Genomic DNA, 56,839 nt, shown 5'->3' with positions numbered 1-56,839 from the left:
TCGGCACGAACGTCGCCGTGGGCGAGGTCGACCAGGCCCGAGCCGTCTTCACCGGGACGACGGCGCTCGCCGAGGTGTTCGAACAGCTCGTGCCCGAGATGGCCACGGCCGAGGTCCGCACCCTGCTCGCGAAGTTCGGGTTGAAGGCCGACCACGTCGCCCGTGCCGCCGGGGAGCTCTCGCCCGGTGAGCGGACGCGTGCGGGCCTGGCGCTCCTGCAGGCCCGCGGCGTCAACGTCCTGGTCCTCGACGAGCCGACGAACCACCTCGACCTCGCTGCGATCGAGCAGCTCGAGCAGGCCCTCGACTCCTACGACGGCACCCTGCTCCTGGTCACCCACGACCGCCGCATGCTCGACACCGTGCAGCTCGACCGCCAGTGGCGGGTCGAGGCGGGTCGTGTCACGGAGCGCTGACCCACCGGACAGGAGGCTCGGTGCCGGTGGTGCGCGGAGCCTCCCGTCCGGTGGCGCGCAGCGCACCCTCACCATCCTCTGGTGGACTGGACCCGACTGAGGGGGTCGACATGCGTCGGAGGACCTGGCTCGTGGTGGGCATCGCCGCCGCCGCGGTGATCGGCATCGGCATCACGGTGAGCGTCGTGAACGCGCCCGACGCCCCGCGCGCGGCCGCGACCTCGAGCCCGACGCCCGCCCGGACCACCCCGACGCCGAAGCCCACGCCGACGCTCGCGGCGGTCCCGGCAGCGCCCTCCGCCGCCGAGCTCGCGGCCCTGCCCCTGGCCTTCCACGACGCCGTGGTCCCCGAGCTCCTCGACGGCTCGAGCGCCCACCCCGAGGACTCCTGGCAGATCGCCACACCGACCGCGCAGCTCGTGGCGCTCTACGCCGCGCCCTCGGCCGACGCCCGTCCGGTCGCGACCCTCTCGGCCACCGTGTCGACCATCGAGACCCCGGCGGCGACCGCGGTCTGGGGTCGCTCGGCGGGCCAGGACGGCGGGATGCTGCTCGTCTCGACCCCGGCGCGGAACCGCACGCCGGGCGACGGCGGGCAGCAGGAGGCGCCGAGTTCCACGTTCGCCTGGGCCCGGGCATCGGACTTCTCCGTGGTCGACACCGACCGGATGATCCGCGTCGACGTCGCTGCCGGCACCGTCTCGGTCGTGACCAAGGACGGCTCCGTCGCGGCGACCGAGGCTGCACGACTGGGGACCCCGGACGACCCGACCCCCACAGCGACGGCGACGTACGTCGAAGCCGCCTACGTCGACCCGCGGGTGACGTACACGCAGGGGAACCCGATCATCCTGACGGGCGCGCACTCGTCGCGGATCGCCGAGTACGGCGGCAACGCGGCCCTCACCGCGCTGCACTACTACCCGGACCCGACCGGCAGCTCCCACGGGTGCGTGCGGATCTCGGCCGCGATGACGCGGACCCTGTCGGCGCTGCCCGTCGGCACCCCGATCCGCTTCATCTGACGCTGACGCTGACGCGGTCGCGGACGCCAGCGCCGACCGGCATCAGTGGATGAACACCCCGGCGAGCAGCACCCCGAGCAGCCCGGACACCGAGATCAGGCACTCCAGCACGGTCCAGGTCTTGAACGTCTGCCCGACCGACATGCCGAAGTAGCTCTTCACCAGCCAGAAGCCGGCGTCGTTGACGTGCGACAGGAACACCGACCCCGCACCGATCGCCAGCACCAGGAGCGACACCACCGGCGAGGACAGGTCCTGCGCGATCGGCGCCATGATCCCGGCGGCCGTGACCGTGGCGACCGTGGCGGAGCCCGTCGCGACCCGGACCAGCGCCGACACGACCCAGGCGACCAGCAGCACCGAGATGCCCGAGTCCTTGACGGCGTCGGCGATCACCCCGCCGATGCCCGTGTCGATGAGCACCTGCTTGAACCCACCACCGGCGCCGACGATGAGCAGCACACCCGCGACCGGCGGCAGCGCGCTCTCGAGCGACTTCGAGACGGCCGAGCGGTCCATGCCGCCGCCGATCGCGAAGAACACCATGGCGTACACGGCGGCGATGCCGATCGCGATCATCGGCGTCCCGAGGAAGTCCAGCACGCCGACCCAGGTGCCGGCGGCGTCGGGCGAGGTCGCCTCGCGGATCGCCTGCGCGAGCATCAGCACGACCGGCAGCAGGATGCCGACGAGCGCCACGGCGAAGGACGGGCTGCGCGGCTCGCTGATGACCCGCGTGAAGTCGCTCTTGCCGTTCGGCAGCGACGCGGTGTCCTGGGTCACCGTGCCGCGGCGGGCCTGACGCCCCTCGTGCGCCGGGTCCGACGGAGCCGAAGCGACGCCGCCACCGGCACCGGCACCGGCACCAGCACCAGCACCAGCACCAGCCCCACCACGCGCGCCGAACAGGTCCGGCGCCGGCACGTCGACCCAGCGCGCCGCGAACCCGGCGAACAGCGGCCCGGCCAGGATCACGACGGGGATCGCCAGCACGATGCCGAACGCCAGCGTCGTCCCGAGGTTCGCGCCGACCGTCGAGATCGCGACGAGCGGTCCGGGGTGCGGCGGCACGAACGCGTGCATCGTCGACAGGCCGGCGAGGGCCGGCACGGCGATGCGCATCACCGGCACGTCGCTCCGCTTGGCGACGAGCACGATGATCGGGATGAGGAGCACCAGCCCGACCTCGAAGAACATCGGCAGGCCGATCAGCGCCCCGATGAGCGCCATCGTCCACGGCAGCGCCGCCTTCGACGACCGCCGGACCAGGGTGTCGACGACCCGATCGGCAGCGCCCGAGTCGACGAGCAGCTTGCCGAACATCGACCCGAGCCCGACCAGGATGCCGACGCTCGTCATGGTGTCGCCGAACCCGGTGCCGAAGCTCGTGACCGCCTTGTCAGGAGCGAGCCCCGCGCCGATGCCGACCCCGAGCGCGCCGATCGTCAGCGCGATGAACGGGTGCACCTTCAGCCAGGTGATCAGCGCGATGATGACGACCACGCCGACCAGGGCCGCGATGACCAGCTGCGGGACGGGCCCGGCTGGCTCGATCGTCGGCGTGCCCGCGGCGAGCACGATGCCCCCACCGTGCCCGCTCGTGTCCAGCAGATGCGACATCGGTTCCCCTTCCTCGGGCCGCTGCTCTGCGACCGCAGTTCCGTCGTCGGACCGCCCGACCCTACCCCCGCGTCGCCCCTCGGCGCGTCCGCGGCCCACGCAACCGCAGGCTCATCGTCACCGTGCCGAGCCACCGGTCGTACTTGTAGCCCACCTTGCCCATCCGGCCGACCTCCTGGAACCCGAGCCGCTGGTGCAGCCGGATCGAGGCGTCGGCGGACCGGTCCGCGATCACGGCCACCACCTCTCGCACGCCCGCGGCACGGCACTCGTCGAGCAGGGCCTCCATGAGCGCCCGTCCGAGCCCCTTGCCGCCGGACGCCGGCCCGAGGTAGATCGAGTTCTCCACCACGTGGTTCGACCGGTCACGCGGGTTCCACGGGTCGACCAGCGCGTAGCCGAGCAGCTGCCCGGACGGGTTCACGGCCACCAGGAACGGCAGCCCGCGCCGACGGATCTGGTCGTAGCGCTGCTTCCACGCCGCGAACGAGAGCACGGCGCCGTCGAAGGTCACCGAGGAGTTCCGCACGTAGTGTGCGTGGACCTCGCGGATGTCCGGCAGGTCCGTCGGCTCCGCAGCCCGGATCGACCACGCGAACGCGGTCTCCGTCGGCGCGGGCGCACGGAGATGCCGCGGCAACACCCGCCGCTGGCGGTATTCCTCCTCGAGCACGTCCCAGAGCCTACGGGTCACCCCCGGCGCGCGACCACGGGGACGGCCTGGAGGCTCGTCAGGACTGGGCGGGCAGTGTCCAGTCGACGGGGTCGGCGCCCTGGGCGGCGAGCAGCTCGTTCACCTGCGAGAAGGGACGGCTGCCGAAGAACCCGCGCGACGCGCTCAGGGGGCTGGGGTGCGCCGACGCGACGATCGGGGTGTCCCCGAGGAACGGCTTCACGGACCCGGCCTGTGCACCCCACAGCACGGCGACGAGCGGGCGGTCCCGCTCGACGAGCGCTCGGACGGCCTGCTCGGTGACCCGCTCCCAGCCCTTGCCACGGTGGCTGCCGGCGTCGCCGGCGGTGACCGTGAGGACACGGTTGAGCAGCAGCACGCCCTGCTGGGCCCACGGACGCAGGTCACCGTGCTGCGGGGGCACCACGCCGAGGTCGTCGTGCAGCTCGCGGTAGATGTTCGTCAGGCTGCGCGGCACCGGACGCACGCCGGGGTCGACCGCGAACGACAGCCCGATCGGGTGACCCGGTGTCGGGTAGGGGTCCTGTCCGACGACGAGCACCCTGACGGCGTCGAAGGGGTCCTCGAAGGCCCGGAGCACGGCTGCGCCCGCGGGCAGGTACGGGCGCCCGGCGGCGGTCTCCTCGCGGAGCCACTCCCCGAGCCGGTGGACGTCGTCCTCCACCGGAGCGAGGGCCTCGGCCCATCCGGGGTCGACGAGGTCGGCGAGCGGCCGTGGCTGCACGGGGTGCTACGCGCCCATGGTGGCGACGGAGACGGAGTCCTCGCCGCTGACCACACGCCAGACGCTGCCGGAACCGCGGACCTCGAGGGCCCCCTCGCCGACGACGAGCACGGTGTCCTCGTCGATGGCGAGCCCCGCCGTGACGAACTCGGCCTCGGCGCTGGCGATGAGCCGGCTGATCGTGCCGGCCTGCACCGCGTGCACGTCGATGGTCAGGTCGACGAGTCCGAGCCCCTCGCGGAGCTCCACCTCGTCCAGCCCCTCGGAGGCGTCCTGGCGGCAGACCTCGACGCCGCCGACGCGCCAGCCGCCGACCAGTGCACGGTCGGCCGCGATCATCGCGCCCGCCGAGTAGCCGAGGTACGGCAGGCCGTCGGAGACGAGCAGGCGGATCTGGTCGACGAGCGGGACCACGGCGTCGAGGTAGTCCGGTGTGCGGCCACCGCCGACGACGAGCGCGTCGACGTCGCTGAGCACGGTGGTGTCGAACGACTGCCCGGGCTGGACCTCGGTCACCAGGACCTCGGCGCCGTCGCCGAGGACGGACGCGATGTCGGCGGTCGAGGACGGGGAGGTCCCCGTCTCGTCGGCGACGGAGAGCAGCGCGATGCGCGGGGTGTTGCGACCGACGGCGGCGGAGCGGGCCTCGGCCTCGGCGAGGAAGGAGACTGCGGCGTCCGACGCGGCGAGGAGCCCGCCACCGACCAGGTGGATGCTCATGACTCGGCCGTCACCGGGGCGAGGGCGCTCCACGGGAACGTGATCCAGCCGTCGACCCGACGCCACACGTGGTCGGGTTCGAGCACGGTGCCGGGCTTGGAGTAGAGGCAGGCGCTCCGCACGTCGGCGCCGGCCTCGGTGATGATGTCCACGACGAGGGCCAGCGTGCGGCCGGAGTCGGACACGTCGTCGACGACCAGGACGCGCTTGCCGGCGAGGCTCGGGGCGTCGAGCGCGGGGGCGAGGACGACGGGTTCCTCCAGCCGCTGCTCGACGTCGGTGTAGAACTCGACGTTGATCGAGCCGCACTCCTTCGTGCCGAGTGCGTAGGCGACGGCACCGGCGACGATGAGGCCACCGCGGGCGACGGCCACGACGACCTCCGGCTCGAAGCCACCGGACAGGACGTCCTTGGCGAGCAGCCGTGCCGCGTCACCGAACTCCAGCCACCCGAGGACCTCTGGCCCGCTCGTCACGGTCACGACACCCGACGAGGTGGGTTCGGCGGGCTCGCTGCTGATCGGCATCCGACCACGCTACCGGCAGGGACCCCGCCGCCGCGACCCGCAGTCGCAGCCCGGGCGCGTGCTACGCCCGAGGTGACAGGGGCCCGCGTGCCAGCTTGTGCTGCGCCGACTGCGCCACCGGCCGGATCGTCACCAGGTCGAGGTTGACGTGGGCCGGCAGCTCGACCGCGTGCACGATCGCCTCGGCGACGTCGTCCGCCGACAGCGGGTCCTCGACGCCGTCGTAGACCGCGGCGGCCTTCGACGTGTCCCCGCCGAACCGGACCAGGGCGAACTCGTCGGTCTTCACCATGCCCGGCGCGATCTCGACCACGCGGATCGGTTCGCCGTTGAGCTCGAGGCGGAGCGCACCGAGCAGCGCGTGCTGGCCGGCCTTCGCGGCGTTGTACCCGCCGCCGTTCTCGTACGACACGAACCCGGCCGTGCTCGTCACGGTGACGACGTCCGCGCCACCGGTCGCCGCCGCACGACGCCGGAGCGACGGCAGGAGCGCAGCCGTCACCCGCTTCGTGCCGATCACGTTCACCTCGAACATCGCACGCCAGTCCTCGACGTCCGAGTCCTCGACCGTGGCCGAGCCGAACGCACCGCCGGCGTTGTTCACCAGCACGTCGGCACCACCGAGCTCCTCGACCCGGGCGGCGAGCGCGGCCACGTCCTCGGCGGAGGTGACGTCGGCCACGACCGTGTCGGCGCCGGTCTCCTCGGCGAGCGCCGCCAGCCGGTCGGCTCGACGGGCGACGGCGACGACGTCCCATCCACGCTGTCGGAACAGCCGCACGGTGGCTGCCCCGATCCCCGAGCTCGCTCCGGTGACGACGACGCGACGTGCCATGTGGGTTCCTCCAGCTGGTGCCGACCGTGCCGGTGGTGGCGCGGTCCGTTGGTCCGCCACCACCGTACCGAGCCGACGGGGACGCGTTCCGGTACCGTGACCACCGATGACCACGGACGCAGCGCCGCCGGCCCCCGAAGCCCCGGCCACGAACCTCGAGCCGGGGCGCGCACCGCGGCGCATCCCGATGTGGGACACCGCGCGGTTCCTCGCCGTCACCCTCGTGGTGATCGGCCACGCGATCCAGCGGCAGACGCCCGCGAGCGAGCACGCCCTGGCGCTGTACACCTTCATCTACGCGTTCCACATGCCGGCGTTCGGCGTGATCAGCGGGTACTTCTCGTCCGCGGACACCCCGACGGGCAAGCGCATGCGTCGGACGATCACCGACATCGTCGTGCCGTACATCATCATGCAGACGATCTGGACCGTGGTGCAGGCCCTGGTGGAGGGCGGCAAGAAGTTCAACCCGACGCAGCCGACCTGGACGCTGTGGTTCCTGCTGGCGCTCGGGATCTTCCGGCTGATCCTGCCGTACCTCGCGCAGCTGCGGTGGCCGCTGTTCTGGGCCGTGGTGTTCAGCATCGGTGTCGGGTACTTCGACAACGTCGACTCGACGCTCTCGCTGTCGCGGGCGATCAGCCTGCTGCCGTTCTTCCTGCTCGGCTGGCAGGTGAAGCAGTGGGGCGTGTTCGACCGCTGGTACGAGGCCTCGCGGCGCACGGTCGTCCGGGTCCGCGTCGCCGCCGGGGTCGTGTTCCTGGCGTGGGCGGTGTCCTGTGCGCTCTGGATCCCGCAGTTCAAGGAGTTCGACCTGCACCACTGGTTCTTCTACGACGACTCGTACTCGGGGCTCGGCGAGGACGCCTGGTGGGCCGGCGCCGTCCGCTTCGGGCTGATGCTGCTCGCGACGCTGCTGACGGCGTCGTTCCTGGTGCTCGTGCCACGGCGGACCGTCTGGCTGACGCAGTTCGGCGCGGCGACGATGTACGTGTACCTGCTGCACACGTTCCTGCTCTACCCGATCCGGGAGTCCGGCATCCTCGCCGGCGAGCACTCGGCCTGGCCGTACGTGCTCCTCATGGTCGGCATCGCCTGCGTCGTGAGCCTGTTCCTGGCCCAGCCGTTCGTCCGACGGGGCATGCGCTGGCTGCTGGAACCGAACGTCGGCTGGCTGTTCCGCAAGGAACCCGCCTGACGGGAGGCCCGGCCCACCGCCGTCAGGCGCGTTACGTCACGAGACGGGTGCGCTGGTGCGGACCTGGCCACGTCCGTAGCGTGACCCGCGTCGCGACGGCGCACCGAGCCTCCCGACCGCACCGCCGACCCGACGACCAGCTGCACGGACAGGAGCACGAGATGACCGAGAACGACACCGCGCAGTGGCGGTTCGAGACCACGCAGATCCACGCAGGCGCCCAGCCGGACCCGACCACGGGTGCCCGTGCGACGCCGATCTACAAGACGACCTCGTACGTCTTCGCGAACTCGGACGAGGCGCGTGACCTGTTCGCCCTGGCCAAGCCGGGCAACATCTACTCGCGCATCATGAACCCGACGAACGACGTCCTCGAACAGCGCATCGCCGCGCTCGAGGGCGGGACCGGCGCCCTCCTGGTCGCCAGCGGCCAGGCGGCGGAGACGTACGCGGTGCTGAACATCGCGCAGGCCGGGGACCACATCGTCTCCTCGTCCTCCATCTACGGCGGCACCTACAACCTGTTCAAGTACACGCTCGCGCGGCTCGGCATCGAGACCACGTTCGTCGAGGACCAGGACGACCCCGAGGAGTGGCGTCGCGCGGTCCGTCCGAACACCAAGCTGTTCTTCGCGGAGACCATCGGCAACCCGCGCATCAACGTCCTCGACATCCGGGGCGTGGCGGACGTCGCCCACACCGCCGGCGTGCCGCTCATCGTCGACAACACGATCGCGACGCCGTACCTCATCCGTCCGCTGGAGCACGGGGCGGACATCGTCGTGCACTCGGCGACGAAGTTCCTCGGCGGCCACGGCACCGTCATCGGCGGGCTGCTCGTCGACGGTGGCACGTTCCCGTGGTCCGAGCACCCGGAGAAGTTCCCCGAGTTCAACGCCCCCGACCCCTCGTACAACGGCGTCGTGTTCGCACAGGCCGTCGGCAACGAACTCGCCTACATCGTGAAGGCCCGCGTGCAGCTGCTCCGCGACCTCGGGGCGTCGAACTCCCCCGACACCGCCTTCGCGCTGCTGCAGGGCATCGAGACGCTCTCGCTCCGGATGGAACGGCACGTGTCGAACGCGCAGGAGATCGCGGAGTTCCTCGACGCGCACCCCGACGTCGCCACCGTCGCCTACGCCGGGCTGCCGACCTCGCCCTGGTACGGCGCGGCCAACCGGTACGCGCCGAAGGGCGTCGGCGCGGTGCTGTCGTTCGAGCTCAAGGGCGGTGTGGACGCGGGCCGGGCGCTCGTGGACACCCTGCAGCTGTTCTCGCACCTGGCGAACATCGGCGACGTCCGCTCGCTCGTGATCCACCCGGCGTCGACCACGCACTCGCAGCTCACGCCCGAGCAGCAGCTGACCACCGGGGTGACGCCGGGGCTCGTGCGCCTGTCGGTCGGGATCGAGAACGTCGAGGACCTGAAGGCCGACCTCGAGGCCGGGCTCGCCGCAGCACGGTCGGTGGCGCAGGCGGGGTTGCGGGTGTAGCTCCCCCGCCCCCCCTCTCCGACTCGGAACGACAACGTCGGTGTCGCACGACCTCGGTCGTGTCGTCCCGTCCCGCGCACCGCGCCCGCTTCCCCGTCGGAGCGACAACGTCGCTGTCGTAGGACATCGACGTTGTCGCTCGGGCCGGGGAGGGGGGCCGGGCCGGGGCGCCACCGAGCCGAGCGGCGCACGACCCGCGGCCGCCCACCGGAGCCGGTGCGAGCCTCCCGGCCGGGTGCAGGTGACCATGCACCCGCGTAACACGGCGACGGCGCGCACCGGGGTCCGCGAGAATGGACGGACCATGGACTGGCAGACGACTCCCGAGGACTCCGTGCCGTCCACCCTGGTGCCCGGCACCGCACTCGGCACCCTCGGCAAGCCGCCCGTGACCGGTGCCTGGCGTCCGGGCGACCCGGTCGGGGCGCGGCACTTCGTGTCCCTCGGCGAGCAGTGGGTGCGCGGCGGTCGTCTGCCGAGCGTGCGGATCGCCTACGAGACCTGGGGCACCCTCAACGCCGCGCGGGACAACGCGGTCCTGGTGTTCCACGCCCTCACCGGGGACTCGCACGTCACCGGCGACGCCGGGCCCGGCCACCGGACGGCGGGCTGGTGGGGCGACGTCGTCGGACCGGGGCGGGCGATCGACACCGACCGTTGGTTCGTCGTCGCGCCGAACATGCTCGGTGGCTGCCAGGGCTCCACCGGGCCGTCGTCGGTCTCGCCGGACGGCGTGGAGTGGGGCTCCCGGTTCCCGTTCGTGACCGTGCGCGACCAGGTGGCCGCGCAGGTGCGGCTCGCCGACACGCTCGGCATCGAGTGCTTCGCCGCCGTGGTCGGTGGGTCGATGGGCGGGATGCACGCGCTCGAGTTCGCGGCCTCGCAGCCGGCCCGGGTGGAGCGGCTCGCCGTGCTGAGCACCACCGCGCAGACGACCGCCGACCAGATCGCGGCGAACTCGCTGCAGCGCGCGGCGATCCAGATGGACCCGGGCTTCGCCGGCGGCGACTACCACGACGCCGAGCCCGGCGAGGGGCCCTCGCGGGGGCTGTCGCTCGCGCGTCGGATGGCGATGATGACCTACCGCGCGTCCGACGAGCTGAACGGGCGGTTCGACCGGTCGTGGCAGTCCGACGTGTCACCGCTCGGCGAGGACGGCCGATTCTCGGTGGAGAGCTACCTCGACTTCCACGGCAACAAGTTCACGCGGCGCTTCGACGCCTCGACCTACGTCACGCTGACCCACGCGATGGACTCCCACGACCTCGGCGCAGGGCGGGGTGGCGTGCCGGCGGCGCTCGGACGGATCACGGCGCGCACGCTCGTCGTCGGGATCTCCAGCGACCGGCTGTTCCCGGTCGAGGACCAGCACCGCATCGCTGCCGGGGTGCCGGACACCCTCGACGGTGACCGGGCCGCGGTGATCGAGAGCGAGTTCGGGCACGACGGCTTCCTCATCGAGCACGGAGCGGTCGGCGCGCACCTGGCGCGGCTGCTGGGCTGAGGCGCGCGGGTCCGACGCGCGCGGGACGCGGGCGGGTCCGGCGCGCGCGCGACGGGGGCGGGTCCGGTGCGGCACGGCGCGGCGCGCGGGTGACGCGTCCGCGATGTCCGCGGACCGCGCTCCCCGCCGGTCCGCCGTGCGTCCTGACTGTCCGCTACCCGCCCCCGACACCCGTTGCGCACGGTCTGTCCACGCGAGTCGTGACGACATCGTTGCCAAACCGAACAACCAGGCGTGCCGAACACCCCCCAACGAGTGCCGCTCGTGGAATGATGACTGAGCGTCCACTTCGGATGCCTTCCCGCACGACCCTCGCTCCACCGACGAGGACAGACGCTTCAGGACCCCGATGGAACCCTTGGCTCAGGAACGCGACCGGTTGCTCCGGTCGACGACCCGTGTCGTCGGCATCGTGTGCACCCTCGTCAGCCTGGTCGGGGTGCTCTGCTCCTTCGCCGTGCCGGCCGGTCCGCTCGCCCTCGGCGTCGCGTGCATCGTCGTGATGCTCGGTGCGCTGGTCGCCTTCGGCTGGAACGGCGCCGTGTGGTGGACCGCGCTGACGCAGGTCTCCGGGCTCGCCGCGCTCGTCGTCCTGCTCGCGAACGCCCAGCCCGACCTGCGCCAGGTCGTCGCCAGCGCCCTGGTCCCGCTCGCCGCCGGCGGGCTGTCCTCGATGTTGATGGCCCAGCGCGGCCACGTGGTCGGTCTCGCGCTGACGGTCCTCGGCGGCGGGGCGTCGCTGGTGATCATGACCATCGCGACCGGCTCGGTGCTCTCCTCCCCCGTCGGCGGCACCGCCCTCGGGTGGGTCCTCACCGCGGTCGTCGCCTACTGGATCTCGCGCAGCATCCCCCGGGTCGCCCGTCGCATCTACAGCATCGGCACCGCGCACCGGGCCGAACGCCAGGCCAGCGAGACCGAGGCCCAGCGTCGACAGGGCGCCCGGCTGCTGCACGACACCGTCCTCGCCACGCTGACGCTCCTGGCCCACTCCGGCGTCGGAGTCTCCGAACAGGCCATGCGCGAGCAGGCCGCCGAGGACGCCAGACTCCTCCGCCACCTCCGCCTCGGCGCCACCCCGCAGCCGCAGCAGTCCGGCGACTACTCGCTCACCCGGGCCGAGGAGTCACCACTCGGGCAGACCCTCGAGTCGGTCAAGCAGCGCTTCGGCCGGATGGGTCTCGAGGTCAGCTGGCACGGCACCGGGCAGGTTCTCCTGCCCACGCAGGTGCTCGACGCCTTCCTGCTCGCCCTCGCCGAGTGCCTGGAGAACGTCCGTCGGCACGCCGGCGTCGCCGAGGCCCACGTCACGATCGTCCACGACAAGGACATGGTCCGCGCGATGGTCACCGACTCCGGTGTCGGGTTCGAGATCGGCCTCATCGACGAGGAACGCCTCGGCTTCAAGGAGAGCGTCGTGAACCGTCTCCGCGAGGTCGGCGGCGACGCCCGCCTGTTCTCCGCGCCGGGCTCCGGCACCACCGTCGTCCTGGAGGCGCCCAGATGACCCGCACCCCCGAGGACACCATCGGTCGCAGTCTGCCCGGTGACACGAGACAGCCCGCTCCGCGGACCCGCCGGGAGGCGCGTGAGCGGTACCGGGGCACGGAACGTCGGCAGGCGCGCGGCCTGCCCTCCACCTCCACGGGAGCGCGGTCGCTGCGGCAGGCCGCCAAGCCGGGTGCGTCCCTCGGTGCTGGGCACCTCGGCCTCGGCGCCGCGGTGCTGACGGCACTCGAAGCGGTCTCCGGCATCGTGTTCTTCCTGACGGGCTGGTCCGGGTACCAGGACCCGTGGCTCCCCGCCGCCGCGTGGATCCTGTTCGTCATCGCCGCGGTCGGTGTCGGGCTCAGCGTCATGACCTACGGCGAGCGGCTCACCGGTGTCGCGTTCGCCCTCATCTGCGTGGTGCTCAGCTGCGTCGTCACGCTCGACTTCATCGGCATCTGGCCCGAGCACGACCTCGCCCACACGGCCAGCGCCTCGGTCGCCGCCGGGTTCGCGCTGCTGCCGGTCGCGACGCTGCGACCCGCGCGCGAGGTCGCCGCTGCGATCGCCGTCCTCGGGCTGGCCTTCGTCGGGATGTCGCTCGCGTCGACCCCGATCACGACCGACACGATCCCGGGGCTGTTCTCCCTGCTGGCGCTCGTCATCGTGCCGCCGTCGGTCGCCATCTTCGTGACGCACCGGTTCCGGCAGCTCGTGCAGCGCGAGCTCGACCGGGTGCTCGTGCAGTCGAACGTCGGTGCGCCGCAGTTCGCCGTCGGGATGCTGGCCTCGGACGAACTCGCCCGCCTCGACCTCGCCGCCGAGAAGCTCCTCGACGCCGTGGCCAACGGCACCGACCCGCTGCCCCTGTCCGACGCCTCGTCCTCGGTCGCCGCCTCGCTCGCCACCGAACTCCGCCTGCACCTCATCGAGGGTCGCCGCGAGACCTGGCTGTACCACGCCATCACCGAGTCCGACCACCTCGGCCGGGCCGTGAGCGTCGCCGACCCGAGCTCCCTCGCCGGACACCTCACGCCCGCGCAGCGCGACGGACTGCTCCAGGCGCTGTGGCAGATGGTCGGGGACGGCCGCGGACACCAGCCCGGCGTCCCGGTGGTCTCCGTCACGCTCGGGCCCGTCGGCACGGCGGGACACCCGGTCTCCGACGAGACCATGGACGTGCCGATCGTCATCGAGTCCCGGGGCGTGCCGCGTCGACGTCTCGGGCCGCCCGCCTGGACCGGTCTGCAGCGCATCGGGCCGTACACCGAGAACGTCCGCGAGGGCGTCCTGCACATCGTCGCCCACTGCGTCGTGAGTCGACACCCGAACATGTGACCTGCCGGACACCCTGACCACCTGCGCCTCCAGCGTGCAGCCGACCTCTAGGCTCGGCCACGCAGACCACGAGAAAGGACGCCGACATGGCGACTCCAGAGGAACCGATCCGACTCGCACTCGTCGACGACCACAGGATGCTCCTCGGCGCGCTGACCGAGTGGATCCGGGGCGCCGCCGACGACATCACGCTCGTCGCCGCCGTCACGACCTGGCCGGAGCTCCTCACGAGCCCGGCGTTCCCGGTGGACGTGGTGCTCCTCGACCTCGACCTCAAGGACTCCATCCCGGTCTCGCTGAAGATCTCGACGCTGAAGACCGCCGGCGTGAAGACCGTCGTGATGAGCACGTACTCGGAGCCGAACGTCGTGCGCGAGGCCCTCGGGTCCGGCGCCCTCGGCTACCTCGTCAAGAGCGAGGACGCCGACATGATCGTCGAGGCCATCCGCTCCGCCCAGCGCGGCGAGCAGTACGTGTCCGCGGAGCTCGACCTGGCGATCAACTCCGGCGACGTCGGCGGCGTGCCGAAGCTGAGCGCGCAGGAGCGTCGCGTCATGGCGCTCTACGGCGGCGGCGAGCCCGTGAAGAGCGTGGCGTACCAGCTCGGCATCTCCGAGGAGACCGCGAAGAGCTACCTCAAGCGCATCCGCGAGAAGTACCGCGTGGCCGGCTTCGACGTGGGCACGAAGGTGGCGCTCCGGAAGCGGGCGATCACCGACGGCATCATCGTGCAGGACGGCAGCCCCCACGGCCTGTAGCCCGCTCCGCTGAACCCGTTCAGCTGAGCCCGTTCCGCTGAGATCGCACTCCGTGTCGCCTCGACCCCGGTCGACCCGACACCGAGTGCGATCTCGTCGTAGGGGGCGGGGGGTGTCGGGCGCAGCCGGACACCCCTGACCGGCTGCCTGCCGAGCGGCCACGACACCCCGCTCACGTCCGCCGAGCGGCCACGAGTCGTCGCTCCCCGACGCCGCGAACGACGAGCGCTGCCCCCTCGACGGCACACCGGCGGCGTGTCGCACCCGCTCGGCGCCCGCCGGAGTTCCGCTGAGATCGCACTTCGTGTCGCCTCCGTTCCAGTCGTCCCGACACGAAGTGCGATCTCACTGCCGGGGTTGGCGCGTCCCCGAACCACCCGTGCGCCCCGCACCGCCCCACGCCCCCACGCCGGAGTTCCGGTGAGATCGCACTTCGTGTCGCCTCAGCCGCGCCGGACCCGACACGAAGTGCGATCTCACCGCCTGGGGATGACGACGAACGGGACGACGAGGAGCGGGTCTGGCGAGCGGGTCAGCCGACGGGGACCGGGGCCTCGATCGGGCCCGTCGAGGTGTGCTCGGCGGCGGCAGCTGCCGCTCGGCGGTTCGTCCGACGCTCGACCCCGTAGCTGATGGCCGTCATGCCGACGCCGAGCAGCGCGAGCCCGATGCCGAGCCACCCCGGCGCGAGGAACCCGAACCCGGCCGCGATGACCGCACCGCCGAGGGCCGCACCGAGCGAGTTGCCGATGTTGAACGCGGAGTGGTTCAGCGCCGCCGCGATCGTCCTGGCGTCACCGGCCATGTCCATCAGGCGCGACTGCACCGCCGGCGGGATCGCGGACGAGGTCGCACCGAGCAGGAACGCCCCGACGAAGACACCGACGGTCCACTGTGCGGTGAGCACCATGAACAGCAGCGAGCCGATGAGCGCGAACATGCCGACGTAGATCGTGCGCTTGACGCTGTGGTCCGCCAGGTGCCCGCCGAGCACGCCGCCGACGACCATGCCGAGTCCGACCACCACGAGCACGAGCGGCACGACGGACTCGGACAGGCCCGTGACGTTCGTGACGAGCGGCGAGATGTACGAGTAGACGGCGAAGAACCCACCGAACCCGACGGCCCCGAGCCCCATCACGAGCCAGACCTGCGGAACGCGGAAGGCACTGAGCTCCCGACGGATCGAGGCGGACTCGTCCCGAGCGGATCGCGGGACGAAGGCGGACACGGCGAGGAGGGTCGCGACGAAGAGGACCGCGACGACGCCGTAGGCCACGCGCCACCCGGACATCTGCCCGATCCACGTGATCGCGGGCACGCCGATGACGTTCGCGACCGACAGCCCCAGCAGCACCATCGCGATGCCCTTGCCGCGCTTGCCCGGGCCCATGATGTCGCCGGCGACGATCGACGCGATGCCGAAGTACGCGCCGTGCGGGAGGCCGGCGACGAAGCGTGCGACGAGGACCAGGCCGAACGAGGGCAGCACCGCGCTCGCCACCGTCGCCACCACGAACCCGACGAGCAGCACCATGAGCAGGCCTTTGCGGGGGAACCTGGCACTCATCGCGGCGATGGTCGGGGCACCGACCACGACGCCGAGTGCGTAGGCGCTGACGAGCCACCCGGCGTGCGCGATGCCGGCGTCCGGATCGGCGGAGTACTGCGTCGGCAGGAGCGCTGCGGCGATGTTCGGCAACAGGCCCATCGCGACGAACTCGGTCGACCCGATGGCGAACCCGCCGAGGGCGAGGGCAGTGATCGCGAGCGCGCGTCGCGCCGGCGTGAGCTGGGACATGGTGCCTGGTCTTCGAACGAGGTGCGGGCAGGACCGACCGTGGACACGGTCAGGTTCGCGGTCGGCGGAGCGGCGTCGACGGGGCCGCCCGAGGCCCGGCGTCCGGACCGCATCGTCACGACCGACGTCTGAGCCGGCCCGTTCGGCGGTGAACGGAAGCGACCGAGTCAGCGGAGCGACTCGGTCGATTCAGTGTAGACCGCTCCAAAGCATCGACGAAAGGCCCGGACCGAATCGATTCGAGTTCGTCGATGAACGACCTCGACGACAGACCGGACAGGGTCAGGCCGCTCGACGCTCCGCGGGCTGCTGCGCAGCGGCACGACGCGACGCGTCCGACCGGTGCTCGTCACGATGCACCCAACCGACGCCGCACTCCGTGCAGGACGCCCAGGCGTTGCCGGAGCCGGACTCGTCTGAGTCGATGACGACCGTTCGCAGGTCGCAGTCGGGGCACCAGCCGTCGTGCATCATCACGGTCTCCTCGTGGTCCGGGCGGGACACCCGCTGTGTCCGTCTGCAGCCATGACACACCCGACCACCGACATCACCGGGACCCGGGCGGCGTGTCGTGGAGGGCTCAGGAACCGCCCTCGAGCGCCGTCTCCAGGCGTGCGACCTTGCCCTCGAGCTCGCCCGTGTACCCGGGTCGGATGTCGGCCTTGAGCACGAGCGACACCCGCGTGCCGAAGACCCCGACGGCCTCGGTGGCGGCCTTCACGACGGCCATCACCTCGTCCCACTCCCCCTCGATCTCGGTGAACATCGAGGACGTGTGGTTCGGGAGCCCGGACTCGCGGACCACCCGCACGGCCGCTGCGACGGCATCGTGCACGGACCCGTCCGGCTGCTCGGAGGGACCACCGGACGGGGCGACGGAGAACGCGACGATCATGCGCCCATCCTGCCCCGCGACTCGTGGTCCGGACCAGACCCGGGGACCGGACCCGACCCGTGGTCCCGACCGACCCCGGGGATCGGACCCGACTCGGCAACCCGACCCGAGCCTCCCGGCCGCACGACCGGACGCGACGCGACGCGCGATCCGCGCCGCCCGACCGGACGCGCCCCGCGCCGCCCGACCGGACCCCCGCGTCGCCCGGCCGACCCCAGCCGCACCACGACCACGATGGCCCACACCAGGATCGCGACCTCGAGCACGTTCCGCACGGTCAACACCACGAGGATCCACGGCTGCACGGTGAGCACCTGGTCGTACCACCCCGGGTAGACGAGCTGCGTCAGCAGGGCCATCGGCAGCGCGGCGACCGCCACGGGCAGGAACCGCCTGGCGCTCCCCCGCCCCGCGACCAGCCCCCACACGATCGGCACGGCGAACCACCCGATGTACTGCGGCGACCCGACCTTGTTCGTCGCGACGAGGGCCGCGACCAACAGCAGCGCGAGCACCGGCGCCACGTCCGTACGGCGTGCCCCACGGCCGACGGCCCACGCGGCGAGGACGACGCCCGCGACGACGACGAGCGCCATCAACGGCGTCGACACGGCTGCCGCCAGGTGCGTGCCCGTACCGGAGACCTCGAACGTCAGGATCTCGGTGTCGTAGAACACGGCGGCGCCGGGCACGTGCGCGGCAGCGGCCCACATGAAGGGCGTCGCGAGCGGTGCCTCGATCTGCAGCGCCCGGCCGCTCTGCTGGCCGATGAACGAGAGCAGGTGTGCCGCCCCGCCGAAGAGCACGTCGACGAGCACGACCAGCGCGGTCACGGTCAACGCCCCGGTCAGCACGCCGGCACGGTGCCCACGCCGCAGGAGCAGGAGCACCCCGACGAGCGCCGCCGGCCACACCTTGACCCAGGCCGCGACGGTGAACACCGCTGACGCCACGGCCGGCCGCGACGCCACGAAGCAGACCCCGACCAGGGCCACGGCGGTCGCGACGGTGTCGATCCGCCCGAGCCCGATCGGGCCGAGCGCGAGCAGGAACACGAGCCACCACCAGACGACCCGCACGCCGAGCGCCCGGAACCGCCACAGGAACACGCAGGCCACGGCGTCGAGCAGCACCATCAGCACGAGCCAGCCGGTGCCGATCGAGGCGACACCCCCGATCGCGGCAGCGGCCATCGGCACGATCGCGAGGATCGGGTACACCCAGTCCGAGTCCATCCCGACCCAGAAGTGGGAGCTCAGACCGGTCTCGATCCACCGCCGGTACGTGATCGTCACGTCGCCGAGCGGCAGGTTCGCGGTCACCGTCGTCAGCCACCACAGCACGAGGTGCACGGCCGCGAACGCGACCCCGAAGCCGGCGCGTTCGAACCACCTGGACTGCTGCACCGGACGAGCGTAGCGGCACCGGTCCCCAGGAGTTCCCGAGGGTGACGTGTCAGCGTCCTCCGTGTGACCTCCTCATCCCGGCGCGGCAACACACCCCGGCGCACGGCCGTCATCTGGATCTCCGTCGTCGTCGGCGTCGCCGTGCTCGCCGTCGTGGGTACCGTGATCGGCACCTCGGTGTACTCGGACACCGAGAACGCGAAGGCGTCGGCCACGCCGACCGTCGCCGCGACCCGGGAGCCCTCCACGCTGACGACGCAGACCCTGTCGGGCGACTGGGTCGTCGGTGGCGACTCCGAGGCCGGCTACCGCCTGCACGAAGTGCTCAACGGGAACGACGTCACGGTCACAGGCCGCACCAAGAGCGTCTCCGGCAGCGCGAAGGTCGACGGCACCGCCATCGCCGCCGCGACGATCGAGGTGCAGGTCGGCGACATCGCGACCGACTCCGAGCAGCGCGACTCCTACTTCCGGGACTCCGCGCTCGACACGTCGGCGTTCCCGACGGCCACCTTCACCCTCACGAAGCCGATCGCGGACGCCGTCCCCACGGGCACCGACACGAAGCAGGTCGAGGCCACCGGGGAGCTCACCCTGCACGGCGTGACGAAGACCGTGACCGCGACGCTCGAGGTCGGTCTGAGCGGCGACGGGGTCGACATCTCCGGCACGGTCCCGGTCACCTTCGCCGACTTCGGCGTGCAGGCGCCGAACCTCGGGTTCGTGAAGGTCGACGATGCGGGAGCCGTCGAGTTCCTCGTCCACGCGACGCCGCAGCAGTAGCCGCACACCCCACCGGACAGGAGGCTCGGCGCCGGTCCGGCACCGAGCCTCCAGTCCGCCTGTGGCCGGGTCTAGACGGCGGACCAACCGCCGTCACTCGGCAGCACGACGCCGTTGACGTTCGACGAGTCCTCGCTGAGCAGCCAGGTGATCGCCGCGGCGAGCTGTTCCGGCTGCGCGGGGGCGGGCACGATCGCCTGGACGACGGGTCCGATGCGGCTGGCGGCGTACTCGCTGCCCATCGGGGCCTCGATGTTCGTGTCGACCGCGCCCGGTGCGACGGCGTTCGCGCGGATGCCCTGCGGTCCGTGGAAGAACGCGATGCTCTTCGTGAAGCCGGCGATGGCGTGCTTGGACGATGTGTAGGCCGCTCCAGCGGTGGAGCCACGGAGCGCGGCCTCGGACGCGACGTTCACGATCGTGCCGGAACCGGCGGCGATCATCAGCGGGAGCACGGCGCGCGTCAGCCGCATGGGCGCGGTGACGTTCACGCTGAAGACCCGCTCCCACGTCGCGTCGTCGACCTCGGACGGCGGCAGGAAGCGGTCCATGATCCCCGCGACGTTCGCGAGCGAGTCGATGCGGTCACCCGCCGCGGCGACGATCTGCTGGATGGTCTCGGCCTGCGAGACGTCGCCGACGACGGTCTCCAGGTCGGCGTCGGGCAGGTCGGCGCGCAGGGCGTCGAGGCGCTCGGCGACGACGTCGGTCGCGATGACGCGGCCGCCCTCGCCGGTGAGGCGGATCGCGGTCGCGCGGCCGATGCCGGAGCCGGCTCCGGTCACGACGATGGTCTTGCCGACGAAGCGGCCGGCGGTGGTGTCTGTCATGGTTCTCCTCAGTGAGTCACGAACACGTGTCACCAGTTGTAGCACTCAGTGCTGAAAGGAGGCCCTGATGCCCGACGCCCCCATCGGCCGACCGCGGACGATCGCGCCGCACCACATCGCCGCCGTCGCCCTGGAGCTGTTCACCGCGCGGGACTTCGACGCGGTGTCGATGGACGACGTCGCCGCGGCCGCGGGCGTGAGCCGCCGGTCCGTGTTCCGGCTCTTCCCGTCGAAGGGGTCGCTCGTCTGGGGCGGCTTCGACGAGTTCACCGAGCGGGTCGCAGCAGCCCTGCGCGCGGTCCCCGCCGACGTGGACGGCGACACCGCCGTGTGCTCGGCGCTGGTGACGGCGTCGGCGTTCCCACCCGACGACCAGGACGTCACGCGGCGGCGGCTCCTGGTGATCGACCGGAACCCGTCCCTGGCGAGTGAGGGCGCCGCACAGCACAGCGCACTGACGCAGGTGCTGCGCGAGGCCATCGCCGAGCGCGACGGGGTCGAGCACGCGGACCTCCACGTCGCGGTGCGCGCTGCAGCACGCGCAGCCGAGGCGACGGCCGCCCTGACCTGGTGGGCACGGGAGGGCGCAGAGTCGCCGGAGGCCGTGGTCGAACGCGCGCTCGGCGGGTCGGCCGTCCGCGACTGACGCGCAACTGACTCACTCCTTGCGAAACGGAAGCGCGTTCCGTATCTTTACGGAACGGCGTTCCGCTTCGGTGCGCCGGACCGTCGACGAGAGGCACCACCACCGTGATCACCGACCAGCACCCCATCCCCTCCGGCTTCGACGCCGCGTCCACCGCGACCGACGTCCTCGCCGGCCTCGACCTCACCGGACGGCAGGTGGTCGTCACCGGCGGGCACAGCCGACTCGGGCGCGAGGTCTCCCGCGCCCTCGCAGCCGCCGGCGCCTCGGTCACCGTCGCAGCACGGGCCACCGAGCGGGCAAGCGCCGCCGTCGCCGACCTGCCCGGGGTCACCGTCGAGCAGCTCGACCTCACCGACCCGGCCTCGATCGACGCCTTCGCCGAGCGCTGGGCCGCGGCCGGACGCCCGCTGCACGCGCTCGTCAACAACGCCGCGATGCTCTTCTCCCCCGAGCGCCGACTCGACGGCCGCGGCAACGAGCTGTCCTTCTCGACCACGCACCTCGGGCACTTCCAGCTCACGCGGGCACTCCTGCCGGCGCTCCGTGCCGCGGAGGGCGCCCGCGTGCTCACCGTCACGTCCGGGGCCGCGCGGTTCGGGCAGATCCGCTGGGACGACCTCGCGTTCACCCGCGGGTACGACGCCGGTGCGGCCTACGGGCAGTCCAAGCGGGCGAACGTCCTGTTCACGGTCGAGCTCGACCGGCGCCTGGCCGAGGAGGGCATCCGGGCCCTCGCCGCGCACCCGGGCGTCATCATCGGCCCCGGCCCGCACGACCCGTCGCGCCTGGCGTCGTACCGGGAGCAGGGCCTCGTCGACGCTGACGGCACGACCGTGATCGACCCCGCCGTCGGCAAGAAGACGATCGAACAGGGCGCGGCGACCCTGGTGTTCGGCGCAGTGAGCCCGATGCTCGCCGGCATCGGCGGCGTCTACCTCAAGGACAGCGACGTCGCCGTGTTCGACGACACCGTGCGCCCGCTGACCGCGTCGAGCATCCCGTCGGACGCGAACTCCGCGATGCTCGACGAGGCGGACGCCCGGCGGCTCTGGGACGTCACGGAGCAGCTGCTGGCCTGACGACGGCCGTCCGGTCCGGCGGTCTGCCGCACCACCCACCGGACGGGAGGCTCGGCACCGGTCCGGCACCGAGCCTCCCGTCCGGACGCGGTCCGGTCACGTGCGCTCGGCGGAAGCAGCCTGGTCGATGGTCAGTCGGCGGCGCGAGCCGGCTCGACGTCGTCCGGGGTCTTCGAGCCCTCGTGCCGGATGCGGATGACGCTGGCGACCGTGGAGACACCCATCGCCGCGAGGATCACCACGAGTGACACCCACGTCGGGATCTCCGGCGCCCACTCGATGTGGTCGCCGCCGTTCAGGAACGGCAGCTCGTTGCCGTGCAGTGCGTGCAGCACGAGCTTCACGCCGATGAACGCGAGGATGAACGCGATCCCGTACTTGAGGTAGACCAGCCGCTCCAGCAGTCCCCCGAGCAGGAAGTACAGCTGCCGCAGGCCCATCAGGGCGAAGACGTTCGCCGTGAAGACGATGAACGGGCTCTCAGTGATGCCGAAGATCGCCGGGATCGAGTCGAGGGCGAACAGCAGGTCCGTGGTGCCGATGGCGATGAGCACGACGAGCAGGGGCGTGAAGTGCCGGACGCCGTCCTTGTGCGTGCGGAACTTCATCCCGTCGAAGGTGTCGGTCAGGCGAACGCGGCGACGCAGCAGCCGGACGATGAAGCCGTCCTTCTGGTCGGCGTCCTCGTCCTCGCCGCGGAGCTGCTGGATCGCCGTCCACACGAGCCACGCGCCGAAGATGTAGAAGATCCACGAGAAGTTCTCGATGAGCTGCGCGCCGACCAGGATGAAGATCCCGCGCAGCACGAGCGCGATGATGATGCCCAGCATGAGCACCTCTTGCTGGATCTTCTTCGGCACCGAGAACCGCGCCATGATGATGACGAACACGAACAGGTTGTCGATGCTCAGGCTGTACTCGGTCAGCCAACCCGCGAGGAACTGTCCCGCCGGTTCACCGCCTGCGAAGACCAGCATGGCGACCGCGAACACCAGCGCGAGGCCCACGTAGACGCCGACCCACACCGCCGACTCCTTGAGCGTCGGCACGTGCGGGCGCCGAGCCACGATGAGCAGGTCCGCGAGCAGGATCAGGACGAGCGCGACGATCGAGCCGACTTCGAACACGACGGGGAGTTCGGGCATTGCGTGGTGGTCCTTGCTGCTGGTGGGACTCGCTGAACAGACGTCAAGGATAGGCGACGTGGGCCGCGGCGAGCGCTCCGACGATCAGGACGACAGGGTCGCTGTCGTACGACCTCGACGCTGTCGTTCCGGGTCGAGCACCCCGCCCGCCCGACCTGCGGACCTCACAACCCGAACCCGCCGTCCGTCGTCAGGACCTGCCCGACGACCCAGCTCCCGGCCGAAGTCGCCAGCCACCCGATGAGCTCGGCGGGGTCCTGCGGCGCCCCCACGCGACCGAACGGCGTGCTGGCGACGTAGGCGTCGAGGTCCTCGAGCGACCGGTCGGTCGACTCCGGGTCCATGTAGCCCGTGTTCACCGGCCCGGGGTTGACCGTGTTGAGCACGATCCCGAGTTCGAGCAGCTCAGCGGCCACCGTCGGGGTGATGCCGGCGAGCGCGGCCTTGCTCGTCGCGTAGGCCACCTCGCCCCGCATCGCGCCGTGGATCTGCCCGGAGGTCATCCAGAACACGTGCCCCTGCGCCTCGGCGTACGGCCCGTTCCCGACGATCCGGTCGCCCGGTCGGCTCGGCTCGTCGCGGTGCGGTGCCCGGAGCCGTGCGAACTCGGCCGTGAGCAGGAGGGTCGAGCGGGCGTTGACGTCCCAGAAGGCGTCGAGCCGCGCGGGGGTCATGTCGAGGATGCTGCCGTCGTCGCCGCTCTTCGCGTGGTTGCACACCAGGATGTCGAGGTGTCCGGTGAGCCCGACGGCCGTGGCGATCACGTCCGGGATGGTCGCCGCGTCGGACAGGTCCGCGCCGACGTCGGCGAACCGGGCGCCCTCGGTCAGGTGCTCCCGGATGCCCGCGCGGACCGCGTCGAGGTCGTCCCCACCCCACGGCAGGTCGAGGTCGTGCGGCCGGTGGTGGTGGATGACGACGTCGGCGCCGAGGGACGCGAGCTTCGTGGCGACGGCGTACCCGATGCCGCGGCGCCGTGAGACTCCGGTGACGAGGGCGGTCTGGCCGTGCAGGGGCAGTGGTGCGGACATGGTGAACCTCTCGATGGCGCCGCAGGAGGGCGCGTGGGTGGGATCGGAGACGGTTCAGCGGCACTGCATGGCCAGGACGCTACCGGGTTGCACGCACCCTGGCAACGCCCGTGCCGGCGAGCGCGGCGCGCACCCCACCGGCCTGGAGGCTCCCCACCGGCCCGCCACCGAGCCTCCCGTCCGGAACGTGCCAACGCACACACTCGACGAGCGAGCGGACCGCGTCAGGCGCGGCCGTCGCCGTCGACGACGAGGTCGCGCACGACGCCGGGCAGCGCCTCGATGAGCGTGGTCATCGTGAAGGGCCCGCCGCCGGACGCCCGCCGGGCCGCCGTGCCGTGCACCACCGCGGCCGCAGCGGCCAGGTGGGCGAGGTCCGACGGACCGACCTCGCTGCTCCCCGCCCGGCTGGCGACGAGCGCTCCGAGCACCCCGCCGAGGACGTCCCCGGCGCCGGCGGCCGCGAGCCACGGTGTGGCGGACGAGGCCACGAGCCGGACGGACCCGTCGGGCGTGACCACGTGGGTGTCCGCGCCCTTGAGGAGCACGACGCTGCCCGTCCGCTCGGCGGCCCGGAGCGCCGAACCCCGCGGGTCGGCCTCGACGGACTCGCGGGAGACCTCGAGCAGTGCGGCCAGCTCCCCCGCGTGCGGCGTCAGCACCGCGAGCGGCCCGAGGTCGACGAGCGGGATGGCGCCGGCGTCGACGACCACGGGCACGCCGTCCTCGGACGCGTGCTCGAACGCGGCAGCGGTGTCGGGGTCGAGCGACCCGAGCGAGGACGCGGAGATGCCGGAGCCGACGAGCCAGGCCTGCACACGGCCGACGCCGGAGACGACCTCGGGGCGCCGGGCCAGCACGGAGTCGGTCGCACGTGACGGTCCGACGTAGCGGACCATGCCGACGCCGGTGTGCACGGCCGCGTCGACGCCCATGACCGCGGCGCCCGGGTAGCGGTCCGAGCCGGTCGCGACGCCGAGCACCCCGCGGCGGTACTTCGTCGACTCCCCGGTCGGCGCGGTGACCCAGGCGGCGGCATCGGACACGGAGAAGGGCACGAAGTCGTTCATCGTGCCCACGTTACGGTGGGGCGCATGAGCCTGTCCCTGCCTGGTCGTGTCGTCGTCTTCGACTACGGCGAGGTGATCAGCCGGACACCGCACGCAGCACGCCAGGCCCTGCTCGCGGCGACGGGGCTGACCGCCGACGAGCTGTTCCCTGTCTACCAGGAGCTCCGGCACGACCTGGACCGCGGTGACCTCTCGGTGCTCGACTACTGGCGCGCGATCGGCGAGCGCACGGGCCGCACGTGGTCGGTCAGCGAGGTCCACCGGCTCTGGGCACTCGACTACACCGGGTGGTTCGAGGTCGACCCCGAGGTGCTCGACCTGGTCGAGGAGCTGCACGACGCCGGCACACGCCTGGCGCTGCTGTCGAACGCCGGGTTCGACTTCGGCGACCCCTACCGCCGGTCCCCGATGGGCTCGCTGTTCGAGACCGTCGTGGTGAGCGCCGAGGAACACGTGCTGAAGCCCGATGCGTCCATCTACCGCGACACCTGTGCCCGACTGGGAATCGACCCGGCGCAGATGGTGTTCGTGGACAACAGGGCCGAGAACGCCACCGGTGCGGAAGCGATCGGGGCGGTCGGCCACCACTACACCTCGCCGGCAGCGCTCCGCACCTTCCTGCAGCAGCTCGCCGACGCACCTGACGAAGGAGCCACCGCGTGACGCACGCCCTGTTCGAGCCGATCACCATCCGCGACCTGACGGTCCGCAACCGCATCTGGGTCTCGCCGATGTGCCAGTACTCGGTCGATCAGCAGGACGGCGTGCCGACGCCGTGGCACCTCGTGCACCTGGGCGGGTTCGCCAAGGGCGGCGCCGGCGCGGTCGTGCTCGAGGCGACCGGTGTCGTGCCGGAGGGCCGCATCACCCCGCAGGACCTCGGCCTCTGGAACGACGAGCAGCGCGACGCCTACCGGCCGATCGTCGACTTCATCCACTCGCAGGGCGCCGCCGCGGGCATCCAGCTCGCGCACGCCGGTCGCAAGGCCTCGACGTACCGCCCCTGGGACACCACGCACGGCACGGTCCCCGCGTCCGAGGGCGGCTGGACCACGGTGGCCCCGTCGGCCGTGGCCTTCGACGGCTACGACACCCCCCGCGAGCTCACCACCGAGGACATCCGGCTCGTCGCGCTCGGGTTCGCCGCTGCCGCACGCCGGTCGGTCGAGGCCGGGTTCGACCTCGTCGAGCTGCACGCCGCGCACGGGTACCTGCTGCACCAGTTCCTGTCGCCGCTGAGCAACCACCGCACCGACGAGTTCGGCGGCTCGCTCGAGAACCGCGCCCGAGCGCTGCTGGACGTCGTCGACGCCGTGCGCAACGAGGTCGGCGAGGGCTTCCCGGTCGTCGTCCGCTTCTCCGCCACCGACTGGACCACGGGCGGCGTCACGCTCGAGGAGACCGTCCAGGTCGCACGCTGGGCCGCCGAGCACGGGGCCGACCTCGCCGACGTCTCGACCGGCGGCAACGTGGCCTCGGCCCCGATCCCCGTCGGACCCGGCTACCAGGTGCCCTTCGCCGCCGGTGTGAAGCAGGGCGCGGGCATCGGGACGATCGCGGTGGGCATGATCTCCGAGGCGTTCCAGGCCGAGCAGATCGTGGCGACCGGGCAGGCCGACATCGTGATGGTCGGACGCGAGTTCCTCCGCGACCCGTCCTTCGCGCTCCGGGCCGCTCGTGAGCTCAACGTCGAGATCGACTACGAGCCGCAGCAGTACCACCGAGCATCCGTCACCAAGTGAGCGCATTCTCGGCATCCGCCGACTGAGCGCCCGCTACCATGACACTCACTGTGGACGATCCTCCGAATCCTTCTTCGCCCCATCACTCATCCGGCGCTCACTCGGTGAGCTGCCCTGACTCATCGCGCGCCCGACGCGACGTCCGCCTCGACGACCGGGGGTGGCGACGATGAGCCCCGTCGACGTCCTCATGCTGGTCGGCGGCATCCTGCTGACCCTCGGCACCGGCGTGTTCGTGGCGTCCGAGTTCTCGCTCGTCAACCTCGACCGCGCCGACGTCGAAGCCCGTCGTGATCGCGGTGAGGCCGGCCTGGCGCCGGTCATCGGCGCGCTCAAGGTCACCTCGACGCACCTGTCCAGCGCGCAGCTCGGCATCACGCTGACCACGCTGCTGACCGGCTACCTGCTCGAGCCGTCGATCGCGAAGCTCCTCGAGGCCCCGTTCCTGGCGATGGACCTGCCCGAGGGTGTCGTCGAGACGGTCGGGTCGATCGTGGCGCTCGTCATCGCGACGCTGCTCTCGATGATCCTCGGTGAGCTCGTGCCGAAGAACTTCGCGCTCGCACTCCCCCTGCAGACCGCACGCCTGGTCGTGCCGCTGCAGATCGCGTTCACCACCGTCTTCAAGCCGGCCGTCGCCGTGCTGAACGGCACCGCGAACGCGGTGCTGCGCGCGATGGGCATCGAGCCACAAGAGGAGCTCTCCGGTGCACGCAGCGCCGAGGAGCTCACCTCGCTGCTCCGGCGGTCCGCGTCCGAGGGGTCGCTCGAACAGGACACGGCGACGCTGCTGCAGCGCACGCTGTCCTTCTCCGAGCTCGACGCCAGTGACGTGATGACCCCGCGCCCGCGGCTCTCCACCATCCGCGTGTCCGAGTCGGCCGAGGACGTCATCGCCCTCGCCCGCCGCACCGGCTTCAGCCGCTTCCCCGTGATCGAGGAGGACGCGGACGACGTCGTCGGCCTGGTGCACGTCAAGCAGGCCGTCGCGGTCCCACGCGAGAAGCGTCCCGAGGTGCCGGTCGGTGCCCTGATGACCGACGCCGAGCGGGTCCCCGAGACGATGCCGGGCGACACCCTGCTGACCGAGGTCCGTGGTCGCGGCTACCAGATGGTCATCGTCGTCGACGAGTACGGCGGCACCGCCGGGGTCGTCACGCTCGAGGACCTCATCGAGGAACTCGTCGGCGAGGTCTCCGACGAACACGACCGCGCCCGCATCGACGTCGTCCGCTCCCGCAACTGGCTGACGTTCCCGGGGCTCCTCCGCCCGGACGAGCTCGAGGACCGCGCCGGCGTCAAGGTGCCCGAGGACGGCCCCTACGAGACCGTCGGCGGCTTCCTCATGTCGACGCTCGGCCGCCTGCCGATCGTCGGCGACGAGGTCCCGCTGCCGGACGGCGTCTTCCGCGTCGAACGCCTCGACGGCCGCCGGGTCGACCGCATCCGCTGGACCCCGACGCCGGCAGACACGCCGCCCGACGGCGTGACCGTCCCCGCAACGGGCAAGAGCACGACCAAGACCAAGAAGGAGGCCACCCGATGAGCTCCGACTGGTGGGGGATCTTCTGGCTGTTCGTCCTGCTCGGCGGCAACGCGTTCTTCGTCGCGGCCGAGTTCGCCGTCATCTCCGCGCGCCGCTCGCAGATCGAGCCCCGGGCCGAGGAGGGCTCCCGCGCCGCACAGATGACCCTGTGGGCGATGGAGCACGCCACCCGGATGCTCGCGACCACGCAGCTCGGCATCACCGTGTGCTCGCTGCTCATCCTCAACGTCTCCGAGCCGGCGATCCACCACCTGCTCGAGGGTCCGCTGCACCTGACCGGGTGGAGCGTCGAGGTCATCGGCATCGTGGCGTTCGTCTTCACGCTGCTGCTCGTGTCGTTCCTGCACGTGGTGTTCGGCGAGATGGTGCCGAAGAACATCTCGTTCTCGATGCCCGACCGCGCCGCACTGCTGCTCGTGCCGACGCTCTGGTACATCGGTCACGGCCTGCACTGGGTCGTCGTCGGCCTGAACGAGGTCGCCAACGCCGTGCTCCGGCTCTTCAAGGTCGAGCCGAAGGACGAGGCCGTCAGCGCCTACACGGTGGAAGAGGTCCAGACCATCGTCGAGCAGTCCCGTCGCGAGGGCACGCTCTCCGACGACGGCGGCACGCTCCGGATGGCGTTCGAGTTCACCGAGAAGAAGGTCAAGGACATCGCCCTGCCGATGTCGGAACTCGTCACGCTGCCCGACGTCGCCACCCCCGGTGACGTCGAACGTGCGGTCGCGCAGCGCGGGTTCTCCCGATACGTGCTCGTCGGCGACGAGGGCGAGCCCACCGGCTACGTCCACGTCAAGGACGTCATCGACCTGCGACCGGACGAGTTCGACGACCCGGTGCCGCCGAAGCGCATCCGCCAGCTCATCTCGCTCTACACGGAGATGGACCTGGAGGACGCCCTCGCCACCATGCGCGCCGCCGGCCGCCACGTGGCCCGCGCCTTCGACGCGGAGGGCCGCACGACGGGCGTGCTGTTCCTGGAGGACATCCTCGAAGAACTGGTGGGCACCGTCGAGGACGCGACCCGCCGCCGGTAGACGCACCAGGACGACGGACGGGAGGCTCCCCACCAGCTGGTGGGGAGCCTCCCGTCTGTCCGTGGTCGGCTACCAGCTGACGGGCCAGCCGAGGGTGCTGTCTTGCCCTCGTCCGGCGCTACCAGCTGACGGGCAGCGGCTTGCCCTCTTCGTAGCCGGCGGCGGACTGGATGCCGACGAGCGCGCGCTCGGAGAACTCGGCCAGGCTGGTCGCGCCGGCGTACGTCGCGGAGCTGCGGACGCCGGTCGTGATCATGTCGAGCAGGTCCTCGACGCTCGGGCGCTCCGGGTCGAGGTAGATCGTCGAGGACGAGATCCCCTCGGCGAAGAGCGCCTTGCGTGCTCGCTCGTACGGGTCGAGCCGCTCGAAGCGCTCGCGGACCGCCTTGGCGGACGCCATCCCCCAGCTCTCCTTGTACGCGGCGCCCTTGGCGTCCCGACGCAGGACGCCAGGGGCCTCGAGCGTGCCGGCGAACCACGAGCCGATAATCACGGCGCTGGCACCGGCCGCGAGGGCGAGTGCGACGTCGCGCGGGTACCGGACGCCGCCGTCGGCCCAGACGTGGGCGCCGAGGGACCTGGCGGCAGCGGCGGTCTCGAGCACGGCGGAGAACTGTGGACGGCCGACCGCAGTCATCATGCGCGTGGTGCACATGGCGCCGGGGCCGACCCCGACCTTGACGATGTCGGCGCCGGCTGCGACGAGGTGTGCGACGGCGTCGGCGGTGACGACGTTGCCGGCCACGAGCGGGATGCCGAGGCGGAGCTCGGACACGGCGCGGAGCGCACGGAGCATGCCCTCCTGGTGGCCGTGGGCGGTGTCGAGCACGAGGACGTCGACGCCGGCGCTCGCGAGGGCCTTCGCCTTCGCGGCGACGTCGCCGTTGATGCCGATCGCGGCGGCGACCCGGAGCCTGCCGGAGGCGTCGACGGCCGGGCGGTAGATGTCCGAGCGGATCGCGCTGGTCGGGCTGGTGGTGCCGACGACGTGCCCGTGCCGCATGACCGGGGCGAAGTCGACGTCGGCGGCGGTGAGGACGTCGTAGACGTGGCGCGAGGAGCCGGCGTCGTCGGCGTCGACGGCCGTGGAGGCGCCGTGCAGCAGGTCGCGGAGCGTGGCGTCGGGGCCGGCGGTGCCGAGGCGGGTCGCGGGGACGCAGCCGAGGTACTCCCCCGAGCCGTCCCGCACGACGACCCCGCGACCGGCGACCGGCAGCAGCTGTTCGAGGGTCTCGGCGACCGTGGTGTCGGCGCCCATGTCGATCGCGGTGTCGTAGTCGACCGGCTGGTCCTTGACCCAGCGGATCGCGGCGTCGAGGTCCTGCAGGTGCATGTCCTGCGGCAGGACACCGAGCCCACCGCGTCGGGCGAGGGTGGCGGCGAGGCGCGGACCCGTGACCGAGTTCATGTTCGCGCTGACGATCGGGATGGTGGTGCCGGTGCCGTCGTTCGACGCGAGGTCGACGTCGAAGCGGCTCGTGACACCCGATCGACTGGGCACGAGGAAGACGTCGGAGTAGGTCAGGTCGTGCGTCGGCCGGGTCTCGTAGAACCTCATGCCGACCACCGTACTGCGCCGACGACATGCGTCGACCTGACACCGGACGGTCATGTGGGAACGGCTACGCTGGACGTCGTGCGGGGCAGGGTTGCGCCGCACGACACACACGAGCATCAATCGACGGAGAGTGGGCGATCGGCTGTGTCGAGCCATCTGACCGGAACTGACGAGACCGCGGGCGAATTCGGCGCGAACGAGTGGCTGGTGGACGAGCTCTACGAGCAGTTCCTCGCCGACAAGGACTCCGTCGACAAGTCGTGGTGGCCGGTCCTCGAGAGCTACCACCAGAGCGGCAAGGGCGCCGCTGGTGCCGCGGCTCCCGCAGCTCCGGCTCCTGCGGCCGCCTCGGCGCCTGCTCCCGCAGCGCCTGCTCCTGCTCCGGCCGAGGGCAAGGGCGGACAGATCCAGGCCCGCACAACCTCGAAGCAGCCGTCGCCGCAGCCGATCCCGGCCGAGGCGAACGACCAGACCGACGAGCACGACGAGACCCACGAGGACGTGGCCACCCCGCTCCGTGGCATGGCGAAGACCCTGGCGTCGAACATGGACGCCTCGTTGACCGTCCCCACGGCGACCAGCGTGCGGACCATCCCCGCGAAGCTGATGATCGACAACCGCATCGTCATCAACAACCACCTGCGCCGGGCCCGCGGCGGCAAGATCTCCTTCACGCACCTCATCGGCTGGGCCATGGTGCAGGCGCTCAAGGACACCCCGAGCCAGAACGTCTTCTACGAGGACCGCGACGGCAAGCCCTTCGTGGTGCAGCCCGCGCACGTGGGCCTCGGCATCGCGATCGACGTCCCGAAGAAGGACGGCACCCGCTCCCTCCTCGTCCCGAGCATCAAGCGTGCCGAGTCGCTGACGTTCGGCCAGTTCCTCTCCGCGTACGAGGACCTCGTCAAGCGGGCCCGTGACAACAAGCTCACGCCGGCGGACTTCCAGGGCACGACGATCTCCCTGACGAACCCGGGCGGCATCGGCACCGTGCACTCGGTCCCCCGCCTGACCAAGGGCCAGGGGTCGATCATCGGCGCCGGCGCGCTCGAGTACCCGGCGCAGTTCCAGGGCTCGGCCGCCAAGACCCTCGTCGAGCTCGGCATCGGCAAGACCATCACCCTGACCAGCACCTACGACCACCGCGTCATCCAGGGCGCCGGGTCGGGCGAGTACCTCAAGCGGGTGCACGAGCGGCTCATCGGCGAGCACGGCTTCTACGAGGGCATCTTCTCGGCGCTCCGGATCCCGTACAAGCCGATCCAGTGGGCGAACGACATCAACGTCGACCTCGCGCACCGTGTCAACAAGACGGCCCGCGTGCTGGAGCTCATCAACAGCTACCGGGTCCGCGGTCACCTGATGGCCGACATCGACCCGCTCGAGTACCGGCAGCGCACGCACCCCGACCTCGAGATCGAGAGCCACGGGCTGACGTTCTGGGACCTCGACCGCGAGTTCGTCACCGGCGGGCTCGCCGGCACGACGAACGCCCCGCTCCGCGACGTCCTCGGTGTGCTCCGTGACGCCTACTGCCGCACGGTGGGCATCGAGTACATGCACATCCAGGACCCGGAGCAGCGCCGCTGGGTCCAGTCCCGCATCGAGGTCCCCTACAGCAAGCCCTCGAAGGAGGAGCAGCTCCGCGTCCTCGGCAAGCTCAACGAGGCCGAGGCCTTCGAGACCTTCCTGCAGACCAAGTACGTCGGCCAGAAGCGGTTCTCGCTCGAGGGCGGCGAGTCCACCATCGCCTTCCTCGACACCCTCATCCAGCACGCGGCGATCGCCGGGCTCGACGAGGTCGCGATCGGCATGGCGCACCGCGGTCGCCTCAACGTGCTGACGAACATCGCCGGCAAGACCTACGGCCAGATCTTCCGCGAGTTCGAGGGCACCACGCTCCCGGGCTCCGTGCAGGGCCAGGGCTCCGGCGACGTGAAGTACCACGTCGGCACCGAGGGCGTCTTCCGCGCATCGGACGGCACCACGATCCCCGTCACGATCGCCGCGAACCCGTCTCACCTCGAGGCCGTCGACGGCGTGCTCGAGGGCATCGTCCGTGCCAAGCAGGACCGCGGCCCCGCCGGGGTCTACGGCGTGCTCCCCGTGCTCGTCCACGGCGACGCGGCGATGGCGGGCCAGGGCGTGGTCGTCGAGACGCTGCAGATGTCCCAGCTCCGCGGGTACCGCACCGGCGGCACCGTGCACCTGGTCATCAACAACCAGGTCGGGTTCACCACCCCGCCGGACCAGGCGCGCACCTCGGTGTACTCCACCGACGTCGCCAAGACGATCCAGGCGCCGGTCTTCCACGTGAACGGCGACGACCCCGAGTCCGTCGCCCGCGTCGCCGACCTGGCGTTCGCGTACCGCGAGGAGTTCCACCGCGACGTCGTCATCGATCTCGTCTGCTACCGCCGCCGCGGCCACAACGAGGGCGACGACCCCTCGATGACGCAGCCGCTCATGTACAACCTCATCGAGGCCAAGCGCTCCGTCCGCACGCTGTTCACCGAGGCCCTGGTCGGCCGCGGCGACATCACGCAAGAGGAGTACGACGAGGCCCACCGCGACTTCCAGGACCGCCTCGAGCGGGCCTTCGCGGAGACGCACGAGGCCCAGACCGGCACGATCCCGGTGATCGAGGTCGACGACGACGGCGCCGTGCAGGGGCTCGAACGACCGGCAGCGCAGCGCGACGACTCCGAGCACGAGGCCCGCGACACCGCGATCTCGCAGGATCTCGTCGAGCTCATCGGCGACGCCCACGGCAACCCGCCCGCCGGCTTCCAGGTCCACCCGAAGCTGCAGGCCCTGCTCACGAAGCGCACCGAGATGACCCGCAAGGGCGGCGTCGACTGGGCGATGGCCGAGCTGATGGCGATCGGCTCGCTGCTGACCGAGGGCAAGCCCGTCCGGCTCGCCGGGCAGGACGCCCGCCGTGGCACCTTCGTGCAGCGCCAGGCGGTGTTCCACGACCGGGCCAACGGCCAGGAGTGGTTGCCCCTGTCGAACCTGACCGAGGACCAGGCCCGCTTCTACATCTACGACACGCTCCTCAGCGAGTACGCGGCGATGGCGTTCGAGTACGGCTACTCGGTGGAGCGGCCGGACGCCCTCGTGCTCTGGGAGGCGCAGTTCGGCGACTTCGCCAACGGCGCCCAGACGGTCATCGACGAGTTCATCTCCTCCGCCGAGCAGAAGTGGGGCCAGCGCTCCGGCCTGGTGCTGCTGCTGCCGCACGGCTACGAGGGCCAGGGACCCGACCACTCGTCGGCCCGCATCGAGCGCTACCTGCAGCTGTGCGCCCAGGACAACATGGTGGTGGCGCGTCCGTCGACCCCGGCGTCGTACTTCCACCTGCTGCGTCGTCAGGCGTGGCAGCGCCCGCAGAAGCCACTCGTGGTGTTCAGCCCGAAGGCGATGCTCCGACTCCGTCAGGCGACGAGCCCGGTCGACGCCTTCACGAGCGGCACCTTCGAGGAGGTCATCGACGACGCCGCGATCACCGACCGCAGTGCCGTGCGCCGCGTCGTGCTGCACTCGGGCAAGGTCCACCACGACCTGCGCGCCGAGGCCGACAAGCGCGGGATCACCGACGTCGCCCTCGTCCGCCTCGAGCAGCTCGCACCGCTCCCCCTCGAGCGCCTGCTCGAGGTCCTGGCGGGCTACCCGGACGCCGAGGTCGTGTGGGCCCAGGAAGAACCCGAGAACCAGGGCGCCTGGCCGTTCGTGTGCATGAACCTCTCGCCGCACCTCGACGGCCGACCGCTGTCGGTCGCGTCCCGTCCGGCCAGTGCCGCACCGGCAACGGGGTCGTCGAAGCGCTCGTCGCAAGAGGCCTCCGACGTCATCACGAAGGCGCTCGGCTAGCCGACCGCGCCCCGTCACGAACGACGCGCCCCGATGTGTCGGGGCGCGTTGTTCGTTGCGGGGCGCGAAGCTCGTGGTGCTGCGCCGGGCCCGGCGCAGTACCCGTCACACGATGCGCGTGTACCGCACCCCGGAGTCGTGGTACCCGCGCTTCTGGTAGAACCGGTGCGCGCTGTCGGTGGCGGCCGCGCTGACGGCGGACAGCCGTCGCGCGCCCTGTTCGGCGGCCCACGTCTCGAAGGTGCCGATGAGCAGGGAACCGGTGCCGAGCCTCCTGGCTGACGGGTCGACCACCAGCAGGAGCAGCTGCGCCGTCGGCTCGTCCGAGGCGTACGCCCACGTGACCTGCGCTCCCGCGACGGCGACGGCCCGGCCGGCGTCGTCCCGGACGATCCACGTCCGGTGGCCGGCCTCGGGCGTGAGCCGCTCCAGGCGTTCCCGCATGCCCACGGGGTCGGCGTCGTGCCCGAGGAGGCGGACGAGGGTGGTGACGTCGTCGACGTCCGGGTCGGACCAGCTGGTGATCGACTCGACGGAGAGGCTCATGTCCGTGACCCTACCCGGGCCGTGGATCGTGTTGCGACGAGGGTTCCATCGCAACTGATATTCATATACGCTGCTGGTATGTCACCAACCCGGGTGACCTCACCGACAGGACAGCCATGCACATCTCCTCCCGCCACGGTCGCACCGCCGCCTGGATCGCACTCCCCCTCGCCGTCGTCGCGAGCGGCGCGCTCATCGCCACCGCGTCGTACGCCGCGTTCTCCGCCTCCACCGACAACGCCGGCAACAGCTGGCGGACCGGTGCCGTGGCGCTGACGGACAACGACGAGGGTGTCGCGCTGTTCGACGCCGAGGACCTCGTCCCCGGGTCCACCGGCTCGAACTGCATCACCGTCACGGCCACCACGACGAACCCCACGACCGTCAAGCTCTACACCGCCGCCCAGACGGACGAGGACACCCTCGCGCAGCACGTCAACATGACGGTCGAGCGTGGGTCGCTCGGCACGGCCGGGGACTGCAGCACGTTCACCGCGACGTCCACGGTGCACGACGGCACGCTTGCCGGCCTGATGGACCTCGACTCCTACGGCGAGGGGCTCGACGACTGGGCGCCTGCCACGGGCACCGCGAGCACCACCTACCGGTTCGTCTACGACCTCGCGGAGGACACCCCGAACACCGCGCAGTCCTCCGAGGCCGGCACGACGTTCGTCTGGGAAGCCCAGACGGCGTCCTGACGCGCTGACCGACCCGTCCGACCTGTCCCACCCGTCCGAGCCCGAGCACGAGGAGCAGCCGATGTCGACCACCATCACCACCTGGCACCGCCGGTGCGTGGGTGACGTCCCGCGGCTGCTCCTCGCGGTCACGGCCAGGACCGTGCTGTGGTCGGTCCTGCTGCTCGCCCTGTGGTCCACGCTCCCCGTGTTCCTCGGCTGGCACGTGACGACGGTCGTGTCGGACTCGATGGCCCCCGCGATCCGGACGGGCGACGTCGTCGCGGCGATGCCGACCGGGCCGGACGCCGTCACACCGGGTCGTGTCCTGCTCGTCGAGGACCCCGACCACGACGACCGGCTCCGCCTGCACCGGCTGCACCGCGTGGAACAGGACGGCTCCCTCCGACTCCGCGGCGACGCCAACCCGGCCGCCGACCGGACGGCGGTGGCACCCGACGCGGTGCTCGGCATCGGGGTCCTGCGGTTCCCGTTCGTCGGGCTGCCGCGGGTGTGGGTCGGCGAACAGGCGTGGGCGGACCTGATCGCCGTCGGGCTCGCAGCCGCCGCGTTGCTGCTGCTCGCCCGCCTCGACCGACCGATCCTCGACGGTGAGCCGTGCCGACGGTGCGGTGCCCCGCGCTGGGACCTCCGCACCACGCCGCTGCGGCCGGGCACCCCTGGTCACGCACCCCGCTCGGCAGCGGTCCCCCTCGTCGCCGGAGCCCTCGTGGTGCTGGTCGGGGTGACCACCGCGTTCTCGGGCGCGTCGTTCTCCGGCACGACCACGACCGCGGCGGCGCTCGGGTCCACCGAGTTCGGGTGCTTCCACCACGACCCAGCCGGTGCCGTGCTCGCGTGGGACTTCGCGGAGAAGAACGGTGCGCGGGTCGCTGACGTCAGCGGACACGGCGCGGACGGCTTCTTCGCCAACGTCGGTGCGTCGCGGATCGACGGCGACTGCGCAGCGAACCCGTCCGTCCACCTCACCGCCGACGGCTCCGAGGGCTACGCGGTCACGGACACGGCGGTCGCCGCCCCGAACGTGTTCACGATCTCGGCGTGGTTCCGCACCGAGGTCGCCGGGGGGCGGGTGTTCGGCTTCGGGTCGGATCAGAACCTGTCCTCGGTCTACCGCGATCGACACCTCTTCGTCGACGCAGACGGACGCCTGCGCTTCGGCACCGAGGAGTCCGGCTCGCAGTTCAAGTTCATGGTCGTCGCACCCACCCGTGTGGACGACGGGCAGTGGCACCACGCCGTCGCCACCTTCACGCCGGGGTCGATGGTGCTGTACCTCGACGGCGAGTGCCAGGGCAGCCGCACCGATGCCAGGAGCCTGCGCCAGTACAGCGGGTTCTGGCGCGTCGGACGCCAGTCACTCAGCGGGTGGGGAGGCAGCGGCGCCTGGGCGTTCACCGGCGACGTCGACACGGTCCGCGTCCACGACCAGGTGCTCGACCCGGCAACGGTCGCGGCCGAGTACGCAGCCGGACGCTGAGCGGACCCGACGCGGGACGTGCGCGACTCCGCCGGACGACGTCAGTGCGTCGACTGCTCCTCGCGGATGCGGGTCAGGATCTCGCTCCGCAGCTGGTCCGGCGCGGTCTCCCGGCAGGCACGCTTGACGGTCTCCATCAGGACCACGCCGACACGGTGCTCGGTCTGGCAGTCCACGCAGTCGTCCATGTGCTCGCGGATGTCCGCGGCGTCCTCGTGCCGCAGCTCGTCGTGCAGGAACTCCTCGAGCTCCGCCTTGGCCTTGGAGCAGTCGCAGCCGCTCATCGCGCACCCTTTCCGTTCGTGCGGCTCGACGCCGCAGCAGTTCCTCGGCCTCGTCCGCGCATCGTCGCCGTCGACGCTGCGTCCGGAACGACACCGGTCTCGCGAGCGTGGTCCGCCAGGAGCCCCCGGAGGAGCCGGCGTCCACGGTGGAGACGGCTCATGACCGTCCCCACGGGGGTCTTCATGATGTCGGCGATCTCCTGGTAGGAGAAGCCCTCGACGTCGGCGAAGTACACGGCCATCCGGAAGTCCTCGGGGATGGCCTGCAGGGCGTCCTTCACGGCGGAGGACGGCAGGTGGTCGATCGCGTCGGCCTCGGCGGACCGCGCGGACACCGACTGGGTGACGCTCTCCGCGCCGCCGAGCTGCCAGTCCTCGAGCTCGTCGATGGTGCCCTGGTACGGGTTCCGCTGGTTCTTGCGGTACGTGTTGATGAACGTGTTCGTCAGGATCCGGTACAGCCAGGCCTTCAGGTTCGTGCCCTGCTTGAACTGGCGGAACGCGGCGAACGCCTTGACGAAGGTCTCCTGCACCAGGTCGGACGCGTCCGACGGGTTCCGGGTCATCCGCATGGCCGCGCCGTAGAGCTGGTCCATGAACGGGAGCGCCTGGTCCTCGAAGAGCCGGCGCAGTTCGGGGCTCGACACGGTCTTCGCGTCGACGACCTCGGCCTCGGCCTCCTCAGCGTCGAGCTGGGCCTCGGTCTCCTCGACCAGGTCGTTCGGTGTCGCCTGCGGCTCGTCGGTCGTCATCGCCCGCCAGTCTAGGGCGAGCGACGTCGGGACGACGGGCAGCGTCGTCGACGCGTCCGGCAAGCGTGTCCGCGTGGGTGCGAGTGCTGTCGCCACGGGTCCTCCACATCGTTTCAGTAGTCTTGTGAACCGATGGCAGACACGACGCATTCCCAGAGCCAGACCCCCACCGGAGCGGGTCCGGCCCCGTGGGTCGCGCCCGTCGCGAGCGGGCCCCTCCGCGGCGACGTCTCGCTGCCCGGGTCGAAGTCGTTGACGAACCGCGAGCTCGTCCTCGCGGCCCTCGCCGACGGACCGTCCAGGATCCACCTGCCGCTGCACTCGCGCGACTCCGCCCTGATGGTCGAGGGGCTCCGCGCACTCGGCGTGGGGATCGAGGAGCTCCCGAGCACGGACCCCGACGGCCCGAACCCGTACGGCCCCGACCTCCGGGTCACCCCGGCGCCGATGACCGGGGACGTCCGCGTCGACTGCGGTCTCGCCGGCACCGTGATGCGCTTCCTGCCCCCGCTCGCCGCCCTCGCCGTCGGCCCGGTCGTCTTCGACGGTGACGAGTCCGCCAGACGCCGCCCGATGCGCCCCGTCATCGACGCCCTGGTGCAGCTCGGCGTGGACGTCACCGACGACGGGGACGGCTCACTGCCGTTCGCGTTCACCGGCACGGGCTCGGTCCGCGGCGGCGCGCTGTCGATCGACGCCTCGGCCTCGTCCCAGTTCGTCTCCGGCCTGCTGCTCTCGGCCCCCCGCTTCGACCAGGGGCTGCACCTCCGCCACGAGGGCGAGCGCCTGCCGAGCCTCCCCCACATCGAGATGACCGTCGCCGCCCTCCGCGCCCGCGGCGTCCGCGTCGACGAGCCCGCGGTCGGCGAGTGGGTCGTGCACCCGGGCCCGATCGCCGCGGTCGACGTCACCATCGAGCCCGACCTGTCGAACGCCGCGCCCTTCGCCGTCGCCGCACTCGTCGCCGGCGGCACCGTCCGCATCCGCACCTGGCCCACCCACACCACGCAGGTCGGTGCCGACCTCGAGACCCTCCTGCCCCGGTGGGGCGCGACCGTGGTCCGAGACGGCGACGACCTGGTGTTCGGTGGCGGCGTCGGGATCCGAGGGGGAGCCTCCGTCCCGGGTCTGGACCTGGACCTGACCCGCGGTGGCGAGCTGGCACCGGCGCTCGTCGCGCTGGCGGCGTTGGCCGCCGGACCGACGACCATCACCGGGATCGGCCACCTGCGCGGCCACGAGACGGACCGGCTGGCAGCGCTCGCTGCGGACGTGAACCAGACAGGAGGCTCGGTGCACGAACTCGACGACGGCCTGCGGATCGAGCCGGCGCCGCTCCACGGCGGTGGCTGGGCCGCGTACGAGGACCACCGGATGGCGACCGCTGGCGCGATCGTCGGGCTGGTGACGCCGGGCATCGCGGTGGACGACATCGGGACGACGGCGAAGACGCTGCCGCAGTTCCCGGAGCTGTGGGCCGAGCTCGTGGCGTCGGCTTCGGTGTCGGCGTCGTCTTCATCGGCGTCGCCGTCCTCGTCGCCGGAGGTGTCGCGATGAGCTGGTGGGACGACGACGGCGGGTCGGACGGCGACGAGGACGAGCCCTACGGCCAGTACGACGAGTCGAGCGTGCGGGTGCGCCCGAACCCGAAGGGCAACCGGCCGCGCACGAAGACGCGTCCCGCGTACGAGGACGCGCCGAGCGGCTGGGTGACGAACGTCGACCGCGGGCGGTTCGGCGTGCTCGTGACCGACGAGGACGGCGAGCACGTCATCACGGCGACGAAGGCCCGGGAACTCGGGCGCAAGTCCGTCGTCACGGGCGACCACGTGTCACTCACCGGGGACGTCTCCGGCGACGAGGGCTCCCTGGCGCGCATCGTGCGGGTCGCCGAACGGACGACGCTGCTGCGGCGGAGCGCCGACGACTCGGACGAGGTCGAGCGTGTCATCGTCGCGAACGCCGACCAGATGCTCGTGGTCGTCGCGGCGGCGGATCCCGAGCCCCGCACGCGGCTGATCGACCGGTACCTCGTGGCGGCGTTCGACGCCGGCCTCGACCCGATCCTGTGCATCACGAAGACCGACCTCGCCGACCCGACAGCGTTCCTGGCGCACTTCGCGTGCCTGGACCTGCGGATCGTGACGAGCCGTGCGGACGACTTCCCGCTCGACGACCTGCACGAGCTGCTCGACGGCAAGGTCACCGTGACCGTGGGGCACTCCGGCGTCGGCAAGTCCACGCTCGTGAACGCCCTGACCGGGTCCACGCGGGCGATCGGCGTCGTGAACTCCGTCACCGGGCGGGGGCGGCACACGTCGTCGTCCTCGGTCGCGTTGCGCGTGCACGACGGCGGCTGGATCATCGACACGCCGGGTGTGCGGTCGTTCGGCCTCGGGCACGTGCAGCCCGAGAACGTGTTCCGCGCCTTCGCCTCCCACGCGATCCCGGTGCTGCCCCCGCGGGACGACATCCCGCTGCCGCAGGCCCACGACTGGGAGATCGTCGACCGGGTCGCCGCCGGGGAGCTCGGGCCGACGGGCATCGAGCGGCTGGACTCCTTCCGTGCACTGCTGACGGGCATGGGCGCGCACGACCCCGGTTCCGACTGAGCCGCGCGGTTCCGTGCCCGCCGCGGCTGGCGTGGCCGCCGGCGGTTGTCCTCGGTGAGATCGCACTTCGTGTCGGGTCGGCCGGGCCGGACCCGACACGAAGTGCTATCTCACCGGGCTGGTCGTGCGACGCGCAGCCCCGCTCGCCGGGCTGGTCCCGCCGCGCAGCCCCGCGCAGCCGCCTGGTCCCGCGTCGACAAACCCCCGGCACGGGCGTAGCATCGCCACACGTGTCTGAAGTTGCAAAGTACAACTACGTCAAGAGCCACCACGCCGCTCCCCGACCTCCCCACCGCGCGCCCGGGGTGCTCCGCCCCGCGGGCCTCGGCCGCACGCTGCTGACCTTCGCGACGCACATCCTCGTGCCGCTGTTCCTCGCGGCCGGCATGGGCCTGGCCTACCTCGGCGCCTTCCACGCCCCCGCACCGAGAGAGCTCCCCGTCGGCATCGTCGGTCAGGGCCCCACCGCGCAGGTGTTCGCGCAGACGGTCACGGACCAGTCGGACGGCGCCCTCGTGGCCCACGTCGTGGCGACGACGGCCACCGCCGAGCGTCAGGTGCGCGACCGCGACCTCGCAGCCGTGTACGCCCCGACGACGACGGGCGCCACGCTCTACGTCTCCACGGCCGCGTCGGAGACGACCGCCACGGCGGCGCAGAAGGTGTTCCTGCCGATCGCGTACGACCAGCACCTGCCCTTCCGCGTGGTCGACGTCGTGCCGGCCGGCGACCAGGACACCACCGGGCAGGGACTGTTCTTCCTGCTCGTCGCGCTGAGCGTCGGCGGGTACGCCTCGGCCATCGCGGTCGCCGCCTTCGCGACGCGGCTCGGTGCGGTCTGGACGGCGGTCGTCGGACTCGCCACGGCCGGGGTGGTCGCGGGCATCGGCACCGTCGTCGCCGGACCGGTCTACGGCGTCGTCACGACCCACACGTGGCAGGTGTTCCTGTTCGCGTGGATGTACGACGCGGTCATCATCGCCCTGGGGATCGGGCTGCACCCGTTGCTCGGGCGGTGGACGACGCCGGTGCTGACGATGCTGTTCGTGATGCTGAACTTCACGTCCTCAGGCGGAATCTTCCAGCCGGCGTTCCAGCCCGGGTTCTTCGCCGCCCTCAACACGTTCTGGAGCGGCGCCGCCTGGCTGGAGGCCGCGCAGGACCTGCAGTACTTCCCCGGCGCGTCCCTCGGCCGGAGCTCCCTGGTGCTGGCGCTCTGGCTCGCCGCGGCCGTGCTGCTCTGCGTCGTCGTGCACGGCCTGGTCGCCCGTCGCAGCCGCATCGCCCGTGCGCGCGAGGTCAGCCGGCTCGAGGAGGAGGAGGTCGTCGCGGCCTAGCCCCGCTACGCTCGTCCCGTGGACCTCAGCGCCGACCTGGACTTCGCCCGTTCCCTCGCGGACACCGCGGACGCGATCAGCCTCGAGCGCTTCCGGGCCGCCGACCTGCACGTGTCGCGGAAGGCCGACAGCACCCACGTCACCGACGCCGACCAGGCGGTCGAACGGGCCCTGCGCGACCGGATCGCCGCCGAGCGCCCCGACGACGCCTTCCTCGGCGAGGAGACCACCGCGGACACCGGCGCCGACGCCCTCAGCGAGGGACACCGCCAGTGGGTGGTCGACCCGATCGACGGCACCGCGAACTACCTCCGTGGCGTGCCGGTCTGGGCGACCCTCATCGCGCTCGCGGTGGACGGCCGGCCGGTCCTCGGCGTGGTCAGCGCCCCCGCGCTCGGCAAGCGCTGGTGGGCGGCAGCCGGCCTCGGTGCGCACGGGTTCGACGGCCCCCTGCACGTCTCCGGCGTCGCGGACCTGGCGGACGCCAGCCTCAGCTACAACAGCATCCAGCAGTGGGACGAGGACGACCGGCTGGAGCCGCTGATCACGCTGTCCCGGATGGTGTGGCGCACGCGGGCCTACGGCGACATGTGGTCGTACATGATGGTCGCGGAGGGCATCCTCGACGTCGCCGGCGAGCCGGACCTGAAGCCGTGGGACATGGCGGCGCTCGTGCCCATCGTCGAAGAGGCCGGCGGCCGCTTCACCTCGCTCGACGGCGATCCCGGCCCATGGCACGGCAGCGCCCTCGCCTCGAACGGCCTGGTGCACGACGCCGTGGTCGAGATCATCCGGCGCTGACCAGCCGCTGGTCCGCCCGGAGGGGGACAGACCTGTCCCCCGTTCTGACCCCTGGATCGCTCCATGTGCCCCCCACGAGGGGGGAAAGACCCCCCGTTCTGGGGTGACCCATCGTCACATCCGACTGCGTGCATCGGCTGTCCCGTCGAACTACTGAGATAGGTTCCTTCACAGACGGCAGGCCAGTCGACGCCTCGGGATCCCTAGTCCCGGAGCTGACACAGACCCGTCGTGTTCGTCAGATACCCAACCCGAAGGGTGAGAAGACGATGAATTCATCGTTCCCGAGCGAGATCGAGTGCACCCTCACTCGACCGCATTCCAACCACGATCTGCCCGGCGCCTCCCTGATGGCCGCCACACGTCCGAGCTCCAGCGGGGTCACCACCCCCGTCCTGGGCCGGTCCGCCTCCGTGCGCTCTGACCGCTGGTCCGCCTCTGGTACCGGAGGCCGGTGAGTCCTGATGGAACTCACCGGTCGACGTTCTGAGGTCGACCGGATCGCAGCCCTCGCAGTCCTCCCCCGGGAGTCTGCGATGGTCGTGGTCGGCGACCCTGGCTCCGGACGCAGCAGCGTCCTCGACGCGGTCTCGCACCGTGTCTCCATCCCCGTCGTCCGACTGGGCGTCAACGGAAGCGAAGCCCGTTGGCCCATGTCGGGAGTGACATCCCTGTTCACCGCCCTCGACGACCCCCGGGCCTCGGCGCACATCGCGCGTCTGGTCCGCAACGTCGACGACGGCCTCGCCGCAGCGCACGACTTCCTCGACGCCGTGCACGCGCTGACGCTCCCGCCGACGCTCGTGCTCATCGACGACCTGGACCGCATGGACGCCGAGAGCCAGGAGCTCATCGCCTTCCTCGCGGGACGGCTCGCCGGCACGGCGCTCCGCCTCGTGGCGACCGTCCGCCGTGTGCCGTCGAACGGCCCGCTCACGTCCCTCCCCACGCTGCGGCTCGAACCGCTCGCGCAGGACGAGGCACTCGTGCTGGCTCGTGACATGGCCCCGGAAGAAGCGAACGACGGCGTCCTCGCCGTCCTCGCCCACGAGACCGGTGGCAACCCCGGAGCCCTCCGCGAGCAGATCGGCGCACTCCGCCGTGAACAGCTCGTCGGCACCGAGCCGCTCGTGCTCCCGCTCCGCCCCACCCCGACGACCGCCGCAGCCGCGGCACTCGTGCTCGAAGCCGCCGCAGGACGCGATCTGGACGTCCTGGCGCGGTTGGCACTCGTGCCGACGGCCCGGCTCGCCGGCTGGGACCGGGACGCCGTCGACGACCTCGTGGGCGCCGGCCTGGCCACGCTCCGCGGGCAGTCGATCGCCGTCCGTGACCCGCTCGTCCGCTCCGCGCTGTACTGGAGCATGCCCGCGAAGGACCGCCGCGAGGCGCACACCGAGCTGGCAGCGGACGCGGCGGCGCACGACGACCGCTCCGCCGTCTGGCACAGCAGCTTCGTCGAGCACACGCCCGACGCGGTCGCACTGCTCACCGCGGCGAAGTCGTACGCGGCCGAGGGCGACTCGCACGCCGCCGTCGCCCTGACCGAGCGTGCCCTGCACGTCGGGACGGGCTCGGAGGTCGAGCACGCCGCACTGCTGACCGTCGCCGAGGTCCTGCTCGGACACCGGCTGCTCGGCTACGCGGCGCGGTACCTCGCGGCGATCAAGCCGTTCGAGGAGCTGCGCGACGAGGTCCGACGACTCCGCCTGCAGTACTCGGTGCAGTACCTCAGTGGCGACGTGGTCCACGCGGACGAGCTGATGGTCCCCGTCCGGACGGACGACGCCGAGGAGTCCGACGCCCTCGCCGGCCTGCTGGCCATGGTGGCGTCCTTCCGCGCCGAGGCGTGGGAGCTCGACCAGGCACGTGACCTGCTGCACCGCGCCGAGCTCTTCGAGGACCGTGCTTCCGAGCACACCGCGGAGGTCCTCGCGACGGCGCGACAGCTCGTCGCCGCCGTCGACGGCACCCTGCCGCCGGACGCCGAGCTGCACGAGGGCCTCGCCGCCCAGAAGCTGCTCGCCATGTCCGACCCGGCACTGCTGCTGCTCTCGCACGCACTGAGCCTCGCCGAGCGCTACCGCAGCGCCCGCCGCGTGTTCGCACTCGTGCTCGCCCGTGCCAACGACACCGCTCCGGTGTGGCTCGAGGCGGCGCGCTACCTGTCCGCCGAGAACGAGGTGCGCTCCGGGAACTTCCGGCAGGCGCTCCGTGCGATCGACGTCTGGGAGTCCGGCTCGGCGGTCGTGGAACGGCTCCGCGAGCCGTCCCGGGCGATCGCCATCGCCTGGCGGCACTTCGCGGAGGGTCGCTCGGCCGACGCGCTCGACGTCGTCGACCACTGCCTGCGACAGCGCACCACGAGCCGTCTGTGGGGTGCGACGGCGAAGCTGTACGCCCTGCGCGGCCGCGTGCTGCTGCTCGACGGCCGGCTCGAGGAGGCGGCGTCCTCGCTCGAGGCCGCCGACGCCATCGGTCGTTCCCTGCGCAACCCGGCGGTGCTCCGGCACCTCGGGGACCTGGTCGAGGCCTACGCCCGGCTCGACCGGATCGACGACGCGCGGAACATCACCGCACGGCTCGCCGCTGACCACCACGCCCGGCCGTCCCGCTGGGGCGCCCTGGTGCTGGCACGGAGCGTGGCGCTCATCGCCGACGAGGGGACCAAGGACGCGTCCAAGCGACGTGCCCTCGAGGTCTTCCAGCCGGCGGACTCGCAGTTCGAGCGTGCTCGGACGTTCGCGGCCCTCGCCGCGGTCGGCACCCCCGCCGACCGTGCCCGCCTGGGTGCAGCAGCCGCGGCGGCCTACGAGGCCGCCGGTCTCCGACGTCCGCTCGTGACGCCGGCCCCGACGGTCGCGATGCCCACCCTCGGTGGCGTCGTCGGCTCCGGTCCGTTCTCCGGTGCGGTGCGCTCCGGCGTGCTCCTCTCCGCGACCACCCCGGGCACCCCCGGGACGCCGCGGAGCGCGCCGGACGCGTCGGCAGTGCTCACCTCGCTGACCGCGGAGGAGCGTGCCGTGGTGCAGAAGGTGACGGAGGGCTACCGCAACCGCGAGATCGCCTCGTCGCTGTACATGTCCCAGCGCACGGTCGAGCTGCGGCTGACGCAGATCTACCGCAAGGTCGGGGCGCGGTCGCGCTCCCACCTGGTCGCGCTGCTCACGTGATCTGAACCCGCCCATCCACACACGGGAGGCCCGGTGCCAGCTGGCACCGGGCCTCCCGTCTGTCTGCTGGTCGCGCACCCACCGTTCGGTCCACCGGTTGCGTGACCCCGCATCGGGCACCGCAGTCTCGCACCTGGTGCGCGGGGAACCGCAACAGTCGTCGGCGGACGTTGTCCGGCGGCAGCCGCGCCGGTGATGCTGTCTGTGCACCGGCCGCCGCGCCTCCCCCGGGAGGCCGGCCGCGGTACCCCGATCGGACCCGAACGATCGACCCCAGGACGCCGTCGTCCGTCCTCGCCTGATCCGAGGACGGGCGGCGGTCCAGGTCGACGAACCCCGATCGCGTGGCTGACCCGAGTGGCGGTCGGTGCCGACCCGCTCCCCCCACCCCTCCCACCCGAAGGGATCCACGATGTGCGGCATCATCGCGGCCCGCGTCTCCGACGACGCCACCCCGTACCTGCTCGACGGCCTCGAGCGACTCGAGTACCGCGGCTACGACTCCGCCGGCATCGCGGTGCGGACGGCCTCCGGCGGGACCGAGACCATCCGGTCCGTCTCCCGCGTCGGTGACCTCCGCACGCTCGTCGCCGCCCGCTCCGGCGACGCCCTCACCGGGACCGGCATCGGCCACACCCGCTGGGCCACCCACGGCGGCGTGTGCGAGGCGAACGCCCACCCGCACCAGGACTGCTCCGGTCGCATCAGCGTCGTCCACAACGGGATCATCGAGAACGCCGAGCGCCTCCGCACGATGCTCGAGGCGCAGGGACACGTCTTCCGGTCCGACGTCGACTCCGAGGTCATCAGCCACCTCGTCGAGCGCGCCCTGGCCGTCGACCACGACCTGATGCTCGCCGTGCAGATCGCGGCCGCGCAGCTCGAGGGCTCCTGGGCCATCGTCGTCCTCGACTCCCGCTCGGGACGCATGGTCGTCGCCGCCGAGCGCTCCCCGCTCGTCGTCGCCCGGGCCTCCCGCGGGGACTTCGTCGCGAGCGACATCGGCGCGATCGCCGAGTGGTGCGAGACCTTCGTGGCGCTCCGTGACGGTGACGTCGTCGAGCTCGGCGAGTCCTGGTCCTGGTCCTCCGACGGCGTCTCGGTCGCCGTGCCCTTCCCGACCCCGTCGCCGTTCGCGGCCGCCGCGCTCGACCTCGGCGACCACCCGGACCACATGGCGAAGGAGATCGAGGAGCAGCCGGAGGTCGTCGCCGGCATCATCGAGCGCATCGCCTCCCGCGCCGCCGACGGCAGCATGTGGATCGGTCTCGGCCTGCCCGGGTTCCACCGGCTCGCCATCGTCGCCTGCGGCACCTCGCTGAACGCGGGGCAGGTCATCGCCACCGCGCTGCGCGGCATCGGCGGCGTCCCCACCGACATCATCGTCGCCAGCGAGGCGGACCAGGTCGTCCTCGGCCCGGGCACCCTCGTCGTCGCGATCAGCCAGTCCGGCGAGACCGCGGACGTGCTGCGGGCCCTCGACCGGTTCGAGGACCGCTTCCCGGTGCTCGCCCTGACGAACAACGTGCACTCCTCGCTCGCCCGTCGCGCCAGCGCCGTGCTCGACTGCCACGCCGGTCCCGAGATCGGTGTGGCGGCGACGAAGACGTTCACCGCCCAGGTCGTCGTCGGGGTCGCCGCGATGATCTCGGCGCTCGTCGCGTCCGGTCGCATCGAGCCGATGCACGCCGCCACCCTCGTGGCGTCGCTCCGCGAGCTCCCGATGCGCCTCGCGACCGCAGGGCAGGTCGCGGCCGACCGCATCCCGCTGCTCGTGTCGAGCGTGAAGGACGCCACGGGCTTCCTGTTCCTCGGGCGTGGTGTCGGCCTGCCGTACGCCGCCGAGGGGGCGCTCAAGCTCAAGGAGCTCAGCTACCGCTGGGCCGAGGCGTACCCGTCCGGCGAGCTGAAGCACGGCCCGCTGGCACTCGTCGACGAGGGCACGCCCGTCGTCGTCATCGACCACGGCGAGCACCGCCTGCAGGCCGCGATCTCCGAGGTCCGTGCCCGTGGCGGCTTCGTCATCACCATCGGAGGGCCGGGCTCGGACATCCCCGCGCTCGGCGAGACCGGGCCGTGGGGTCCGCTCGAGGCCGTCGTACCCCTCCAGATGCTCGCCCGCGAACTCGCGCTGCAGCTCGGCTGCGACGTCGACAAGCCGAGGAACCTCGCCAAGTCGGTGACGGTCGAATAGCCAGGGAGACCCGCATGAACCGCCTGACGATGTTCCTCGTCATCCTCACCTCGGTGGCCGTCCCGGCGACGGTCCTCGCCGTCGTGCTGCTCCCCTCGGTGCACTCCTAGCCGTCTCTGCCAGGGTGGCGGACGATGTCCTCTGCTTCCCTGGTCTTCGTCGCGATCCTCGTCGGCGCCGTGCTCCCGTTCGTCCCCGGCGTCGGGCGGGTGGCGCGGATCGCCGCGACGATCGCGCACGAGGTCGGCCACTGCGTCGTCGTGGTGCCCTTCGGCGGCCGCATCCGACGCATCGACCTGCGCCCGGACGGCTCCGGGGAGGCCTGGGTGCAGCTCGGCGGTGTCCCCGGCGGCATCCGGTGGCTCGTGCGCGTGCTGAACCTCTACGCCGGCTACAGCGCGCCGCTCTGGGCGGGCACGCTGCTCGTGACCGGGGTGCTGCACGGGTCCCGGTGGCTCCCCGTCGTGGTGCTCGGGGTGATCGGGCTCGTCGCCCTGGTCTTCGTGCGCAACTGGTTCGGGCTCCTGGTCGTCGTCGGCTTCGACGCGCTCGCACTCTGGGTGGCGCTCCGTCCGTCGGAGGCCACGGTGCTCGTCGTCGCGGCCGTCGGCGCCCTGTTCGTCGTGGACGGGCTGCGATCGGTCGTGCAGGTCGCACGGTGGCTCGGCACCGGGGCGCGCGTGCAGACCGACTTCCACATCGCCGCGGCCGAGATGCGGCTGCCCGCCGCGGTGTGGTTCGTCCTGTTCGTGCTCGTCAACGGCGTCGCGGTGTGGCTCGCCCGCGAGCCGCTGCTCGCCGTGTGGGACACCGTCGCGACGGGCGTGCGCGGGCTGGTCTGACGCGGGCGCCCGTCCGCGAGCACCGCGCGGACCCTGCCACGATGGACCCCATGCACGCGCTCGATGCCCTCGCCGAACTCCGAGCCGCACCGCCCGGCGCAAACCGCGATGCCTTCACCGCCTTCGTCGTGTCCCACGGCGACGCCGCACTGTGGCGCGCGGGTGGCCGCGAGCACCTCACAGCATCCTGCTTCGTGCTGTCGCCCGACCTGTCCCACGTGCTGCTCTGCCTGCACCGCAAGGGCCGGTTCTGGGTGCAGTTCGGCGGACACCTCGAGCACGGCGACGTGTCGCTCGCGGACGCCGCCCGTCGTGAAGCCCGCGAGGAGTCCGGCGTCCCCGACCTCGACCTCGCGGCGACCCGGGTCGTCGACCTCGACCGGCACGACCTGCACGGCGGCTTCGCCTGCGCCGCGCACTGGGACGTCGGCTTCGTCGCAGTCGCCCGGCCGGACGTCGCAACGAGCGTGAGCGACGAGAGCGACGACGTCTGCTGGTTCCCCGTCGACGCCCTGCCCGCGGCGCTGCCACCAGGCTTCGCCGACCGACTCAACGGCGTCCGGACGGCGTTCCGCGCCCGTATCTGAACCCGCACCCGCATCGCCCCTCTCTGGCACCGCCGCGGCGCCAGGCATCGGACGTGCCTTCCCTTCTCGGGACGTGACGGATCCGGTTCGCGAACCCCGAGGATCGTCGACCGGATCCGTCATCGCCGGGAACGGACATCGACGTCCGACGCCAGGACGCGCGCGTCGGCCACGACACCGATCCCCCGCGTCGTGGATCAGTCCGCCGACGGGCCGCCGCTCGGCACGAGCACCTGCGCCACCGACCGCGGCGCGAACCGGTCGGCGAAGTCGCGTTCGTTCGGCACCCACACGTCGTGCCACAGCGCCTCGTGGGACCGGCCGAGCGCCCGGTCGCGGGCCAGGCCCCGGGCGACCGCGGTGTCGAGGTCGACGTCGCACCACACCGTCAGGTCGAGCTCGTCGAGCACCTCGGGGTGGAACAGCCCGATCAGGTCGACCACCAGCACGCGCGCCACCGGCACCGGTTCCGGTTCGCCGAGGGTCCGCGTGGACCAGTCGAAGCGCTGGAACGTACCGCCGGTGCCGGAGCGGAACGGCCGGACGACGGTGTCACGGAGCCGGACGCGCTCGACGCCGTCCCAGTCGGACGACCGGTGGTGGGACCGCGTCGGGTCGAGGAAGTCGTCGCCGCGAATCCGGACGCTGCCTGGGACCTCGTCGACGACCGTGCGGGCGAGCGTCGACTTGCCGGACCCGCAGAAGCCGGAGACCCCGACCACGACGGGCCGCCCGGCATCACGCGCCACCGCCCTGATCCGAAGGAGGAGCGCGGGATCCGGGGTCACCTGGGCAATCGTACGGCGGCGGACGTAACCGGACGCCGCATTCACGTGTCCACGGAGCGCGGCCTGCGAGAGTACGGACACCACGTCCCGGAGGTGCCCATGTCGAACGACGACCACGGATTCGCGACCGAGCAGGTCCACGGCGGCTTCGTGCCCGACGCCGGCCACGGTGCCCGGGTGCCCGCGATCCACATGTCCTCCGGCTTCCTCTTCGACGACTTCGACCAGGCCCGCGACCGCTTCGCCGGCACCGACGACGGCTACACGTACACGCGGCTCGGCAACCCCACGAACGCCGACGTCGAACGCCGCGTGGCCCTGCTCGAGCGCGGCGCGGAGGCGATCCTCGTCAGCAGCGGTCAGGCCGCGGCGACCGTGGCGTTCCTCGGACTCCTGCAGGCGGGCGACCACGTGGTCAGCGCCAGGAGCATCTACGAGGGCACGCGAGGACTCCTGACGCAGAACCTCGGGCGCCTCGGCATCGAGGTCGACTTCGTCGGCGACGCCCGCGACCTCGACGCCTGGGCCGCCGCCGTCCGCCCGAACACCAAGGCGTTCTTCGCCGAGACCATCCCGAACCCGAAGAACGACGTCCTCGACATCACTGGTGTGGCCGACACCGCGCACCGGGCGGGCGTGCCGTTGATCGTCGACAACACCCTGGCGACGCCGTACCTCGTGCGTCCGGTGGAGCACGGCGCGGACATCGTGGTGCACTCGGCGTCGAAGTTCCTCAGCGGGCACGGCTCGGGCCTCGGCGGCGTGGTCGTCGACGGCGGGACGTTCGACTGGTCCGCCTCCCCCGAACGCTGGACCCACCTGACGAGCCCGGAGCGGTCCCTCGGCGACCAGAGCTACGTCGACCGGTACGGCACCCGCGCGTACATCGTCTACGCCCGTGACGTCATCAGCTCGCGGATCGGCCCGACCCCCTCGCCGTTCAACGCCTTCCTGCTCCGCCAGGGCATCGAGACCCTGAGCCTGCGGATCGAGCGCCACAGCGCGAACGCGCTCGCCGTCGCCGAGTGGCTGGACCAGCAGCCGGAGGTGACGAGCGTCGACCACGCAGGTCTGGCCTCCAGTCCGTACCACGACCTGGCGGAGCGCTACCTGCCCCGGGGAGCCGGCTCCGTGTTCGCCTTCACGCTCGCCGGTGGCGAGCCGGCCGCCCGTGCCTTCATCGACGCGGTGCAGCTGTTCAGCCGGATGACCCACCTGGGCGACGTGCGGTCGCTGATCCTGCACCCGGCGACGACGACGCACGCCGGGCGGACGCCCGAGGAACGCGCGGAGCAGGGCATCGGCGACGGCCTGGTCCGCCTGTCCGTCGGCATCGAGGACGTCGCCGACCTGCTCCGCGACCTGGAGCGCGGGCTCGCCGCGGTGCGCGGCGGCGGCAGGACCGGCCAGGAGGCTCAGACCACGCCCGCCACGGAGCTCGCCACCCTGGGACACACGGTCCCGGCACAGCACGTGATCGCCGAGGAGATCTGACGATGGCCGACCTGCAGCACTTCGGGTACTTCTTCTCGCGTGGCTTCGGCCCGCAGGCGTGGGGACGGTCCGACTGGGACTGGGGCCACGACTGGACGAAGCCGGACATGTACCAGCAGTCCGTGCGCGCACTGGAGCAGGCGGGGATGGACCTGGTCATCGCCGAGGACGCGATCTCCCTCGGCACCCCCTCGACGCTCGACCTGCGGATCCGCCAGGCGTACGGCGGACCGAAGCACGACCCGCTGTTGCTGGCGCCGTACCTGTTCGCCGCGACCTCGCACATCGGGATCGCGCCGACCGTGAACGCGGGGATCACGCCGCCGTACCTGGCGGCACGGCAGTTCGCCACGCTCGCGCACCTGTCGTCGGAACGCTTCGGCATCAACGTCGTGACCGACGTCGGCAGCGCCAGGCACGCCGGGGTGCCGCCGCTGCCCCACGACCAGGCCTACGACCGGGCCGAGGAGTGGATCACCCTGCTGCGGCGCCTCTGGCACTCCTGGGGTGACGCCTACATCGGCAACAGCCAGGACTGGAGTTTCGCCGACGGTGACGCGCTCGACGCGTTCCACCACGAGGGGGCGTACTTCACCGCGGACGGCCCGCTGAACGCCCTGCCGATGGCCAGCGACCCGGTGGTGGTCTCCCCCGGTGGGTCGGGCCGCGGACTCGGGTTCGCCGGCACCCACTCGGACGTGCAGCTCGCCCTCGCACCGCTGTCGGCGTCCGCCGTGTCGGACTACCGGGGCCGGGTGCTCGCCGCAGCGGCCGATGCCGGTCGTGCCGCGTCGGACCTGCGCATCCTGTTCGTGCTCAAGCCGGAGATCACCGTCTCCGCGGACGAGGCCGACCGGATCGTCGCGGCCTCGACGCACCCGTCCGACGACGACCTGCGCACCGCCGCGATCGCCTGGTCGAGCGACTCGGAGACCGACCTGCTCGCGCTCGACCTCGACGCCCCCGTGCCCGACGGCACCTTCGGGGACCACGTGTCCGCCGGCACGATCCGCGGGCTGCTCGGGGACACGCCGGACGCACCGCTGCGGGAGCTCCTGACGCGGAAGGCGCGCAAGGGGCGGGTGTCCTCACGTGAGGGGTTCGTGGGCACCGCTGACGAGTTCGCGGACTTCATCGAGGAGCTCGGCGCCGACGCCGACAACGACGGGATCATCTTCTCCGGCGACCTGCACCCGGCGCAGGTGTACCGGATGTTCGGCGACCTGGTGCCGGTGCTGCGGCAGCGGGGCCTACTCCGGCGCGAGTACGGCTCGGGTGGGCTGCGGGCGAACCTGTTCGACTTCTGACGCGGGTGCCCGTCGACGCGTGGGGCCCGTCGCGGGGTCCACCAGACGGGTGTCCGGCGATGACCGGATGGTCGATGTGCTGCACCGTGCTCCGACGAGAGGCTGGTCGCACCACATCGAACGGAAGGCAGGACCCATGCGTCTCCCCCACACCCTCGTCATCACCACCGCCGCGGCACTCGCCGTCGCCGGAGTCACCACCGGCGCCGCGCTCACCGGCACCGACGCTCCCGCGACCGCCGCTGTCCAGCCCGCCGCAGCCGTCACCGGCAAGGCCGTCGTCGACGCGAAGCGCCTCAGCTCCACCGACGCCATGAAGGCCGCGGCGGCCGCGCTCGCCGCGGCACAGGAGGACGGCGCCGGCTTCGTGAGCGTGTCCGTGGTCGACCGCAACGGGCAGCTCCAGGCGTTCGTCCGCGGTGAGAACGCCGCATCGCACACGATCAGCGCCTCGCGCCAGAAGGCCTACACGGCTGCCGCGTTCGGAGCGACGACCTCCGACCTCGCGAAGCGGGCGACCGGGGACAACGCCGGCCTGAAGGACCTGCCCGGCACGCTGTTCCTCGCCGGCGGTGTCCCCGTCAAGGCCGGTGATGCCTCGATCGCCGGCATCGGCGTCGGTGGGTCCCCCTCCGGAGACAAAGACCAGGAGTACGCACAGGCGGGCCTGGACGCCATCGCTCGCTGACCTCGTCACCAACAGCACCGTCGACGGACCGGCGGGACGGCCACCGGGTCGCCTCGTCGGTCAGTCGAGCGCGATGACGCCGCGCCGGCTCGCCTCGGCCACTGCGCCGGCACGACCGTCGACGCCGAGCTTCGCGAACACCCGGATCAGGTGGGTCTTCACGGTCGACTCGCTCATGAACAGCCGCTCCGCGATCGCCCGGTTCGTCAGTCCTGCGCCGAGGAGCTCCAGGACGTCGAGTTCCCGCGGCGTGAGCGACTCGTCCGGACGTCGCCCGCGGTCGAGCATGCGTGCGGCGACGGCCGCGGCGTACACGGCGGTGCCGGTCGCGGCGGCGCGGATGCCGGCCGACAACTCGTCCGGCGAGGCGTCCTTCAGCAGGTAGCCCGTCGCTCCGGCGTCCAGCGCGCGCATGATCGCGATGTCCGTCCCGGTCGCGGTGAACACCAGCACCCGGGTCCGGCGGACCAGCTCCGGCAGCAGGTCGCCGCCGTTCCGCGAGCCAAGTCCGAGGTCGAGGACCACCACGTCCGGCGCGGTCGCGTCCACCAGGCGGAGGACGTCGTCGGGATCGCCGGTCGCCCCCACCACCTCGATGTCCGGGGACGTGCCGAGCACCGCAGCGACCCCGGTCCGGAGCATCGGGTGGTCGTCGACGAGGACGACGCGGGTCATCGGTGGCCGACCGGGACGCTGGCGCTGACGACGGTCCCACCGTCGTCGGAACGGATGTCCAACGTGCCCCCGACAGCGTCGACACGGCGACGCATGATCGTCAGACCGTGCCCGCCGTCCGGACCCGCGACGACGGCGGTGCGGACGTCGAAGCCTCGTCCGTCGTCCCGCACGGTGACGGTCACGTCGCGGTCGCCGTGGTCGACCTCCACCGCCACGGTCGTCGCCATCGCGTGCCGCTCGGCGTTGCCGAGGGCACTCTGCGCGGTCCTGACCAGCGCGAGTGCGCGCATCGGCGACACTGCCACGGGGGCGCCGATGACGCGGAGCGACGCACCGGTCCGCGCGGCGACGGCGGCGAGCTGGTCCTCGAGCGGCTCGACGTCGCCGCCGTCGGCATCGAGCCGGTCGACGAGTGCTCGGGCATCGGCGACCGCGGTCCGGAGCGCAGCACGCGCACCCGTGGCGATGGTCGCGTCCCCCGACCGCTCGGCTGCCTCCGCGAGGTACAGCGCACCCGCGACCGACTGCACCACGGTGTCGTGCAGCTCCGCGCTGACGTGTCGGCGTTCCTCGAGGGCGCTCGCCCGTCGTTCGGACGCCACCAGGCGCGCCCGCGCAGCGATGAGTTCCCGCACCGTCCTCGACTGGGCCGCGAGCGCCGTCCGCGAGACCACGATGGCGGCGATGACCACGAGTCCTGCCAGCAGACAGCCGAGGAACAGCCCGGGGTCGCGCGCCCCGGTCAGTCGGGGCACTGACACGGCCGCGGCGGTCACGGCGATGCCGCTGGTGATCGTGGCCGGGCGCACCGGCAGGGCCGTGTGCAGGACCACGATGAGCGGGACGACGCACCACGCCGCACTCGGCGCGACGGCGACCAGGACGACCGTCGCGCCGCCGAGTCCGAGCGGCAGCCACGGGGCGACGACCCGCCGTCTGACGAGGGCGGCGACCGTGACCGCCGTCAGGACCACCGCTCCCCCGAGTGCGACGACCAGGACGTGCTCGGCGCCGGTCGTGTGGAAGCGGTGGTAGCGGAGCGTGCAGACGGCGGCGACCAGGGCGAGTGCGGCTGCACTGAGCGCGGGCGCCTCGCGCTCCCCGACCCTGCTGCCGCGCCGGCTCGTGATGTCCAGTGTGCGATGTTCCACCGGACGATGCTACGGCCGTGCGCTGGGAGTACTCCTCAGTGGCGGACGGGTTCGACGACCGCCGACTCCTCGACGTCACGGACGTCGTCGGCGGTGCGCAGGATCTCCGCACGCGGGGACGCCGAGTTGATCGCCCAGTAGTAGACGATGACCGAGAACACGGCGACCACGACGATGTCGATCCAGAGCGGGAACACCGGGTGCGTGAGCGGCCCGAAGTCGCTCAGGAACACGATGAGCCCCATGCCGACCAGGTAGGGCAGCAGCCACTGGGCCGCCTTCCAGTCCCACCGCGGCCGGACGCTCGTCTGTCCGCGGAAGACGTTGTTCGCGATGATCACGACCGCGCCGATGAGGATCGCGACGCCGAGCTTCCAGTCGGTGTCCCACCCGGTCCACAGGATGATGAGGTTCGCGACGATGAACGCGACCGGGGAGAGCACCGCAGCCGCGGGCATCCGGTAGGGGCGCTCGACCTCGGGGATGCGCTTCCGGAACGCGCCGAGGGCGAGTGGCGCTCCGGCGTACATGAGCACCGACGCGCTCGTGATGAGGCTGACCAGGCCTTGCCAGGACGGGAACGGGGCGAAGCACGCGCACCCCACGACGAACGCGGTGATCAGGCCGACCCACGGCACA

General features: G+C 72.0%; 50 protein-coding genes (2 of these 50 running past the window's edge). 29 read left to right on the top strand and 21 right to left on the bottom strand.

What is annotated here, in order from left to right:
• A protein-coding gene (locus ITJ54_RS00760; protein ID WP_194625461.1) for an ABC-F family ATP-binding cassette domain-containing protein crosses the window boundary here: on the top strand, window positions 1–416 show its end. 1,228 nt of this gene lie to the left of the window's left edge; 416 of the gene's 1,644 nt are visible here — the last part of the coding sequence; the start codon falls outside the window, past its left edge; its stop codon occupies window positions 414–416.
• A gap of 110 nt (window positions 417–526) precedes the next feature.
• Window positions 527–1,441: a L,D-transpeptidase gene (locus ITJ54_RS00755; protein ID WP_194625460.1), complete on the top strand. Its 915-nt coding sequence runs from the start codon at window positions 527–529 to the stop codon at window positions 1,439–1,441.
• Window positions 1,442–1,483: 42 nt separating this feature from the next.
• Here the strand turns inward: ITJ54_RS00755 and ITJ54_RS00750 are convergent, their stop codons facing one another.
• The 6 genes from ITJ54_RS00750 to ITJ54_RS00725 form a co-directional block, all read right to left on the bottom strand.
• On the bottom strand, window positions 1,484–3,061 hold the full coding sequence (locus ITJ54_RS00750) for a GntP family permease (protein ID WP_194625459.1): 1,578 nt from the start codon (window positions 3,059–3,061) through the stop codon (window positions 1,484–1,486).
• A 61-nt stretch (window positions 3,062–3,122) separates the two neighbouring features.
• Window positions 3,123–3,734, bottom strand: coding sequence for a GNAT family N-acetyltransferase (locus ITJ54_RS00745; RefSeq protein ID WP_194625458.1), 612 nt, complete (start codon window positions 3,732–3,734; stop codon window positions 3,123–3,125).
• 58 nt (window positions 3,735–3,792) lie between these two features.
• On the bottom strand, window positions 3,793–4,479 hold the full coding sequence (locus ITJ54_RS00740) for a uracil-DNA glycosylase (protein ID WP_194625457.1): 687 nt from the start codon (window positions 4,477–4,479) through the stop codon (window positions 3,793–3,795).
• Window positions 4,480–4,485: 6 nt separating this feature from the next.
• Window positions 4,486–5,199 (bottom strand): Type 1 glutamine amidotransferase-like domain-containing protein, encoded by a 714-nt coding sequence (locus ITJ54_RS00735; protein ID WP_194625456.1) that lies wholly within the window; start codon window positions 5,197–5,199, stop codon window positions 4,486–4,488.
• Complete coding sequence (locus tag ITJ54_RS00730; RefSeq protein WP_228508107.1) at window positions 5,196–5,726, bottom strand: phosphoribosyltransferase; 531 nt, start codon at window positions 5,724–5,726, stop codon at window positions 5,196–5,198. Before ITJ54_RS00730 ends, ITJ54_RS00735 begins: the two co-directional genes overlap by 4 nt.
• A 61-nt stretch (window positions 5,727–5,787) precedes the next feature.
• Window positions 5,788–6,561, bottom strand: a complete 774-nt coding sequence (locus ITJ54_RS00725) for an SDR family oxidoreductase (protein WP_194625455.1) — start codon at window positions 6,559–6,561, stop codon at window positions 5,788–5,790.
• Between the two features lie 106 nt (window positions 6,562–6,667).
• Between ITJ54_RS00725 and ITJ54_RS00720 the strand changes: the two genes are divergently transcribed.
• The 6 genes from ITJ54_RS00720 (at window position 6,668) to ITJ54_RS00695 (ending at window position 14,340) form a co-directional block, all read left to right on the top strand.
• On the top strand, window positions 6,668–7,759 hold the full coding sequence (locus tag ITJ54_RS00720; RefSeq protein ID WP_194625454.1) for an acyltransferase family protein: 1,092 nt from the start codon (window positions 6,668–6,670) through the stop codon (window positions 7,757–7,759).
• Between the two features lie 161 nt (window positions 7,760–7,920).
• Entirely contained in the window at window positions 7,921–9,252 is a 1,332-nt protein-coding gene (locus tag ITJ54_RS00715) for a bifunctional o-acetylhomoserine/o-acetylserine sulfhydrylase (RefSeq protein ID WP_194625453.1), read from the top strand.
• Window positions 9,253–9,556: 304 nt separating this feature from the next.
• Window positions 9,557–10,756 (top strand): homoserine O-acetyltransferase MetX, encoded by a 1,200-nt coding sequence (gene metX / locus ITJ54_RS00710; protein WP_194625452.1) that lies wholly within the window; start codon window positions 9,557–9,559, stop codon window positions 10,754–10,756.
• Window positions 10,757–11,105: 349 nt separating this feature from the next.
• On the top strand, window positions 11,106–12,263 hold the full coding sequence (locus ITJ54_RS00705; protein WP_194625451.1) for a sensor histidine kinase: 1,158 nt from the start codon (window positions 11,106–11,108) through the stop codon (window positions 12,261–12,263).
• Window positions 12,260–13,582 carry a hypothetical protein gene (locus tag ITJ54_RS00700; RefSeq protein ID WP_194625450.1) on the top strand — a complete coding sequence of 441 codons (1,323 nt, stop codon included), beginning with the start codon at window positions 12,260–12,262 and terminating at the stop codon, window positions 13,580–13,582. The genes ITJ54_RS00705 and ITJ54_RS00700 overlap by 4 nt, the downstream gene beginning before the upstream one ends.
• A gap of 86 nt (window positions 13,583–13,668) precedes the next feature.
• A complete protein-coding gene (locus tag ITJ54_RS00695; protein ID WP_071271083.1) occupies window positions 13,669–14,340 on the top strand; it encodes a response regulator transcription factor in 672 nt (223 codons plus the stop codon).
• A 532-nt stretch (window positions 14,341–14,872) separates the two neighbouring features.
• Here ITJ54_RS00695 and ITJ54_RS00690 read toward each other — a convergent pair.
• The 3 genes from ITJ54_RS00690 to ITJ54_RS00680 all read right to left on the bottom strand — a co-directional run bounded on the left by ITJ54_RS00690 (window position 14,873) and on the right by ITJ54_RS00680 (window position 18,442).
• Entirely contained in the window at window positions 14,873–16,141 is a 1,269-nt protein-coding gene (locus ITJ54_RS00690) for an MFS transporter (RefSeq protein ID WP_194625449.1), read from the bottom strand.
• Between the two features lie 580 nt (window positions 16,142–16,721).
• Window positions 16,722–17,036: a thiamine-binding protein gene (locus ITJ54_RS00685; RefSeq protein WP_194625448.1), complete on the bottom strand. Its 315-nt coding sequence runs from the start codon at window positions 17,034–17,036 to the stop codon at window positions 16,722–16,724.
• On the bottom strand, window positions 17,033–18,442 hold the full coding sequence (locus ITJ54_RS00680) for a glycosyltransferase 87 family protein (protein ID WP_194625447.1): 1,410 nt from the start codon (window positions 18,440–18,442) through the stop codon (window positions 17,033–17,035). The genes ITJ54_RS00685 and ITJ54_RS00680 overlap by 4 nt, the downstream gene beginning before the upstream one ends.
• A 63-nt stretch (window positions 18,443–18,505) precedes the next feature.
• On the opposite strand from ITJ54_RS00680, the gene ITJ54_RS00675 reads away from it, so the two are divergent.
• Complete coding sequence (locus tag ITJ54_RS00675; RefSeq protein WP_194625446.1) at window positions 18,506–19,225, top strand: YceI family protein; 720 nt, start codon at window positions 18,506–18,508, stop codon at window positions 19,223–19,225.
• Window positions 19,226–19,296: 71 nt separating this feature from the next.
• On the opposite strand, the gene ITJ54_RS00670 is transcribed toward ITJ54_RS00675, so the two are convergent.
• Window positions 19,297–20,055: an SDR family NAD(P)-dependent oxidoreductase gene (locus tag ITJ54_RS00670; RefSeq protein ID WP_194625445.1), complete on the bottom strand. Its 759-nt coding sequence runs from the start codon at window positions 20,053–20,055 to the stop codon at window positions 19,297–19,299.
• A 67-nt stretch (window positions 20,056–20,122) separates the two neighbouring features.
• Here ITJ54_RS00670 and ITJ54_RS00665 point away from each other — a divergent pair, with 67 nt between their 5' ends.
• Together ITJ54_RS00665 and ITJ54_RS00660 are read left to right on the top strand one after the other, a co-directional pair.
• Window positions 20,123–20,701: a TetR/AcrR family transcriptional regulator gene (locus ITJ54_RS00665; RefSeq protein WP_194625444.1), complete on the top strand. Its 579-nt coding sequence runs from the start codon at window positions 20,123–20,125 to the stop codon at window positions 20,699–20,701.
• A 104-nt stretch (window positions 20,702–20,805) separates the two neighbouring features.
• Window positions 20,806–21,783 (top strand): SDR family NAD(P)-dependent oxidoreductase, encoded by a 978-nt coding sequence (locus ITJ54_RS00660; RefSeq protein WP_194625443.1) that lies wholly within the window; start codon window positions 20,806–20,808, stop codon window positions 21,781–21,783.
• A gap of 131 nt (window positions 21,784–21,914) precedes the next feature.
• Here ITJ54_RS00660 and ITJ54_RS00655 read toward each other — a convergent pair whose 3' ends face one another.
• The 3 genes from ITJ54_RS00655 to ITJ54_RS00645 all read right to left on the bottom strand — a co-directional run bounded on the left by ITJ54_RS00655 (window position 21,915) and on the right by ITJ54_RS00645 (window position 25,029).
• Window positions 21,915–22,928 carry a TerC family protein gene (locus tag ITJ54_RS00655; protein WP_194625442.1) on the bottom strand — a complete coding sequence of 338 codons (1,014 nt, stop codon included), beginning with the start codon at window positions 22,926–22,928 and terminating at the stop codon, window positions 21,915–21,917.
• Between the two features lie 164 nt (window positions 22,929–23,092).
• A complete protein-coding gene (locus ITJ54_RS00650) occupies window positions 23,093–23,959 on the bottom strand; it encodes an SDR family oxidoreductase (RefSeq protein WP_194625441.1) in 867 nt (288 codons plus the stop codon).
• 224 nt (window positions 23,960–24,183) lie between these two features.
• Window positions 24,184–25,029, bottom strand: a complete 846-nt coding sequence (locus tag ITJ54_RS00645) for an ADP-dependent NAD(P)H-hydrate dehydratase (protein WP_194625440.1) — start codon at window positions 25,027–25,029, stop codon at window positions 24,184–24,186.
• Between the two features lie 24 nt (window positions 25,030–25,053).
• Here ITJ54_RS00645 and ITJ54_RS00640 point away from each other — a divergent pair, with 24 nt between their 5' ends.
• The 4 genes from ITJ54_RS00640 to ITJ54_RS00625 all read left to right on the top strand — a co-directional run bounded on the left by ITJ54_RS00640 (window position 25,054) and on the right by ITJ54_RS00625 (window position 29,354).
• On the top strand, window positions 25,054–25,692 hold the full coding sequence (locus ITJ54_RS00640; RefSeq protein WP_194625439.1) for an HAD family hydrolase: 639 nt from the start codon (window positions 25,054–25,056) through the stop codon (window positions 25,690–25,692).
• On the top strand, window positions 25,689–26,771 hold the full coding sequence (locus ITJ54_RS00635) for an NADH:flavin oxidoreductase/NADH oxidase (protein WP_194625438.1): 1,083 nt from the start codon (window positions 25,689–25,691) through the stop codon (window positions 26,769–26,771). Before ITJ54_RS00640 ends, ITJ54_RS00635 begins: the two co-directional genes overlap by 4 nt.
• Before the next feature lie 169 nt (window positions 26,772–26,940).
• Window positions 26,941–28,317, top strand: a complete 1,377-nt coding sequence (locus tag ITJ54_RS00630) for a hemolysin family protein (protein ID WP_194625437.1) — start codon at window positions 26,941–26,943, stop codon at window positions 28,315–28,317.
• A complete protein-coding gene (locus ITJ54_RS00625; protein ID WP_194625436.1) occupies window positions 28,314–29,354 on the top strand; it encodes a hemolysin family protein in 1,041 nt (346 codons plus the stop codon). The genes ITJ54_RS00630 and ITJ54_RS00625 overlap by 4 nt, the downstream gene beginning before the upstream one ends.
• Window positions 29,355–29,472: 118 nt before the next feature.
• Here ITJ54_RS00625 and ITJ54_RS00620 read toward each other — a convergent pair whose 3' ends face one another.
• Window positions 29,473–30,912, bottom strand: a complete 1,440-nt coding sequence (locus ITJ54_RS00620; protein ID WP_194625435.1) for a GuaB1 family IMP dehydrogenase-related protein — start codon at window positions 30,910–30,912, stop codon at window positions 29,473–29,475.
• A 144-nt stretch (window positions 30,913–31,056) separates the two neighbouring features.
• Here ITJ54_RS00620 and ITJ54_RS00615 point away from each other — a divergent pair, with 144 nt between their 5' ends.
• Entirely contained in the window at window positions 31,057–34,785 is a 3,729-nt protein-coding gene (locus tag ITJ54_RS00615) for a multifunctional oxoglutarate decarboxylase/oxoglutarate dehydrogenase thiamine pyrophosphate-binding subunit/dihydrolipoyllysine-residue succinyltransferase subunit (RefSeq protein WP_194625434.1), read from the top strand.
• A gap of 105 nt (window positions 34,786–34,890) precedes the next feature.
• On the opposite strand, the gene ITJ54_RS00610 is transcribed toward ITJ54_RS00615, so the two are convergent.
• A complete protein-coding gene (locus ITJ54_RS00610) occupies window positions 34,891–35,331 on the bottom strand; it encodes a GNAT family N-acetyltransferase (protein ID WP_194625433.1) in 441 nt (146 codons plus the stop codon).
• A 116-nt stretch (window positions 35,332–35,447) separates the two neighbouring features.
• Between ITJ54_RS00610 and ITJ54_RS00605 the strand changes: the two genes are divergently transcribed.
• Window positions 35,448–36,032, top strand: a complete 585-nt coding sequence (locus tag ITJ54_RS00605) for a hypothetical protein (protein ID WP_194625432.1) — start codon at window positions 35,448–35,450, stop codon at window positions 36,030–36,032.
• 61 nt (window positions 36,033–36,093) lie between these two features.
• Complete coding sequence (locus tag ITJ54_RS00600; RefSeq protein WP_194625431.1) at window positions 36,094–37,512, top strand: LamG-like jellyroll fold domain-containing protein; 1,419 nt, start codon at window positions 36,094–36,096, stop codon at window positions 37,510–37,512.
• A 41-nt stretch (window positions 37,513–37,553) separates the two neighbouring features.
• Here ITJ54_RS00600 and ITJ54_RS00595 read toward each other — a convergent pair whose 3' ends face one another.
• A complete protein-coding gene (locus ITJ54_RS00595; protein ID WP_194625430.1) occupies window positions 37,554–37,796 on the bottom strand; it encodes an alpha-ketoglutarate decarboxylase in 243 nt (80 codons plus the stop codon).
• Complete coding sequence (locus ITJ54_RS00590; RefSeq protein ID WP_194625429.1) at window positions 37,793–38,548, bottom strand: sigma-70 family RNA polymerase sigma factor; 756 nt, start codon at window positions 38,546–38,548, stop codon at window positions 37,793–37,795. The genes ITJ54_RS00595 and ITJ54_RS00590 overlap by 4 nt, the downstream gene beginning before the upstream one ends.
• Window positions 38,549–38,680: 132 nt before the next feature.
• On the opposite strand from ITJ54_RS00590, the gene aroA reads away from it, so the two are divergent.
• From aroA to ITJ54_RS00550, 8 genes are all read left to right on the top strand, one after another.
• Entirely contained in the window at window positions 38,681–40,105 is a 1,425-nt protein-coding gene (aroA, locus tag ITJ54_RS00585; protein WP_194625428.1) for a 3-phosphoshikimate 1-carboxyvinyltransferase, read from the top strand.
• Window positions 40,102–41,160, top strand: a complete 1,059-nt coding sequence (rsgA, locus tag ITJ54_RS00580; RefSeq protein ID WP_194625427.1) for a ribosome small subunit-dependent GTPase A — start codon at window positions 40,102–40,104, stop codon at window positions 41,158–41,160. The genes aroA and rsgA overlap by 4 nt, the downstream gene beginning before the upstream one ends.
• A gap of 230 nt (window positions 41,161–41,390) precedes the next feature.
• Window positions 41,391–42,497: a hypothetical protein gene (locus ITJ54_RS00575; RefSeq protein WP_194625426.1), complete on the top strand. Its 1,107-nt coding sequence runs from the start codon at window positions 41,391–41,393 to the stop codon at window positions 42,495–42,497.
• Between the two features lie 18 nt (window positions 42,498–42,515).
• Complete coding sequence (locus ITJ54_RS00570) at window positions 42,516–43,298, top strand: inositol monophosphatase family protein (RefSeq protein WP_194625425.1); 783 nt, start codon at window positions 42,516–42,518, stop codon at window positions 43,296–43,298.
• 464 nt (window positions 43,299–43,762) lie between these two features.
• A complete protein-coding gene (locus ITJ54_RS00565) occupies window positions 43,763–46,471 on the top strand; it encodes a helix-turn-helix transcriptional regulator (protein WP_194625424.1) in 2,709 nt (902 codons plus the stop codon).
• A gap of 412 nt (window positions 46,472–46,883) precedes the next feature.
• Window positions 46,884–48,665 (top strand): glutamine--fructose-6-phosphate transaminase (isomerizing), encoded by a 1,782-nt coding sequence (gene glmS, locus ITJ54_RS00560; protein ID WP_194625423.1) that lies wholly within the window; start codon window positions 46,884–46,886, stop codon window positions 48,663–48,665.
• A gap of 134 nt (window positions 48,666–48,799) precedes the next feature.
• Entirely contained in the window at window positions 48,800–49,507 is a 708-nt protein-coding gene (locus tag ITJ54_RS00555; protein ID WP_194625422.1) for a M50 family metallopeptidase, read from the top strand.
• A gap of 41 nt (window positions 49,508–49,548) precedes the next feature.
• Window positions 49,549–50,094, top strand: a complete 546-nt coding sequence (locus ITJ54_RS00550; protein WP_228508105.1) for an NUDIX hydrolase — start codon at window positions 49,549–49,551, stop codon at window positions 50,092–50,094.
• A gap of 197 nt (window positions 50,095–50,291) precedes the next feature.
• Here ITJ54_RS00550 and ITJ54_RS00545 read toward each other — a convergent pair whose 3' ends face one another.
• Window positions 50,292–50,843, bottom strand: a complete 552-nt coding sequence (locus tag ITJ54_RS00545; RefSeq protein ID WP_228508103.1) for a uridine kinase family protein — start codon at window positions 50,841–50,843, stop codon at window positions 50,292–50,294.
• A 138-nt stretch (window positions 50,844–50,981) separates the two neighbouring features.
• Between ITJ54_RS00545 and ITJ54_RS00540 the strand changes: the two genes are divergently transcribed.
• The 3 genes from ITJ54_RS00540 to ITJ54_RS00530 all read left to right on the top strand — a co-directional run bounded on the left by ITJ54_RS00540 (window position 50,982) and on the right by ITJ54_RS00530 (window position 54,371).
• On the top strand, window positions 50,982–52,376 hold the full coding sequence (locus tag ITJ54_RS00540; protein WP_228508101.1) for an O-acetylhomoserine aminocarboxypropyltransferase/cysteine synthase family protein: 1,395 nt from the start codon (window positions 50,982–50,984) through the stop codon (window positions 52,374–52,376).
• A 2-nt stretch (window positions 52,377–52,378) separates the two neighbouring features.
• Window positions 52,379–53,683, top strand: coding sequence for an LLM class flavin-dependent oxidoreductase (locus ITJ54_RS00535; RefSeq protein WP_194625421.1), 1,305 nt, complete (start codon window positions 52,379–52,381; stop codon window positions 53,681–53,683).
• A gap of 136 nt (window positions 53,684–53,819) precedes the next feature.
• Window positions 53,820–54,371: a GlcG/HbpS family heme-binding protein gene (locus tag ITJ54_RS00530; RefSeq protein WP_194625420.1), complete on the top strand. Its 552-nt coding sequence runs from the start codon at window positions 53,820–53,822 to the stop codon at window positions 54,369–54,371.
• A 60-nt stretch (window positions 54,372–54,431) separates the two neighbouring features.
• On the opposite strand, the gene ITJ54_RS00525 is transcribed toward ITJ54_RS00530, so the two are convergent.
• The 3 genes in view from ITJ54_RS00525 to ITJ54_RS00515 are tightly spaced (at most 35 nt apart) and all read right to left on the bottom strand, a layout consistent with a single transcriptional unit that may run on beyond the window.
• A complete protein-coding gene (locus ITJ54_RS00525) occupies window positions 54,432–55,046 on the bottom strand; it encodes a response regulator (protein WP_194625419.1) in 615 nt (204 codons plus the stop codon).
• Entirely contained in the window at window positions 55,043–56,200 is a 1,158-nt protein-coding gene (locus ITJ54_RS18185) for a sensor histidine kinase (protein ID WP_194625418.1), read from the bottom strand. Before ITJ54_RS18185 ends, ITJ54_RS00525 begins: the two co-directional genes overlap by 4 nt.
• 35 nt (window positions 56,201–56,235) lie before the next feature.
• A protein-coding gene (locus ITJ54_RS00515; protein ID WP_323741540.1) for an APC family permease crosses the window boundary here: on the bottom strand, window positions 56,236–56,839 show its final stretch. The gene runs 1,064 nt beyond the window's last position; only the last 604 of its 1,668 coding nucleotides appear in the window; its start codon lies off the right edge, out of view — the gene reads right to left on this strand; it ends in the stop codon at window positions 56,236–56,238.

Origin of the sequence: Curtobacterium sp. VKM Ac-2865, from assembly GCF_015350905.1 — a bacterium.
In the GTDB taxonomy this organism is placed as follows: Bacteria; Actinomycetota; Actinomycetes; order Actinomycetales; family Microbacteriaceae; genus Curtobacterium.
This window is presented reverse-complemented; position numbering and strand designations above follow the sequence as displayed.

What these genes read in the sequence shown, in the direction of transcription:
- ITJ54_RS00755 (WP_194625460.1), top strand. Translation starts at nt 527, where the DNA reads ATGCGTCGGAGGACCTGGCTCGTGGTGGGCATCGCCGCCGCCGCGGTG.
- ITJ54_RS00750 (WP_194625459.1), bottom strand. Translation starts at nt 3,061, where the DNA reads ATGTCGCATCTGCTGGACACGAGCGGGCACGGTGGGGGCATCGTGCTC.
- ITJ54_RS00735 (WP_194625456.1), bottom strand. Translation starts at nt 5,199, where the DNA reads ATGAGCATCCACCTGGTCGGTGGCGGGCTCCTCGCCGCGTCGGACGCC.
- ITJ54_RS00730 (WP_228508107.1), bottom strand. Translation starts at nt 5,726, where the DNA reads ATGCCGATCAGCAGCGAGCCCGCCGAACCCACCTCGTCGGGTGTCGTG.
- ITJ54_RS00725 (WP_194625455.1), bottom strand. Translation starts at nt 6,561, where the DNA reads ATGGCACGTCGCGTCGTCGTCACCGGAGCGAGCTCGGGGATCGGGGCA.
- ITJ54_RS00720 (WP_194625454.1), top strand. Translation starts at nt 6,668, where the DNA reads ATGACCACGGACGCAGCGCCGCCGGCCCCCGAAGCCCCGGCCACGAAC.
- ITJ54_RS00715 (WP_194625453.1), top strand. Translation starts at nt 7,921, where the DNA reads ATGACCGAGAACGACACCGCGCAGTGGCGGTTCGAGACCACGCAGATC.
- metX (WP_194625452.1), top strand. Translation starts at nt 9,557, where the DNA reads ATGGACTGGCAGACGACTCCCGAGGACTCCGTGCCGTCCACCCTGGTG.
- ITJ54_RS00705 (WP_194625451.1), top strand. Translation starts at nt 11,106, where the DNA reads ATGGAACCCTTGGCTCAGGAACGCGACCGGTTGCTCCGGTCGACGACC.
- ITJ54_RS00700 (WP_194625450.1), top strand. Translation starts at nt 12,260, where the DNA reads ATGACCCGCACCCCCGAGGACACCATCGGTCGCAGTCTGCCCGGTGAC.
- ITJ54_RS00695 (WP_071271083.1), top strand. Translation starts at nt 13,669, where the DNA reads ATGGCGACTCCAGAGGAACCGATCCGACTCGCACTCGTCGACGACCAC.
- ITJ54_RS00690 (WP_194625449.1), bottom strand. Translation starts at nt 16,141, where the DNA reads ATGTCCCAGCTCACGCCGGCGCGACGCGCGCTCGCGATCACTGCCCTC.
- ITJ54_RS00685 (WP_194625448.1), bottom strand. Translation starts at nt 17,036, where the DNA reads ATGATCGTCGCGTTCTCCGTCGCCCCGTCCGGTGGTCCCTCCGAGCAG.
- ITJ54_RS00670 (WP_194625445.1), bottom strand. Translation starts at nt 20,055, where the DNA reads ATGACAGACACCACCGCCGGCCGCTTCGTCGGCAAGACCATCGTCGTG.
- ITJ54_RS00665 (WP_194625444.1), top strand. Translation starts at nt 20,123, where the DNA reads ATGCCCGACGCCCCCATCGGCCGACCGCGGACGATCGCGCCGCACCAC.
- ITJ54_RS00655 (WP_194625442.1), bottom strand. Translation starts at nt 22,928, where the DNA reads ATGCCCGAACTCCCCGTCGTGTTCGAAGTCGGCTCGATCGTCGCGCTC.
- ITJ54_RS00650 (WP_194625441.1), bottom strand. Translation starts at nt 23,959, where the DNA reads ATGTCCGCACCACTGCCCCTGCACGGCCAGACCGCCCTCGTCACCGGA.
- ITJ54_RS00645 (WP_194625440.1), bottom strand. Translation starts at nt 25,029, where the DNA reads ATGAACGACTTCGTGCCCTTCTCCGTGTCCGATGCCGCCGCCTGGGTC.
- ITJ54_RS00640 (WP_194625439.1), top strand. Translation starts at nt 25,054, where the DNA reads ATGAGCCTGTCCCTGCCTGGTCGTGTCGTCGTCTTCGACTACGGCGAG.
- ITJ54_RS00630 (WP_194625437.1), top strand. Translation starts at nt 26,941, where the DNA reads ATGAGCCCCGTCGACGTCCTCATGCTGGTCGGCGGCATCCTGCTGACC.
- ITJ54_RS00625 (WP_194625436.1), top strand. Translation starts at nt 28,314, where the DNA reads ATGAGCTCCGACTGGTGGGGGATCTTCTGGCTGTTCGTCCTGCTCGGC.
- ITJ54_RS00620 (WP_194625435.1), bottom strand. Translation starts at nt 30,912, where the DNA reads ATGAGGTTCTACGAGACCCGGCCGACGCACGACCTGACCTACTCCGAC.
- ITJ54_RS00610 (WP_194625433.1), bottom strand. Translation starts at nt 35,331, where the DNA reads ATGAGCCTCTCCGTCGAGTCGATCACCAGCTGGTCCGACCCGGACGTC.
- ITJ54_RS00605 (WP_194625432.1), top strand. Translation starts at nt 35,448, where the DNA reads ATGCACATCTCCTCCCGCCACGGTCGCACCGCCGCCTGGATCGCACTC.
- ITJ54_RS00600 (WP_194625431.1), top strand. Translation starts at nt 36,094, where the DNA reads ATGTCGACCACCATCACCACCTGGCACCGCCGGTGCGTGGGTGACGTC.
- ITJ54_RS00595 (WP_194625430.1), bottom strand. Translation starts at nt 37,796, where the DNA reads ATGAGCGGCTGCGACTGCTCCAAGGCCAAGGCGGAGCTCGAGGAGTTC.
- ITJ54_RS00590 (WP_194625429.1), bottom strand. Translation starts at nt 38,548, where the DNA reads ATGACGACCGACGAGCCGCAGGCGACACCGAACGACCTGGTCGAGGAG.
- aroA (WP_194625428.1), top strand. Translation starts at nt 38,681, where the DNA reads ATGGCAGACACGACGCATTCCCAGAGCCAGACCCCCACCGGAGCGGGT.
- rsgA (WP_194625427.1), top strand. Translation starts at nt 40,102, where the DNA reads ATGAGCTGGTGGGACGACGACGGCGGGTCGGACGGCGACGAGGACGAG.
- ITJ54_RS00565 (WP_194625424.1), top strand. Translation starts at nt 43,763, where the DNA reads ATGGAACTCACCGGTCGACGTTCTGAGGTCGACCGGATCGCAGCCCTC.
- glmS (WP_194625423.1), top strand. Translation starts at nt 46,884, where the DNA reads ATGTGCGGCATCATCGCGGCCCGCGTCTCCGACGACGCCACCCCGTAC.
- ITJ54_RS00555 (WP_194625422.1), top strand. Translation starts at nt 48,800, where the DNA reads ATGTCCTCTGCTTCCCTGGTCTTCGTCGCGATCCTCGTCGGCGCCGTG.
- ITJ54_RS00550 (WP_228508105.1), top strand. Translation starts at nt 49,549, where the DNA reads ATGGACCCCATGCACGCGCTCGATGCCCTCGCCGAACTCCGAGCCGCA.
- ITJ54_RS00540 (WP_228508101.1), top strand. Translation starts at nt 50,982, where the DNA reads ATGTCGAACGACGACCACGGATTCGCGACCGAGCAGGTCCACGGCGGC.
- ITJ54_RS00535 (WP_194625421.1), top strand. Translation starts at nt 52,379, where the DNA reads ATGGCCGACCTGCAGCACTTCGGGTACTTCTTCTCGCGTGGCTTCGGC.
- ITJ54_RS00530 (WP_194625420.1), top strand. Translation starts at nt 53,820, where the DNA reads ATGCGTCTCCCCCACACCCTCGTCATCACCACCGCCGCGGCACTCGCC.
- ITJ54_RS00525 (WP_194625419.1), bottom strand. Translation starts at nt 55,046, where the DNA reads ATGACCCGCGTCGTCCTCGTCGACGACCACCCGATGCTCCGGACCGGG.